Source organism: Evansella vedderi (assembly GCF_030813435.1).
GTDB lineage: Bacteria > Bacillota > Bacilli > Bacillales > Salisediminibacteriaceae > Evansella > Evansella vedderi.
In genome coordinates, this window is sequence record NZ_JAUSUG010000006.1 from 57,672 (window position 1) to 115,342 (window position 57,671).

Annotated in this window: 51 protein-coding genes, 1 pseudogene and 1 riboswitch (1 of these 53 only partly in view); of the genes and pseudogenes, 38 read left to right on the forward strand and 14 right to left on the reverse strand. The window is 39.1% G+C overall.

The genetic code is table 11. The features are described from left to right. The first annotated feature begins 363 nt into the window (after positions 1-363). Positions 364-876 carry a sigma-70 family RNA polymerase sigma factor gene (locus J2S74_RS09065; protein WP_307324504.1) on the forward strand — a complete coding sequence of 171 codons (513 nt, stop codon included), beginning with the start codon at positions 364-366 and terminating at the stop codon, positions 874-876. 736 nt (positions 877-1,612) lie between these two features. Here the strand turns inward: J2S74_RS09065 and J2S74_RS09070 are convergent. From J2S74_RS09070 to J2S74_RS09100, 7 genes are all read right to left on the reverse strand, one after another. Further along, the gene (locus tag J2S74_RS09070; protein WP_307324507.1) at positions 1,613-1,750 is read right to left on the reverse strand and encodes a YjcZ family sporulation protein; all 138 of its coding nucleotides are present in this window, start codon (positions 1,748-1,750) and stop codon (positions 1,613-1,615) included. An 87-nt stretch (positions 1,751-1,837) separates the two neighbouring features. After that, complete coding sequence (yjcZ, locus tag J2S74_RS09075) at positions 1,838-1,963, reverse strand: sporulation protein YjcZ (RefSeq protein ID WP_307324510.1); 126 nt, start codon at positions 1,961-1,963, stop codon at positions 1,838-1,840. Positions 1,964-2,621: 658 nt separating this feature from the next. Then, complete coding sequence (locus J2S74_RS09080; RefSeq protein ID WP_307324512.1) at positions 2,622-3,170, reverse strand: DUF3231 family protein; 549 nt, start codon at positions 3,168-3,170, stop codon at positions 2,622-2,624. Positions 3,171-3,236: 66 nt separating this feature from the next. Next, positions 3,237-3,731, reverse strand: a complete 495-nt coding sequence (locus tag J2S74_RS09085) for a MarR family winged helix-turn-helix transcriptional regulator (protein WP_307324515.1) — start codon at positions 3,729-3,731, stop codon at positions 3,237-3,239. 349 nt (positions 3,732-4,080) lie between these two features. Beyond that, positions 4,081-4,293 (reverse strand): YvrJ family protein, encoded by a 213-nt coding sequence (locus J2S74_RS09090; protein ID WP_307324516.1) that lies wholly within the window; start codon positions 4,291-4,293, stop codon positions 4,081-4,083. Positions 4,294-4,410: 117 nt separating this feature from the next. Further along, positions 4,411-4,632: a DUF2922 domain-containing protein gene (locus J2S74_RS09095; RefSeq protein ID WP_307324519.1), complete on the reverse strand. Its 222-nt coding sequence runs from the start codon at positions 4,630-4,632 to the stop codon at positions 4,411-4,413. Between the two features lie 38 nt (positions 4,633-4,670). Then, the gene (locus J2S74_RS09100; RefSeq protein WP_307324524.1) at positions 4,671-4,883 is read right to left on the reverse strand and encodes a DUF1659 domain-containing protein; all 213 of its coding nucleotides are present in this window, start codon (positions 4,881-4,883) and stop codon (positions 4,671-4,673) included. Positions 4,884-5,096: 213 nt separating this feature from the next. Between J2S74_RS09100 and J2S74_RS09105 the strand changes: the two genes are divergently transcribed. From J2S74_RS09105 to J2S74_RS09135, 7 genes are all read left to right on the forward strand, one after another. Then, positions 5,097-5,948, forward strand: a complete 852-nt coding sequence (locus J2S74_RS09105) for a conserved phage C-terminal domain-containing protein (RefSeq protein ID WP_307324526.1) — start codon at positions 5,097-5,099, stop codon at positions 5,946-5,948. Between the two features lie 4 nt (positions 5,949-5,952). Continuing rightward, on the forward strand, positions 5,953-6,261 hold the full coding sequence (locus J2S74_RS09110) for a replicative helicase loader/inhibitor (RefSeq protein WP_307324529.1): 309 nt from the start codon (positions 5,953-5,955) through the stop codon (positions 6,259-6,261). Next, the gene (locus J2S74_RS09115) at positions 6,262-7,605 is read left to right on the forward strand and encodes a replicative DNA helicase (protein WP_307324532.1); all 1,344 of its coding nucleotides are present in this window, start codon (positions 6,262-6,264) and stop codon (positions 7,603-7,605) included. A 64-nt stretch (positions 7,606-7,669) separates the two neighbouring features. After that, entirely contained in the window at positions 7,670-7,900 is a 231-nt protein-coding gene (locus tag J2S74_RS09120) for a hypothetical protein (RefSeq protein WP_307324535.1), read from the forward strand. Between the two features lie 15 nt (positions 7,901-7,915). Next, the gene (locus J2S74_RS09125) at positions 7,916-8,818 is read left to right on the forward strand and encodes a peptidoglycan recognition protein family protein (RefSeq protein ID WP_307324537.1); all 903 of its coding nucleotides are present in this window, start codon (positions 7,916-7,918) and stop codon (positions 8,816-8,818) included. 344 nt (positions 8,819-9,162) lie between these two features. Further along, positions 9,163-9,327 (forward strand): hypothetical protein, encoded by a 165-nt coding sequence (locus J2S74_RS09130; RefSeq protein WP_307324539.1) that lies wholly within the window; start codon positions 9,163-9,165, stop codon positions 9,325-9,327. A gap of 488 nt (positions 9,328-9,815) precedes the next feature. Continuing rightward, positions 9,816-10,643: an SGNH/GDSL hydrolase family protein gene (locus tag J2S74_RS09135; protein WP_307324541.1), complete on the forward strand. Its 828-nt coding sequence runs from the start codon at positions 9,816-9,818 to the stop codon at positions 10,641-10,643. Between the two features lie 61 nt (positions 10,644-10,704). Here the strand turns inward: J2S74_RS09135 and J2S74_RS09140 are convergent, their stop codons facing one another. Beyond that, positions 10,705-10,932, reverse strand: coding sequence for a hypothetical protein (locus tag J2S74_RS09140; protein WP_307324543.1), 228 nt, complete (start codon positions 10,930-10,932; stop codon positions 10,705-10,707). Positions 10,933-11,156: 224 nt separating this feature from the next. On the opposite strand from J2S74_RS09140, the gene J2S74_RS09145 reads away from it, so the two are divergent. Continuing rightward, positions 11,157-12,158, forward strand: a complete 1,002-nt coding sequence (locus J2S74_RS09145) for a hypothetical protein (protein ID WP_307324544.1) — start codon at positions 11,157-11,159, stop codon at positions 12,156-12,158. Here J2S74_RS09145 and J2S74_RS09150 read toward each other — a convergent pair. Beyond that, on the reverse strand, positions 12,150-12,302 hold the full coding sequence (locus tag J2S74_RS09150) for a hypothetical protein (protein ID WP_307324546.1): 153 nt from the start codon (positions 12,300-12,302) through the stop codon (positions 12,150-12,152). The genes J2S74_RS09145 and J2S74_RS09150 overlap by 9 nt on opposite strands. An 8-nt stretch (positions 12,303-12,310) precedes the next feature. Then, positions 12,311-12,478, reverse strand: coding sequence for a hypothetical protein (locus J2S74_RS09155; protein ID WP_307324549.1), 168 nt, complete (start codon positions 12,476-12,478; stop codon positions 12,311-12,313). Between the two features lie 326 nt (positions 12,479-12,804). On the opposite strand from J2S74_RS09155, the gene J2S74_RS09160 reads away from it, so the two are divergent. Beyond that, on the forward strand, positions 12,805-15,195 hold the full coding sequence (locus tag J2S74_RS09160) for a cell wall-binding repeat-containing protein (RefSeq protein WP_307324550.1): 2,391 nt from the start codon (positions 12,805-12,807) through the stop codon (positions 15,193-15,195). A gap of 380 nt (positions 15,196-15,575) precedes the next feature. On the opposite strand, the pseudogene J2S74_RS09165 reads toward J2S74_RS09160, so the two are convergent. Then, positions 15,576-16,757, reverse strand: a pseudogene (locus J2S74_RS09165) (CDP-glycerol glycerophosphotransferase family protein); the annotation flags it as partial. Between the two features lie 253 nt (positions 16,758-17,010). On the opposite strand from J2S74_RS09165, the gene J2S74_RS09170 reads away from it, so the two are divergent. From J2S74_RS09170 to J2S74_RS09190, 5 genes are all read left to right on the forward strand, one after another. Continuing rightward, positions 17,011-19,065 carry a CDP-glycerol glycerophosphotransferase family protein gene (locus tag J2S74_RS09170; RefSeq protein ID WP_307324552.1) on the forward strand — a complete coding sequence of 685 codons (2,055 nt, stop codon included), beginning with the start codon at positions 17,011-17,013 and terminating at the stop codon, positions 19,063-19,065. A 146-nt stretch (positions 19,066-19,211) separates the two neighbouring features. Then, positions 19,212-20,033 carry an ABC transporter permease gene (locus J2S74_RS09175; RefSeq protein ID WP_307324554.1) on the forward strand — a complete coding sequence of 274 codons (822 nt, stop codon included), beginning with the start codon at positions 19,212-19,214 and terminating at the stop codon, positions 20,031-20,033. A 16-nt stretch (positions 20,034-20,049) separates the two neighbouring features. Then, positions 20,050-20,841, forward strand: coding sequence for a teichoic acids export ABC transporter ATP-binding subunit TagH (gene tagH, locus J2S74_RS09180; RefSeq protein WP_307324556.1), 792 nt, complete (start codon positions 20,050-20,052; stop codon positions 20,839-20,841). A gap of 171 nt (positions 20,842-21,012) precedes the next feature. Next, the gene (locus J2S74_RS09185) at positions 21,013-22,077 is read left to right on the forward strand and encodes a glycosyltransferase family 4 protein (protein ID WP_307324558.1); all 1,065 of its coding nucleotides are present in this window, start codon (positions 21,013-21,015) and stop codon (positions 22,075-22,077) included. A gap of 348 nt (positions 22,078-22,425) precedes the next feature. Beyond that, positions 22,426-27,015 (forward strand): cell wall-binding repeat-containing protein, encoded by a 4,590-nt coding sequence (locus J2S74_RS09190; protein ID WP_307324559.1) that lies wholly within the window; start codon positions 22,426-22,428, stop codon positions 27,013-27,015. A gap of 65 nt (positions 27,016-27,080) precedes the next feature. On the opposite strand, the gene J2S74_RS09195 is transcribed toward J2S74_RS09190, so the two are convergent. After that, a complete protein-coding gene (locus J2S74_RS09195; RefSeq protein ID WP_307324560.1) occupies positions 27,081-27,374 on the reverse strand; it encodes a hypothetical protein in 294 nt (97 codons plus the stop codon). 552 nt (positions 27,375-27,926) lie between these two features. Between J2S74_RS09195 and J2S74_RS09200 the strand changes: the two genes are divergently transcribed. From J2S74_RS09200 to J2S74_RS09225, 6 genes are all read left to right on the forward strand, one after another. Next, positions 27,927-29,714 carry an N-acetylmuramoyl-L-alanine amidase family protein gene (locus tag J2S74_RS09200; protein WP_307324562.1) on the forward strand — a complete coding sequence of 596 codons (1,788 nt, stop codon included), beginning with the start codon at positions 27,927-27,929 and terminating at the stop codon, positions 29,712-29,714. 728 nt (positions 29,715-30,442) lie between these two features. Then, the gene (locus J2S74_RS09205) at positions 30,443-31,165 is read left to right on the forward strand and encodes a WecB/TagA/CpsF family glycosyltransferase (RefSeq protein WP_307324564.1); all 723 of its coding nucleotides are present in this window, start codon (positions 30,443-30,445) and stop codon (positions 31,163-31,165) included. 9 nt (positions 31,166-31,174) lie between these two features. Further along, on the forward strand, positions 31,175-32,743 hold the full coding sequence (locus J2S74_RS09210; protein WP_307324565.1) for a putative polysaccharide biosynthesis protein: 1,569 nt from the start codon (positions 31,175-31,177) through the stop codon (positions 32,741-32,743). Beyond that, complete coding sequence (locus J2S74_RS09215; RefSeq protein WP_307324567.1) at positions 32,715-34,661, forward strand: DUF5693 family protein; 1,947 nt, start codon at positions 32,715-32,717, stop codon at positions 34,659-34,661. Before J2S74_RS09210 ends, J2S74_RS09215 begins: the two co-directional genes overlap by 29 nt. Further along, entirely contained in the window at positions 34,649-35,764 is a 1,116-nt protein-coding gene (gene csaB / locus J2S74_RS09220; protein ID WP_307324569.1) for a polysaccharide pyruvyl transferase CsaB, read from the forward strand. The genes J2S74_RS09215 and csaB overlap by 13 nt, the downstream gene beginning before the upstream one ends. Before the next feature lie 127 nt (positions 35,765-35,891). Beyond that, positions 35,892-36,956: a glycosyltransferase family 4 protein gene (locus J2S74_RS09225; protein ID WP_307324571.1), complete on the forward strand. Its 1,065-nt coding sequence runs from the start codon at positions 35,892-35,894 to the stop codon at positions 36,954-36,956. 42 nt (positions 36,957-36,998) lie between these two features. On the opposite strand, the gene J2S74_RS09230 is transcribed toward J2S74_RS09225, so the two are convergent. Further along, positions 36,999-38,024, reverse strand: coding sequence for an LCP family glycopolymer transferase (locus J2S74_RS09230; protein ID WP_307324573.1), 1,026 nt, complete (start codon positions 38,022-38,024; stop codon positions 36,999-37,001). A 595-nt stretch (positions 38,025-38,619) separates the two neighbouring features. On the opposite strand from J2S74_RS09230, the gene J2S74_RS09235 reads away from it, so the two are divergent. The 3 genes from J2S74_RS09235 to J2S74_RS09245 all read left to right on the forward strand — a co-directional run bounded on the left by J2S74_RS09235 (position 38,620) and on the right by J2S74_RS09245 (position 42,096). Next, positions 38,620-39,627, forward strand: coding sequence for a hypothetical protein (locus J2S74_RS09235; RefSeq protein WP_307324574.1), 1,008 nt, complete (start codon positions 38,620-38,622; stop codon positions 39,625-39,627). Between the two features lie 244 nt (positions 39,628-39,871). Beyond that, a riboswitch (cyclic di-GMP riboswitch) is annotated at positions 39,872-39,955 on the forward strand. A gap of 134 nt (positions 39,956-40,089) precedes the next feature. After that, positions 40,090-40,827 (forward strand): hypothetical protein, encoded by a 738-nt coding sequence (locus tag J2S74_RS09240; protein WP_307324576.1) that lies wholly within the window; start codon positions 40,090-40,092, stop codon positions 40,825-40,827. Between the two features lie 48 nt (positions 40,828-40,875). Continuing rightward, the gene (locus tag J2S74_RS09245) at positions 40,876-42,096 is read left to right on the forward strand and encodes a polysaccharide deacetylase family protein (protein WP_307324577.1); all 1,221 of its coding nucleotides are present in this window, start codon (positions 40,876-40,878) and stop codon (positions 42,094-42,096) included. Positions 42,097-42,204: 108 nt separating this feature from the next. On the opposite strand, the gene J2S74_RS09250 is transcribed toward J2S74_RS09245, so the two are convergent. After that, positions 42,205-42,840 carry a YigZ family protein gene (locus J2S74_RS09250; protein WP_307324579.1) on the reverse strand — a complete coding sequence of 212 codons (636 nt, stop codon included), beginning with the start codon at positions 42,838-42,840 and terminating at the stop codon, positions 42,205-42,207. A 472-nt stretch (positions 42,841-43,312) separates the two neighbouring features. Here J2S74_RS09250 and J2S74_RS09255 point away from each other — a divergent pair, with 472 nt between their 5' ends. From J2S74_RS09255 to J2S74_RS09320, 14 genes are all read left to right on the forward strand, one after another. Further along, positions 43,313-44,458, forward strand: a complete 1,146-nt coding sequence (locus J2S74_RS09255; protein WP_307324581.1) for a sensor histidine kinase — start codon at positions 43,313-43,315, stop codon at positions 44,456-44,458. A 121-nt stretch (positions 44,459-44,579) separates the two neighbouring features. Then, complete coding sequence (locus J2S74_RS09260) at positions 44,580-45,281, forward strand: response regulator (protein ID WP_307324583.1); 702 nt, start codon at positions 44,580-44,582, stop codon at positions 45,279-45,281. Between the two features lie 543 nt (positions 45,282-45,824). Beyond that, positions 45,825-47,522 (forward strand): ATP-dependent helicase ComFA, encoded by a 1,698-nt coding sequence (locus J2S74_RS09265; protein WP_307324586.1) that lies wholly within the window; start codon positions 45,825-45,827, stop codon positions 47,520-47,522. A gap of 9 nt (positions 47,523-47,531) precedes the next feature. Further along, on the forward strand, positions 47,532-48,281 hold the full coding sequence (locus J2S74_RS09270) for a ComF family protein (protein WP_307324589.1): 750 nt from the start codon (positions 47,532-47,534) through the stop codon (positions 48,279-48,281). Positions 48,282-48,893: 612 nt separating this feature from the next. Next, entirely contained in the window at positions 48,894-49,322 is a 429-nt protein-coding gene (locus J2S74_RS09275) for a TIGR03826 family flagellar region protein (protein ID WP_307324591.1), read from the forward strand. Positions 49,323-49,415: 93 nt separating this feature from the next. After that, positions 49,416-49,673 carry a flagellar biosynthesis anti-sigma factor FlgM gene (gene flgM, locus J2S74_RS09280; protein ID WP_307324594.1) on the forward strand — a complete coding sequence of 86 codons (258 nt, stop codon included), beginning with the start codon at positions 49,416-49,418 and terminating at the stop codon, positions 49,671-49,673. A gap of 54 nt (positions 49,674-49,727) precedes the next feature. Further along, entirely contained in the window at positions 49,728-50,234 is a 507-nt protein-coding gene (locus J2S74_RS09285) for a flagellar protein FlgN (protein WP_307324597.1), read from the forward strand. 459 nt (positions 50,235-50,693) lie between these two features. Next, the gene (gene flgK, locus J2S74_RS09290) at positions 50,694-52,352 is read left to right on the forward strand and encodes a flagellar hook-associated protein FlgK (protein ID WP_307324599.1); all 1,659 of its coding nucleotides are present in this window, start codon (positions 50,694-50,696) and stop codon (positions 52,350-52,352) included. 93 nt (positions 52,353-52,445) lie between these two features. Next, a complete protein-coding gene (gene flgL, locus J2S74_RS09295; protein ID WP_307324868.1) occupies positions 52,446-53,627 on the forward strand; it encodes a flagellar hook-associated protein FlgL in 1,182 nt (393 codons plus the stop codon). A gap of 362 nt (positions 53,628-53,989) precedes the next feature. Beyond that, positions 53,990-54,586 carry a DUF6470 family protein gene (locus J2S74_RS09300; RefSeq protein WP_307324602.1) on the forward strand — a complete coding sequence of 199 codons (597 nt, stop codon included), beginning with the start codon at positions 53,990-53,992 and terminating at the stop codon, positions 54,584-54,586. 534 nt (positions 54,587-55,120) lie between these two features. After that, entirely contained in the window at positions 55,121-55,573 is a 453-nt protein-coding gene (fliW, locus tag J2S74_RS09305) for a flagellar assembly protein FliW (RefSeq protein ID WP_307324604.1), read from the forward strand. Positions 55,574-55,576: 3 nt separating this feature from the next. Then, positions 55,577-55,807 carry a carbon storage regulator CsrA gene (csrA, locus tag J2S74_RS09310; RefSeq protein ID WP_307324608.1) on the forward strand — a complete coding sequence of 77 codons (231 nt, stop codon included), beginning with the start codon at positions 55,577-55,579 and terminating at the stop codon, positions 55,805-55,807. A 170-nt stretch (positions 55,808-55,977) separates the two neighbouring features. Next, entirely contained in the window at positions 55,978-56,682 is a 705-nt protein-coding gene (locus J2S74_RS09315) for a response regulator transcription factor (protein WP_307324611.1), read from the forward strand. A 388-nt stretch (positions 56,683-57,070) separates the two neighbouring features. Beyond that, a protein-coding gene (locus J2S74_RS09320; protein ID WP_307324613.1) for a flagellin N-terminal helical domain-containing protein crosses the window boundary here: on the forward strand, positions 57,071-57,671 show its 5' portion. Its footprint extends 239 nt past the window's final position; 601 of the gene's 840 nt are visible here — the first part of the coding sequence; the start codon lies at positions 57,071-57,073; its stop codon lies beyond the right edge, outside the window.

The window sequence follows — 57,671 nt, forward strand, 5'->3', positions numbered from 1 at the left end:
CGTGAGTTTTGCTAGAAATTGTCGATAGCCTTAGAGTTTTATACCCGCAGCCTCATTGCGGGTATTTATATTGATCAATGCTGAGGGGATTGATTAATCAAGACTGGGTATCCCCCTTCCACAATAGGGAGCTAGCGTAACGTTGTTTTTTCCATTGAAAGGGGTGGCATTTGTCGAATCTTTTTATCAATTAATAGGAAATGTGATGTTTCTAGTAAGGAAACGTGATGTTTCTCTAGGGGAAACGTTACGTTTCTCTTAGGGAAATGGCATTTTTCCCTTTTGGTAATTATTTTTCTTAGGTTATAAACTGTCCTTACCGCGGAATAAGCGGAAGCGCGCTTCCAAGTGGGAGAGGTTCCCTTGGATAATCAAATGGATAGAGAACTAGAGTTTGAATCTTGTTGTGAGCAGTTTATGCCGATGGTTTATTCTTTAATTAAGAAATGGCATTTAGGTAGGGAAAGGGAAGAGTTTGAGCAAATTGGTCGTATTGCCATTTATGAAGCTTGGATAAACTATGATGCTTCTGTGGGTGAGTTTTCTTCCTATGTTGCTGGTTATGTGAGAGGAAGAATGAAGGATGTGATTAAGCGGCAAGACCGTTGGGGAACTCGTCATGTATTTACGGAGCCGGTTAAACTAGCAGAGCACCCAGATTTGACGGCTGAAGACCGTTTTCTTATGGAAGATTGGCTGGAACATTCCAAGTTAACTTCACAAGAAAAGATGTGGGTCATGGAGGGGTTAATCGATGGTTACAAACTTCAAGAAATTGCAGTGCGCTATGGGCGGAGTGTAACTACTATTAAAACTTGGCGCCAGAGCGCATTACAAAAGCTCCGGACAAAATTAAGTTATATTGTTAGGGAGTAGGAATGATATAAGCTTGATTACAGCCACAAGAGTGTATCATCTCTGCCGTGTTTTTTACCAACCGTTACCATAAAATTTACCACTTACTGTCAACGCGTTTACCAATAGAAAAACGTCAAGGATGATGAAGTGAAAAAGCCTAATCCTCTTTATTTTTTACGAGGTATTAGGCTTATGGTTTTCCTCATAGCACCCGATTGTGGAATATTAATTTTTCTATTGAATAGTATGGTTGTACTGCGTAGCAAATGACATTGTTGTTTTGTTAATTATTCTTCCTCAAGATAAGCAGGAGTTGAAAAGGATCCTGAAAAACAATTAAAATGATAAATTATTGATCAGTGAAGCGGAAAGAGAAGAATTTTTACGATATGTTTCTTCTTATCAAGAGTAATTACCTTCTTTCCGTATTTTTTGTAAATATGGAAAGGGCAAACATCTGAGGTGCCTATTACTTATTTCTCGTGTTCAGGCATAATTATATTTACTCCCAATTCTTCTTCAGCTACCTTCTCTATCTCTTTATGTTTGGCAGTGGAAGACTGGTTATTTCTTTAGGATTGTTGTTCTTATAAATAAAGTTGGTTTGTACTGCCTATCGCCACTCTTTGTCGAATAGCAAGGGTTCGCTTGCACAAATAACTTTTCTCATAAAAAGAAAAGGACCTTTGTAATGTCGATAGGAATGTAAATTCTCAAAAAAGCTGGCCCGTTAATGCGGGCCGTCTCACATTCATTACCAAACAAGTGCTACAGCTCCAATAATTACTAGCAAAATAAATAACACTAACACTAATGCAAAACCATCTGCGAATCTTGGTCGTGGGTGAGTATAGATCGGAGCAGCATAGGCATAATCATGTGGTAAATGCACCTAGAATCCCTCCTTCCTTCTACTCTTAATTTATGAGCTTTTTAATGATTGGTATGGTTATATTTCTTAGGGTTTACTAAAGAACTTCTACCAAGCTACTATAGCTGCTCCAATAATAACTAAAAGAATAAATACTACAAGAATAAACGCAAAACCTGCCACAGGTCTTGTAGGTGGTGGGGTAGGGTGAACCGGCTTGTAACAATCACTCATTGTTTATTTACCTCCTTTTATTGTATTCGATACATATAATATGCTTTATTTACATTTGTGACTGGACAAAATATCTAGATATAAAGTATAAATCTAATTTAGTTAAATCATGTAGTACATTAAGCTTTTTACTACATCGAAGAATCTAAACAGGAAAGTGAATATGCTAGTGAAGTTTTTTTTAGTCATTTTTATAAATATGTTTATTACTATCAGGAAATAGAAGACTATATGGCTAAAAATCGAATTAGTAGAGTGTAGGAATAGAGGGCACAAACAAATAACATTTTTTATAAGAGTGGTTAAGAGATGTTTTACTAACTGAAGGGCCTAAACATAAAAAAACTGATAATCTTTCATTAAAAGTCAAGAAAATATTTAAACCGCTTTAAAACTAAATTACTGTATATAATGTTACACATTATTATGTACAAAAGAAAAAGGATAGTATAGCAGTAATCACAACTGCTCTACCTATCCTTTTTTGTACTATAAATGACCTCATTTACCACAACAATGTAGAAATCTCTTGTTCCACTAACATTCCTTTACTTGAAGTACACCTTTTCACAAAGTTAGTACAAATAGATGTCGTTGCAATGCGTAATATCGTTGTACTGCGCAACATTTGCCTCTGTTGTTTTTCGTCTCCCAATTTTTACGATTTTTTTTCTCCTGATGGATAATAATAGGGTGGGATTTTCAACCAACCTCTTTTTCTCATTAAACTTTTTAAAGTAGCACTAAAAGTTAACATCTCAGATTGAAATTCAGCCCATATCATTCCAACATCACTTCGAGTGGACTGGGCTTGTCCTGTTGCACATTCAACTATTGCAACGGCTATTTTTATTGATACTCCATTCGCTAATTCATTATCTGTAATTTTTACACCTGGTGGAATATCCTTAGGAGAAGAATTAGGTTTTGGAGAAGATAACTCTGGAAGAGGAATACCCTCTTTAATCAGAAAAGTCTCTAACCGATCAGATTGCGAATCGCATAATTTATAGGCATCATTGAGCATTTCATGGACTTCATCATCTGTTGTTGAATTTAAACCAACTTCCTCATACCTTAGCATTTCTTTTATTGCTGTTAAATAAGTCCAAAAAGCCATTACTTCACCAACATGTAAAGGTAATTTTGGGTCATTATCAGTCATTGTTTTTAATGTATTCCAAAATGCTTCAAATGGATTAGGCATTTTTTAAACCTCCTAAATTCGCTCATTCTCTGAATTATAATTGTAATCCAAACATCGCCATTAAAATTAATAAGTATAATCGTAGTCCTTGACTTGTGCATTCATCACCCAGTTCACAAAGCCCTCGCCTTTATGAATATCTAAAATGCGTTGACCAATTTCTAAAAATTTTTTCATCTCCTCCTCAGACAAATACTTCATATCAAAAGGAAATTTTTCCATGTCTCTAAATGTATTCATTAGTTTATTTAACATTTGTTCCCCTTTGTCTGAAATAGTTACAATTTTATACCTAGCTTGTTTTTTATTGGTTGTTATATTTATAAAGTCTTTTTCTTGAAGCGGTTTTAGCAATCTTGTAACAGTAGAAATATGCCAGCAACCTAATTCACTGATTTGTGTAGGAGTAAGTGCATTCTTATTAGTTGAGAGTAAAAATAGAATATGCTGTTGTGCAGGTGATATTTTGTATTTCTTTTCTAAATCCGTCCAATTTTTTTCCATACAAAAATACAACGCTCTAACAATTAAAACAGTTTGTTGTTTAAGATGTAAATTCACTGTGCATCATCCTCACTTGTATGTACAATTGTAATTACAAGTAATATTTTTTTCACTTGCAAAAGAAAATATACAAATTAATAAGAGAAATATTTTCACCTCTTAATTAAAAAATACTCCCTATTTAAGTAAGATTACTTCACAAAGTCCTATAAAAATGACGAGCTTTGTTGCGCAGTAAACGGTCCACTACGTAATACAAATTAGAGTATCTGAAGCAAAAATTAACTTCAAATTTCAATAAAAAACTAAAATAGGGTAGTTTATCAACGGTGATGGACTACCCCATTCGTATACATAGCATAAAAAGACCCCCCTTGTCTTGATGGACCTTCTACTTCTCCAATTTCTACTGATGATTCTCTTTCGCCATGACACTCCAGTCTTGAGGAGGTACTTTGGCGGGACCTGATTGGCCAATAGCAGTTCCTTCAACAAGCTTTCCTAAATACAAGACCGAATGATTTAGCTGATCTAGCTTCTTCTCAATGCGGTAAAGTAAGTAGAATGTAACGGCAATGGGAAACCCGTATTCACCAACAAGACTCATCCATATTTCCATTTCTTCTCACCCCTTTCCACTATCAATAGTAGTACGAAAAACGGAGAGGTAATCCCCTCCGTTTTTCTATTTAGAGCGTGTTCAAAAGGGGAAAAAGCTCCCCTTTTGAACAGACTTTTATAGTAAAATGTCCACTTGATCTACTCTGCGTTCTACTACGCGGGCCCCTCGTTTTCCAACTAGCCCTCCGTCGAAGGTTGCAAATACATTACTAGCAATGATCGTATCCATCGCTTGAGCCACCGCTTGTGGGTTTACTGGCTCTATTGGATCGTCGATAGAAACAATCGCTGCTTTCCCATTCTCATTGGTAAAAATAAGTTCTAATCGTTTAGTCATCGGTTTTCACCTCCTCCTGTGACAGTCCTCGTAAAGTCCTACTGAATTAATTCGTACGTGTTGCTTCGTTCTACCTTCTCTAATTCATTCTTTTGAAGAGAAGCTAGTGCCATCGCAGCTTGGAATAGCTGCGTGCTTTCTGCTTGAGGGACGATATTGCGATAATGCTTTGCCTTAAAGATTGGTTCTCCCTCATCGTTATAGCCCGTAACAAAATGTAAAGATAGTCGACTAAATACGATATCACCCATGCTTGTCACCCCCTTTCACCTACTATGTAGACTTGAGAAGGCAAAAAGGAGGAGACTATTTTAAAAAAATGAAAATTTTTTCGTTGTTTGTGAACATTTTGTGACATAAGGGGAAACTTTTTTTGATTTTTTAAAAGTTTTCTCCTCCTTTTTGGCGTTTCAAGTCTACATAGTAAGCGAAGGATAGAAAATTACAAACGAGGTGGTTGGGTAATGGAGAAACTAAAGCGATCTGTCATCAAAGAGGAATTAATAGCGTTGACCGGGGATTATAAGTTGGCCATCGTCCTCAATCAAATGATTTATTGGTCTCAGTATGTGAAGCATTTTGACCAATTTATTGAGGAGGAGGGTTTAAGGAGGAATGATCCTAATTTAGAACCTTCGAAGGGATGGATCTATAAAACGGCAGAGGAGTTATCCAGTGAAACGATGATGAAAGTTACGCCGAAGACCATGCGAGACTATTTAAGTAAGCTGGTAGACAATGGGTGGCTAGATGAGAGGAAGAATCCTACTATTGGTTGGGATCATACGAAGCAGTACCGAGTGAATCTAATAAAACTACAAAGTGATCTATTAGAGATGGGGTACGTCTTACAAGATTACAAGATTAACCTTCAAGACTTCATGCACCCAACTGAGGAAAAATTACAAATGGAAGGGTCAAAAAGGAAAAAAGGAAGTGGAGAAAACTTCGCTATGATTTTTCAAAATGAAAATACAATACCAGAGATTACTACAGAAATTACTACAGAGATTACAACAAAAGATACTGTCGCTGAGATCGTCGCTTATTTGAATGAAAAGGCATTGAAGAACTTCCAAGTGAATTCTAGAAAAACACAAGAGCTCGTAAGAGCGAGAATAAGAGAAGGATATCATTTAGAAGATTTCCAACAAGTCATCGATAACAAATGCTCAGATTGGTTACTAGATAAAAAAATGAGTAAGTTCCTCCGTCCAGAGACGTTATTCGGTACTAAATTTGAAGCTTATCTTAATGAACAAAGTATTACAAATGCAGCTAATGACTTTGATAGCTATGTAAAGGGGTTGGAATAGGGTCATGGATAAGAAAGAGACAGCCCTGCTGCTAATGGAAATCGATCGATTTTTTCCAGGGAAGTTGAAGTTAGAGGGAGCAACGGTAGAAGCTTGGTACCGGGTCATGAAAACACAGGACTATAAGGAGGTCATCCGTCGATTAGACCTTCACGTCATGCACCATAAATACCCGCCCACTGTCCATGACCTATTCGAAAAACCTCGTCCCGAACACAACAAAAACATCCTAAAACAACTAGCCGACTGGGAAAAAGAAAGCATAGGGACCGTTCCCGTGCAACAAAAGTTGCAACAAAAGGAGGAATGTTAGATGGCGCTGCAAGGGAATGTGGAGGCGGAGAAACTGCTACTTGGTTGTATTTTACTAGATAACAGCATTATGAAGGAGTTAGTGGTGCAGCCGGAGCATCTGTCCATTCTCCATCGGGAGTTATTCCGTGCCATGGTGGAGATTCATGAGCGAGAGGAAGAGATTAACCGGGCCACCTTGTTCGAGAAGCTCGGCGCCAACTACTTGGCACAGGTGAACCTAGGAGAAATGATGGAGGCGGTGCCATCTGTCAGGTCGTTTAAATTCCATGAGGAGTTAGTATTGCGGTATTGGAAAAATCACCAGGTGCGGGAGAAGACGAAGAAGTTTTTGGAGGACACGGGAGAGGTGGTAGGGGAGGAGCAGGTGACCTCGTTTCTTACGGAAATGAAAGCATTGGACAGGCTTTCCACGAAGCGGGATAACTTCAACCTGAAGGAAACGATTATGAACATGTATGATAAAGCCGTTTCCGGTAAAGTGGCAAAGGGGTTAATGACAGGGTACAAAGATTATGACCTACTGACAAACGGCCATGGGAAGGGGCAATTTATCATTATTGCCGCAAGACCTTCTGTAGGGAAGACCGCCTTTGCGTTAAATATTGCGGCAGGACATACGGCAGTGGGAGAGGACAGGCAGGGGGAAGGTTCCGGTGAATTTACAGCGGGGGAAGGAAAGGAAGTGTTTGGACACTTATATTCTTTGGAGATGACAAAGGATCAGTTTTTGCAAAGGATGGTGGCAGCAGAGGGGAGGATCCATTCACAAAAGCTTCGGGATCCCGTGCGGCGGTTTGATGCGTCCGATTGGGAACGCTACTCCGGGGCCATGGACAAGCTGTCGAAGAAGAACCTGTTTATTTGTGACCGCTCGAATGTGAGGGTCCCGGAGATCTATGCCAATACGAAGCGGTTAATGGAGGAGTACCCAGACATGGATCATTTCATCATCATCGATTATTTGCAGCTTCTAAGGCCCATTTCCAAGCGGGGAAGTCGACAGGAGGAGGTGGCAGAAATCTCACGGGCGTTGAAGACCATGGCTCGGGATTTGGAGGTGCCGGTTATTGCACTGTCCCAATTATCAAGGAGTGTGGAATCGCGGCGGGATAAGCGACCAACCTTGGCGGACCTCCGGGAATCGGGAAGCTTGGAACAGGATGCAGATGTGGTGGCTTTTCTGTACCGGGAGGACTATTACGACCGGGATACGGAAAATCGGGATGAGATCGAGATCATTGTAGCGAAGCAGCGGGAAGGCCCCGTTGGTACGGTGGAGCTGTTGTTTTTGAAGGAGTACAACTTGTTTGCTGGAAAAGAAGAGGGGGAGGTGCCGGGATAGTCCCGGGTGCATAGCATCAACCGGGTTTTGACAAAATTTTTTTGGGGGGAGTGGGGGATGGAGGTTGACGATTAGGGAGTTATATCAGGAGGCGATGATTCGGAACTACGACAGTTTGATTCTAGTAATCGAGTGGTTAGTTTACGAGAAAGGGGTGGATATGGACCGGGATAGTAGGAACGTGGAACACATTTTTGAGAAATATGGGGATGGGATTAATCCACATGTAGAGCGGTGGAGGGGCAGTGTTGAAGTGCCTGGCACCGCCCAAGTATTTTCGAAATTTGAGGATTAGAGGGGGATGGATGAAATGAAGGTAAATGTGAGGTATATGACAAGGAATGATTGTTTTACTGCGGGGAGGACCATTGTACCAAAGGGAATTATGATTCATTCAACGGCTACGCCAGGTGTGATGGCGGCGGCTTGGTTCAGTCGATGGAACAAATCTTTTCAAAGGGGAGAGATCAATCGACAGATGTGTGTTCATGCCTTTCTGGATGATCGGGAAGCGTGGCAGTATCTTCCGTGGAACCATCGGGGGTGGCATGCTGGGGGCGCTGCGAATAATACTCATATTGGGATTGAAATTTGTGAACCGGCTGGATTTACCTATGCGGGTGGTGCGAGGATGGTAGGGTATGATGCTAGGGCTCAGGAAAAGTACTTTAGGAAGGCTTGGGATAATGCGGTGGCCCTTTGTGTGATGCTTTGTAGAAAGTATCGGTTAACGGAACGGGAGATCATTTGTCACTCCGAGGGTCATAGGCGGGGGATTGCAAGTAACCACGCCGATGTCATGCATTGGTTTGTGAAGCATGGAGAGAGTATGGATACCTTTAGGGGAGCGGTGAGAAGGGAGTTAGGGATAACGAATGCAAATAGGAATGCGAAAACGAGTGCAAGTGCAAATACACAAACGAGTGGTGCGGTGGAAGTGGGGTCTCCGTCGTCGCTTCCCGTGTTAAAGGTGGGGGATGTAGTCGAGATAGCTGCCTCCGCAACGGTGTATTATCCCGGTGGACCGAGGATCCCTGAGTGGGTGAAACGGGATTTCTATCATAAGATTACGCAAGTGCAGTCAAGGGGGAAGACGGTTATACGAGGAGGAAAGGAATGTGTGTTGTTGGGGAGGAGAGTAGGTAAGAAGAGTGGGCGAGAAGAGGCTGGGATCATGACGTGGGTGGATAAGGGGTTATTAGAAAAAAGTTAAGGTATCTCATCTAAGGGCATGCTTGCTATTCGAAAGAAGATACGTTCCTTCCATTATAATATAGACCGAATGTCAGACGGTCCGACATCAACTCAAGGTTTGTTTAAAATATCATTAACATTAAAATAAAATGCTTTAAAAGCATGTATCGTTTGAACAAAATCGTAAAGTATTGACCATTCGGCTGGGGCCGTGACTAATTCCATCTTTGCTAAGGCCAAACAACATAGCTATAGAGAGGATTTCTAAGAACATTGCATCGTGTCGGAACCACGTGGTAGGTGGTAAGGGATTGGTTTGGGTGTCTAGTATAGTAAACTAAAAGACCACTGTTTTCAAATAGTATGGAAGTACCTATTACAGAACTTCCAAATTTACTATCCCAACCAAAGAAGAGGAAAACGATGGCTCACTCTTTATTCAAAAATATTCAAGGTAAAAATGGAAGTCGGTGGGCTAGATTTGTCCGAGACGCAGGAACAGAGAATATAAATGTTGGTGGCAATTGAGAAGCAGATGTGAGGACAAGAAAAGGACTTTTGCAAAAGTTATGACCTCAGGAAGCGGATGTGAGGACAAGAAAAAGGCTTTTTCGAAGTAAACCAATTTATAATAGGGTCAGGTTTATACTTTTCATCTGCTTTTGTTACCATATGAAAAGTGATTTCCTATTTTTAAAAATATATTAATCTCTTTCAAACATAAACGATTTAATTCTGTTTATAGAGTACATCATTCAAAGCAAGATGCAGTGTTCCTTTGAACTCGGCAATTTTTTGAAATTTGACTCCTGTTGATACAATATTCGTTACAAACTCAGCACAATCCATTGAGTGTAGGGGAGAGAAGTTATCCCGTGCTCTATGAGGAGAACCTCTCCCCTTTACAAAAAACTATCAATAAAATTCTATAAGGTTAGTGACTCTTTTTCGACAAAAATGTATAATTAAAAAGAAAATGACATTTATTACAATTTTTCTTAGGAGAGTATATTTTCATGAAAAAAGGCTTGTTTATGTTTTTTGTTATTATATCTATTATTCTCGTTATTATTGGTAGAAACTCCTATGGGACGAAATTAGATACTATTGCTGAAACCGCCCACAAGGAATTGGCCGCAGCTGTTCTTGCACAGGAACAAAAAGCAGAAGAAGTAAGGATATTGGAGGAAGAACGAGTTCAGTCAGAGTTTGATCGTTTAACTAGTGGATTATCAGATTCCATAAAACAATTAGTTGAGCGAGGCTATTTCTATGATGAAGAAATACATATTGTAGCTTTTGGCTCTAGGTTAATTACGGACTCCCAAAATGAAGGGATAACTCCTTGGCCTGATTTATTGGAACAACAATTAAATGAAGCATATGAGAAATCGATGTTTCAAGTAAGTACCGTATCTGTGGGTGGATTAACAAGTTTACAAGTACTTGGAGATAGGAGATATGAGGAGGTTCTTTCCCTTTCTCCGGACATTGTCATTATTGAACCCTTTGTTTGGAACAATATAGGAGAAGTGGCTACGCACGATACCCATATTGTATTATCCATGATCATGGAAGCCTATGAAGAGGCAGATGAAAATTTTACTATTTACGTTCAACCACCTCACCCCGTTTTTGGCACACATTTTTATCCATTATACGTGGAGCAATTGAAAGATTATGCTTTGGAGAATGGTTACAACTACATTGACCATTGGAGTGATTGGCCAGATGTTGAAAGTGATGATTTACTCCTTTACGTAAATCAGGAGCATCAAATGCCTACGCAAGAGGGACATGAACGTTGGAGTAGTAGTATCATGAAGCTTTTCGTTAATCCATAAGAATTAAAAAGAGAGAGGGATGAATCATCATCCTTCTCTCTTTTTCTACCATTTGATGATATTAGTCGAACTTTAATAAGTAAGCAGAGTAACCCATATAGCAATTAGGACATTGATAAGGAAAGGGGACCTTCTTATTTGCTGCTGTCCGAATATCAGGACTATTGCTACCGTAGGTTTCTAAAGCGATGTTGTTCCAGTCCTCAACTGGTCTTTTTTCCTCACAGCTAGGACATTCTACATGTGTGCAATGATCGTATTTTTTTGCCCGAAATAGTTTAAGTGCCATAATAACCCCTCTATCATTTATAAATTCGATACAATTATCCTAAATGATGGTAGTTTTGTAAATAGGTAATTTGTGTTTTTACAACAGGTTATCCGATAATTCGACATTTTTTTTAGTAACAATTGGTAGAAAATATGATATATTTGGAAGAGCATAGTAGAACTTTAATATAGTAGTTTTGATATATAGCTATAGACGGATATAACAACATAGAGGGTGGTAGGATGATTAAAAGATTGTTGATTTTTCTTATATTAAGTAACGTGTTGATTGCAACTCCTGTCAAATGGAGTGTGGGAGTAACAGCAGAGGCAGGTCCAAATGAGGAAGAGGAAAAGAAAGAGAAGGAAGAAGAAAAGGAAGAAAAAGAAGAAAAGAAGGAAGAGAAAAAAGAAGACCAAGATAAAGAAAAGGAAGAGGAATCTACTAAAGAACCAAGGGAGTCTGAGGAGGAGGATCCTAAAGATAATAAGGAAACAACCAAACCAGATAACTCTGATGAAGGGAAGGAATCCCCGAACAACGAAACCACATCAGGTAATACTAGCAATGAACGAGATGGAACAAATACAAATCAATCTTCCGGTCAAAATTCTACCGGGGAAACAGAAACTAGGGAAACAACTTCATCCAATGAAACGAACTCCAGTTCAGTAACGGAAGTACAAGAAGTACATAGGGAGGTACAAGAGGAAGTTGAAGAAGAAATGGAAGAGGAAGTTCAAGTCCGTACTCCTAGAAATCAGGACCCTGGACGTTTTCATCCTTATGGAAACTATTGGGATGAAGGTTATGACAGAACAAATGACTCCCACTATCCTATATCGATGATGGATGATGCCTATACAAAAACTATTATGGACCTCTATCATCAATATAAAGATGAGTTAAATTTATTGGACCAGGATATTTTTATTTTTATCCGTACTATATTGGATGGAAATAATCATGAATTGGAAGAAATGATAAAATTATTAGATGAAGAGTTTCTAGGAAAGATGTGGAATTTCATCACAAAGGATGAAATGCTAGACCTAGCTCAAACAGATCTGCTCCTGGAGTTTTTTGTTCAAAATTATAACGTGACCTTGTCCACAGTAAATGCTTTTGCAACAGGAGACAAAGAAGGAGCGGATCATACGGAAAAGGAACAGCGTATAGGAATAATAGGAACTATTGTCAATTTCTTTAAATCTATTGGCCTATTTTTCACCAACCTATTCTAAAGAAGCATGGGAATTTCCCATGCTTCCTTTTAACTTTAATTCTATTAATAATTCTCTAGTCCCACTAGTATCAGTAATTGTTATTATTAATGTAAAGATGTTTAAATCATGGGTTAAGGTCAAGATTAAAATAAGCCTCCGCAACTAACCCCCTAAGCTCGTCCAACACAATCCCATCGATCATACACCATCTCTCCAACCATCATATCTATTTCCCTCGGTATTTGAGAAACAATATAATCAATAGACTCCTGATCTGCCCTATGGGCTTTTCTAAACAGTTCTGTCCAATATTCCTCTTGTTCTAGCCTAGAAATCAACTCTTTTTTCCTGAATTTTATATACAAAAACAATTACAAAATCTTATCCACTAGGCTATATAGGGGAGAGTATTACATGGATTTACATAATGTGCTAATTATTTACTATTTCTGATATTTAGATACTAAAGTTGTATTTATAAGTCGAATAAAATCTAGTAAAATAGGTATAGTAAGTATTTCTGTAAATTTGTAGATAGTTTAGAAGAAAGTGAGGTGCCAAAAGTCTTCAAAAAAATAAACAAGTTTAGCATCTATGTCATTACATAGTTTCAAAGGGTTTTAGTATAAAAAATAGGATATAAGCATGATTTATGGAGGTCAGTATGTTGCGAGTAAAAGGTATATTAACTGCTGGATTTGTGTTTCTCCTTCTATTTGCCATCGTTTATACAAATGAAGGAAGTATTATTTCCGCATCAGAGCAATCGAAAATAACTATTATTAACGAAGAACAGTTTTATGCGAATCAAGAGTCTACATTCGAAACTTCAGCTGGTCTCGGAATTACTATCGATAATAAACATGAAATTGGCCAGGTATTTAGTAACGGGTCTGAAGTGAGTAGTATTGAATTCGGATATATTGACCGGATTACGGAATTCGAGCTAGACGGGGAACATTATTTATTAATAGAAAACCGCAATTTAGGAAGCGGTAGTGTGTTACAATTTCAACTATTTTATACCTCAAATGAAGAGGCCATTTTAATCTATGAATCTGGGGATCTTCCAAATGGGAATGTAAAATTAGAAGGGGCAACTATTGAGGTATCTATTCCTCAATTCAAGGAAGAAGATATTCAAACAGCACCGACTGAAATAGTAATGCAACAGTTGCAAATCAATGGTCAACAAATTGTGGAGTTGGAACCGAAAGTTGTCGGCCTAGAAGAAGTTAGCGCAGAAGAACAAGTGCCGCAATTCCAATTATTTAGTGCGAGCAAAACTTTTCAAAATCCAAGTCCGTCAGAAATTAATCAGTTGTTAACGGAAAAGGCTTTGGAAAACAATATTCCTCCTGAGGTATTGAAAGCAATTGCTTGGCAAGAAAGTGGCTGGCAGCAATTTTGGCTGCAAGATCATCCTACCCATTGCACAAATCAACCCCCACGAAAACAAGGGGAGCCTGTAATTGGATGTGATGGTCGTGGGATAGGTATCCTTCAAGTAACTCCAGGGGCAACTGATTTACCGGATGATACCTTAGAAAATCGTGAGGCGTTTAAAGAGCGCTTGAAATATGATATTGAATACAATATTGATATGGGTATTCAAGTCCTCCTCCAAAAATGGCGTTGGACTGGAAATATTTTACCGAGAGTCAACGATGGTAACTGGAGAATTATTGATAATTGGTATTTTGCTATAATGGCTTATAATGGTATGGGAAGAGTTAATGATCCCCTAATTAGCAGTAATAGACCTTTCCAAGACCGCATCTACAGTCATATGAGACTTTTTGGCCAATTAGCAGATTTGAAAGACTTTCCAAAAAATCAATTGAACGTTCATTATAGGGAGAACTCTCCTAATGTAATGAGGTTTACGAATAAAATGCAATATACACTTGCTTCACCATTAACGCCGACGAAACACTTATTTAAAAATGGCGATAAGGTAAGAACAACGGCTACAGCATTAACTTTACGCTCTACTCCTGGAGGAGCAGGTGTTCAGGGTAGTAATGGAAATAGTATTATGATTCCTTATGGAGAAGTAATTACTATAACAGGAGATTTTAAATATCAAGATAATAGAAATAATCAGTTTGTCTGGTACCCAGTAAGGCGAAGCAATGGACAAACTGGATATGTAGCATCTAGCTACCTGGAGGATCCAACTGTAAAAACAAGTGGAAGAATGTACGGGCAAACCCGTTACGAAACGGCTGTATTAATTTCACAACAAGGCTGGAATAGTTCTGATACGGTTGTCCTTGCCCGAGGTGATGATTTTCCAGATGCCCTAACTGGTGCTCCACTAGCATATCAATTAGATGCACCAATGCTATTAACTAGAACAAATAGATTAGATAATGTAACAATCGAAGAAATAAAAAGATTAGGTGCGAAGAAAGTTGTTATTTTAGGCGGAGAACTTGCCATTAGCCAAAAAGTAGAAAATGACTTGAAAAAGCTGGAGTTAGAGATTGATAGAATTGCAGGCAATACTAGATTTGATACGGCCAAACTTATTGCCGATCGATTAGGAAGCCAACATGATCAGGTGATCGTAATTAATGTGGATGCTTATGCAGATGCTATGGCTATTGCCCCTTATGCGGCCCGAAATGGCATTCCAATCCTATTAACCAATAGAACAAGTATTCCTAATGTAACAAAAGGGGTGTTGAATAAAGCGAAAGAAACCATTGTCCTTGGTGGAAACTTAGTTATTTCTGATTCTGTATTAAATCAATTACCGTCTATCAAGCATCATTTTGACGGAAAAACTCGCTTTGATACAGCGGTACAAATTGTGGAAGAGCTTAACTTATTTAGAAAGAATGGCTATTTAGTTACAGGCTATGATTTCGCAGATGGTTTAACAAGTTCCGTTTTAGCTGCTAAGCACGGCGATTCCATTATTTTAACTAATACGAACAGTCTACCTAATGTTTCAAGGAACTTAATGAATGAATTCACCCACATCACCATGTTAGGTGGTCATCTAGCTATCTCAGATAGAGTGGTCAATGAAGTAAGACAAAGATAGAAATAAGTGTGAGGCTGGGACATAACTAAAGTGTTTAATCCGAAATACGAACAATACACTACCTTAGCGTAGGAAATATACGTAGACTCCTCGAAAATGTTAGCACATTTTCTTCGTGCGTGGGCAATCTCAAGGATGTGTAATCAGTGTCCTGCGGGAGCAGAGGCAGAGGTGAGACCCCACAGTGCGATAGCACGAGGAGGCTCACCAGCCGCCCGCGGAAAGCGAAGTATATTTCCGAAGCGGGTAGATTGCACCTGCATCTAGTTTGTTCGGACTTCTTATTAGTAAAAATACTTTTATCCCAGCCTCTGTTTGTAAATAATTCATAGATCAACAAAACACTCCCTTTCCACACAATATAGAAAGGAAGTGTTTTGTTATTTAAATACGGTTTCGACCACTCTCTTAGAGGCCTGTCCATCTTCAAGATAGGTAAATTTATCTGTAAAATCCACAGGTAATGAAAACGAATCAGACTGACTTATTTTCTTAATTTCCTCAATCAGCTCAGAAGTTTCTTTCACTAAAGGTCCTGGAGCTTCCTCTTCAAAATTAACGTAAAACCCTCGTAGGCGATCACGGTAATGTTCGATATCATATACAAAAAATAAAATAGGACGATTTAAGTTTGCATAGTCAAAGTAAACGGAAGAATAGTCCGTAATTAATAGATCGGAAATAACATAAAGCTCCCTAATATCGGAATGGTTGGAAACATCCATAGCAAAGTTTTCAAATGGAGTTAGATCGATATTTTCAGCGATCAGATAGTGGAGTCTTAGCAGAATGACATATTCATTCCCTAACTCCTCTTTTAATTTCTTTAAATCTAAATGAAGGGAAAATTTATATTTACCAACGGAATGGTATTCGTTATCCCGCCATGTTGGGGCATATAATATCACTTTTTTGTCCGCTGGTATACGTAGTTTTGTACGGATCCCTGTTACATCTTCTTGTGTATGATTGTATAAAAAATCATTTCTAGGGTACCCGCTTTCAATCATGTTCTTATGAAAGCGAAACGCCCGTTGGAATATCTCAGTGGAATACTCGTTAGGGGAAATTAAATAGTCCCAACGGCAGGATTCCATGGTGAAATTTCTTTTGTAGTTTTCTGTTGTTGTTCCAGGCATATGGACTTCTTCCATGTCCACTCCTAGCTTTTTTAAAGGAGTTCCGTGCCACGTTTGCAAATACACGGTGTTCTTTGGTTTAGGAATCCATAAGGGGAGTCTACTGTTTGATACCCAATACTGAGCCCTAGACAAGACAAACAGCCACTGTATGGAAAAGCGCTTAATCTGTTTAAGATTGTATTCTTTAAATTGCTCTTCATATCTTGGATCATAGCTCCAATAGCAATCCATCTCTTTTTTATTCCTTTGTATATATTCGTAAATGGCTCGAGGATTACAGCTGTATTGTTTGCCGAGAAAACTTTCAAACACAATCACATTCTTCTTTTTAGGCAACATACCTAAAAGGATAAAAGTTATCTTATAACCACTTTTGATAAGGGAGGATTGTTTTATTTTCGTTAATAATTTTTTCATTTTATTAAGCCTCTCTGATTATTAGTTGTCAAACTATTATTATAACCGAAAACCTTCATTTATTAAATTATATTAGGAAGGATAAGGCATTAAATAAGGGGTGAATTTTTTCCACATTTGTAAATGAAATGATTTGTAGATCGTATGTGTTCTGTTTTAATATATAATTGTCGGGTAATGTACTAAAATACTACAAAAAGTGACTAATTACTCAAGTTGCCTAGTACAGAGGAGTTAGGAAGGTTGTTGTGGCAATATGAATGAACAGCAGTATAACTATAAGAAAAAACTACACATAAAGCAGGAGAAAGATTGTTTTTTCATAACTGGATGTTTAGATAAGGGTCTTCAAGTGAACAAGTTAATCGTTAAATGGAGAAACACAAAGAATACCCTAGAACTCAAATCTCCGACCCCTTCTAATACATTTCATTTTAAATTAAAGCTTATGAATAATGAATGGTTCCATCGTATATCCAAAGGGTATGTTGACTTTTTTTTAGATGTAAGTGTAGAAGGTAATACGGAGTTATTAGAAAAGATTGTAGAAATTCATGGGGAGTCCGTAGCTGACATTTCTAATAAAAGGGATAGGAAGTTTAAAGTAAGGTTAGGTGAATTTGAACATACATCCCTAAAAGGAATTCAAGAACTACACATTAACCATGTTCCTTCCTTATTGTATATAACAAAAAATAATAATATTTCCTTAGCAATAAATAAAAAATATAGTGTTAACCCCGAGGGAATGATCAAAGAAATTAGCTTTCATAAGGGTGTCTTTTCCATTACTGGATCCCTTTTCACAAGGAACTCAGAGGTAGAAGGGGCAACCCTTATGATGATTGGAAGAGATTCTAACCAAAGCCTTGAATTTCCAGTGACCTATGAGCGTACGGAGGAAACACCAGAAAGGTTTGGTCTCCAAGGTTATGAATATAGAGGAGTTATTGAGCTTGAAGATAACAGCATTTCTTTATTTGACGACATATATGATGTGTTTCTCAAGCTGAAACTTGTAAATTATGATGAGCATGTGAGTTTACGTTTAAATGATCCTCATTATAAAGATCAAGCTTATTTAACTGGCATAGGCACTCATCAATATGGGGAAAATGTGTTCACAGTTGTCCCCCATATTACCCATGGGAGATATAACCTTTCCTTTGTTGTGACGAAATTTGGAAAAGGGGAGTATAAGTACTTAAATAAATTATTACGTTGGAATTGGCTTGTCCGTCCATTCTTCCATAAGGAGCTATGGCTGGTGGGTGAGCTTCCTTATAAAGCTCAAGATACTGGATTTCACTTTTTTAAATTTATGCGCGAAAATTACCCGGAGCGAGAGGTTTATTATGTTATTGACAAAAACTCGCCGGAGTTAGGGAATGTAGAAAAGTATGGTAATGTATTATTTTATAAATCAAAAAAGCATATTTTGTATACCTTGATGGCAACTAAAATCATTACCTCCCATCATGCAGATTATATATATCCATTAAAAGCTAAAGTTTTCAAAGATCGAATCAGGGCTAAAAAGGTTTTTTTACAGCACGGGGTGATGGGGACAAGAAACAGTGCTCATTATTACGGAAAAGAATCCACTAGCTTTGAAACGGATCTATTCCTTGTAAGCTCTGATTTTGAAAAAGATATGATCGTTCATGATTTTGGCTATACTGCAGAAGAAGTGAAAGTAACTGGACTATCAAGGTTTGATGAATTATTTCATCATAATGTGCCGGAAAAGAAGCAATTACTAATTATCCCTACATGGCGAGAATGGCTCACAAGAGAAGAGAAATTTTTAGAAAGCCAATATTTTAAAACATATAAAAGCTTATTAAAAAACGTGGACTTACGTCATATAGCAAAGAAGTATAAGATGCAAATCGTATTTTGCCTTCATCCAAATATGCAAAAATACACAAAACACTTAGAGAAAATGGAAGGTGTTCGGATCATTAATCAAGGCGAGGTGGATGTACAGCGCTTATTAAAAGAGAGTACACTAATGATTACGGACTATTCCAGTGTAGCCTTCGATTTCAGTTTCCTAGGAAAACCTGTACTCTACTATCAATTTGATCAAGAGAAATTTCTGGGGGAAAGGGGATCGCACCTAAACTTAGATAAGGATCTACCGGGGCCCATTGTGAACGAAGAAGAGGAACTTTTGAAACTTTTGAACAGCTATGGAGCGTTATATTTTCAAATGAATCCCATTTATGAAAAGCGAACAAAGAAGTTTCTGAAATATAAGGATAGAAAAAATAACCAACGGATTTTAAAGGCAGTGGAAGAGTTGTGATTCAGATTTCAAGGTAAAGGGGAGGGGAAAAGTCACTTCCCTTTATTTCTAACATTTGTTTATTGTTTTTTTTAATGCTAATTAGTATAATTTGATAGGTATTGTTTTAGGATGATGAACGTTTTATAAATAGAAAGGATACCACTATGAAATCAGTTTTTACTGTAATTGGAGAGCAAATTAAACATTTCTATTTAATTCGCAGACTGTCCATATATGAAATGAAAAGCTCAAACAATAATAACTATTTAGGGATGGCCTGGGAGGTTATCCATCCATTAATTCAAGTTGTTATTTATTGGTTTGTTTTTGGATATGGTATAAGGCAACGGGAGCCAATTGAAGTTGCAGATGGAATGTTGGTACCATTTCTTCAATGGATGCTGCCAGGTATAATTGTTTGGTTTTTCTTTTATCAATCAACCATTCAAGGGTCCAAATCCATTTATTCCAAATTGGGTATGCTGTCAAAAATGAATTTCCCAATGAGTGTCATACCTAATATTGTTATATTTTCTCAGTTTTATATTCACATCATTATGCTTGCTATTACATTTCTAGTTTTGAATATTTCAGGCTATTTCGTGTCCATCTATTATTTACAGCTAGTTTACTTTATTTTTGCAACCTTTGCTTTTACTTTCGCGTTGGCCTTAATAACATCTACCTTATCTACGATTGTCCGTGATGTGCACATGTTATTAAATGCCACTTTGAGGATGGTATTATACTTATCCCCAATTCTATGGACCATTTCAACCTTACCTGAATCGGTTCAAATTATCATGAAAATTAACCCTTTATATTATATAATTGAAGGTTATCGATCCGCATTTCTGGGGTTAGGCTGGTATTTTATCGAACAATGGCAATATACCCTATACTTTTGGGGGGTTACTTTACTATTGTTAACCATTGGAGCCAGCATCCATATTAAGTTTAGAAGGCATTTTATCGATTTTCTATAAAACGGAAGTGATAACTATGGAGAAGTCTATCGTACTAAAAAATGTTTCCAAAAAATATAAGTTATACTCGAGGCCGAAAGAACGAGTCCTGGATATAATATTGCCTAAAAATTATGGTGAGGACTTCTTTGCCCTCCGTAATATTAATTTTGAAGCAAACAAAGGGGAAGTTATTGGGTTTGTTGGTGTTAATGGATCCGGTAAATCCACTTTATCCAATATTATTGCTGGCATTGTTCCCGAAACCAGTGGTACTGTTGATGTTAGAGGTGTTGCTTCCTTAATTGCTGTTAATTCAGGATTAAAGAAAGATTTATCAGGGCGAGATAATATTGAGTTGAAATGCTTAATGCTTGGTTTCTCCAAGAAGGAGATTCAAGAAATGGAGCAGGAAATTATTGAATTTGCTGAATTAGAGCGGTTTATTGATCAGCCTGTAAAGTCCTATTCCAGTGGGATGAAATCCCGTCTTGGATTTGCCATTTCCACAAAAATTGACCCTGATATTCTTATCATTGATGAAGCATTGTCTGTAGGAGATAAAGCATTTGCCCATAAAAGCTTAGAAAAAATGAAAGAATTTAAAGAGCAAGGAAAGACAATGATCTTTGTTAGTCACTCAAATGAACAAATTAAGGAATTCTGTGAGAAGGTTCTTTGGTTGGAGTTTGGTCAAGTAAAGGCCTATGGTACTGTCGAGGAAATTATCCCAGAATATGAAAAGTTCTTGAAAAAATTCAAGAAGATGTCTAAAAAGGAAAAAGAGAAATACCGTGAAGAATCCCTACTTAACTTTAGTAAGGTCTAGCACTGCACTGTTTCCTAAGAGTTCAGGGTGTGATTAAAACAATCATCCCTGAATTCTTGTTTTTTTAATTAATATTTTGTAAATATATGTGAACTTTTATTGACTTATGGTAAAGTTTATTAAGATTGTGTATAATTGATAGGTCAAGTTGTGGATTGTGAGGTGAACAACATGTTGTATATCACACTATTGGTATGTTTGGTCTTATCCTTTGTGATTACACCTTTCATTATAAAATTAGCCTTTAAAATTGGTGCTACTGATTGTCCTGATAATCGGAAAGTGCATACAAAAGTAATGCCTAGAATGGGAGGTTTGGCCATCTACGTGAGTTTTCTCGTAGGGTCCTTGTTGATTAGCCCTGCCGATCCGTTTCATTATTCCATTTTAATAGGCTCATTTGTCATTGTACTAGTGGGTGTGTTGGATGATATTTACAATTTGTCTGCCAAGATGAAGCTTGCAGGTCAAATTACTGCCGCATTAATTGTAATTATATACGGTGGCTTACAAATAGAATTTATTAATCTCCCATTTGGTGGTGTGTTGGAATTTGGATTGTTAAGTATTCCAATAACACTCTTTTGGATAGTGGCTATCACTAATGCCATTAATTTAATTGATGGACTGGATGGCTTAGCTGCTGGAGTTTCGGCGATTGCCTTAGTAACATTAGGGGCTATGGCCGTTATCATGGGTAACTATTACGTAATTATTATTGCCTTAGTATTATTAGCCAGCACGTTAGGGTTTCTTTACTTTAACTTTCATCCAGCTAAGATCTTTATGGGTGATACAGGGGCCTTATTCTTAGGCTATATGATTGCTGTTTTATCTTTACTAGGTTTTAAGAATATTACCTTAGTGGCCTTGATTATTCCTGTCCTTATCTTAGGTGTTCCTATTGCCGATACGATTTTTGCTATTATTAGACGTAGAATAAGTAAAATTCCATTTTATGTTCCCGATCGTTCCCATCTGCACCATTCGTTACTGGATTATGGCTTCTCGCACAGACAAACAGTATTAATTATTTATTTGTTTAGTGCTATTTTTAGTATTGCAGCTATACTATTTTCGATGGCAACAGTTTGGGGAGCTATCGTCATTATTTTAATAATGTTAATAGCCCTAGAATTGTTAGTTGAAGTTTTGGGGTTAATAAATAAAAATTACAGACCCATATTAAATTTTTTGAGTCTGTATAAGTCTCGTTTTATTAAAGATAATAATTAAATTTTTTAATAGTACCCTAAAGCTTTATTAGCTTTAGGGGCTTTTTTATTTATAGGATAATCTAAAACAAAAAATATATTTCGAGTACAGAAAAAATATTTTATACATTTGTCTACATCGTTATACAAATATCACAGATAAAATTCCAATATATTACTGAATTGGTGTATGAATATACGTTTATCCAGGTAATTTCATTATCTAGCAATTATTGACAGAGAAAAATGTAAATGATAGTTTTATATTGTACAATAATTCTAATTATTGTTATATTTCATCGAAAAAAGAAAGGAGGATCTTTATTATTAGAGTTTTTTAAAAATTTAGAAAGAAAAGAGGGGAAAACAAATGATGAAAGTAAGAAAACTAAGAAAAAATTTAGCTATTTTTCTAGTATTTTTATTAGCTTTTTCTAATCTAGTGTATGCAGCTCCTGTTGCTGCAACGGCACCTGCGCAAGGATTACCAGAAAAAACGCAACCGACGCCTTCTATCGAGGATACTGTTGATGAAACAGTACTTGCTGAGCAATATGGCCCAGAAGATATGGTGAGAATTGTAGTTGAGCTTGAGAAAGAACCCGCAATTAGTTACGCAACGGAACAGGGCGTACGTTATAAAGACCTAGCTGACTCTGTACAAGCTCAATTACAAGAAGAAATAGTTAGTTCCCAAGAAGCGGTTAAGTCTACGATCACTTCTATGGGAGTCAATTTTGATGTAGAATACAGCTTTACAACAGCACTTAATGGTTTTAGTACAGAAGTGACATTCAGAGAGTATGAATTAATTAAAAATGCTCCTGGCGTATCTGAAGTACATATCTCTAATGTTTATACCTTGCCAGAAGAACAAGAGCCAAATATGGACCATAGCTTAGAATTAGTTAGGGCGATGGAGACATGGCAAGATTATGGCTATGATGGCGAGGGAATGATTGTTGGAATTATCGATAGTGGAATAGACCCTTGGCACAATGACATGACCTTAGACGAAGGTGTAGAAATTAGTTTAACAGAAGAAATGGTTAAGGCATCAGGCCTTGATGGTATCTATTTCACAGATAAAGTTCCTTTCGGCTATAACTATATGGATAAAAATACTCAAATTCTTGAGCAAGGTCCAAGTGTTAGCAGCCATGGGATGCACGTAGCTGGTACAGTTGCTGCAAATGGAGAAATTAAAGGGGTTGCTCCAAATGCACAATTACTAGCTTTACGAGTATTCGGTGATGATCCACGTTTCGGTTCAACATATGGTGATATTTATGTAAAAGCAATTGACGATGCAATTTTATTAGGGGCAGATGTAATTAACTTAAGTCTTGGGTCGGTGGCAGGTTTCGTTCGACCTGAAGATCCAGAACAACAAGCAATTGCCCGAGCAGTAGACAATGGTATTGTGGCAGCAATTTCTGCTGGTAACTCTGCTCATTTCAGTAATGCACTTGGTTTGGGAGATCCACTTGCTTCTAATCCTGATATTGGTTTAACAGGGGCTCCAAGTATTTCTTATGACTCCATTGGTGTGGCATCATTTGAAAACTCTTTCTTGGAAATGGAAGCTTTCTCATGGACAGCTGGTGAAGAGGAAGGAAACGCAGCATTCTTAGCCTCAAATGATTATCATAAAGATATAGAGGCTCCAAAAGAATTGATATATGTAGATCATGAAGGATCTATTGATGTATTAAATGCAAAACTTGCTGAAACAGATGTTGAAGATAAAATAGTAATGCTTCGACGTGGTTTACCATTTGTTGACAAAACTTTGGCGATTCAAAACGCAGGTGGGGCTGGAGCGATTGTAGCTAATAATACAACCGGTTATGTTGCAATGGCTACAGACGGATCCATTGTAATTCCACAAGTATTTATATCTCAAACAGATGGTAATCAATTAGTGGACCTACTATCGGAAGGAACAGAAGTATTTATTGAGTTCGGTGGGGAATCAGTAGTTGCCCCTAACCCGGATGCAGGTAGTATGTCAGCCTTTACATCATGGGGATTAACTCCAAACTTAGATTTCAAACCTGAAATAACCGCACCAGGTGGAAATATTTTATCTACCCTTCAAGGTGGGGGATATGGATTAAAGAGTGGAACATCTATGGCTGCTCCACACGTAGCTGGTGGATCTGCCCTCGTTTTACAAAGAGTAGATGAGTACTTTGAATTAGAAGGTTACGATCGAGCTTTAAAGGCGAAAAATATTTTATTAAACACATCTGTACCTATTAAAGATAATAGTTGGATTAACGGAGATCCGGCATTTGGATTGGATAATCCATATTCTCCACGTAGACAAGGTTCTGGTTTAATGGACCTGCATGCTGCAATGGCAACACCTGTAGTTGTTACGGAAATAAATACTGGTGAAGCCAAAGCTGCATTAAGAGAAATTGGTGATACAGTATCTTTTACACTTCAAGCTGAGAACTTTGGCGATGAAGATGTAACGTACGAAGTGAATGGTAATGTTCAAACAGACTTAGTTGTTTCAGGAAGAAACTGGGTAGAAGCTCAAGGCGTATTTGATTCTGAAGGTGAATATCCAATTGGATTTGATGGTGTTAATGAATCCAATGAACTTATTGTCCCAGCTGGTGGTACTGTTGAATTTACTGTGACCCTTGACTTAGAAGACGCTGTTGTGTGGAATAGTGGAACAAAACTTACCGACTTATTCCCGAATGGTGCTTTCGTTGAAGGTTTCGTTACATTAACAAATGAAGGAGTACCTCCATTAGCCATTCCATATGTAGGGTTCTACGGTGAGTGGGATGAAGCTCCAATTATTGATGCAAAATGGTATGAAGCAGGAGCCTTCCATACTTGGACTGGACTATTTAGTCAAACTGGTTCACGTTTAACACCGATTCCTGAGCTTGAAGGATTTGATGATGTTAACAATATATTTGCATTCTCTCCTGAAGTATCAAACGGTGTTAATCCAGTATTAACATTTTTAAGAAATGCTGAGGCAGTGCAATATAATATTCTCGATGAAGATGGTGAGAGATTAAGAACAATTAGATTAGAAAGTGATGTAAGAAAGAACCATGCAGCACCTGGTTATACTTTCGATGGTACAAGAAATTGGGATGGAACAGTGAACAGATCTGTTGTTGAAGATGGATTATACTACTATGAGGTAAAAGCAAGGGTAGATTTCGAAGATGCTAGATGGCAAAGTGTTCAATTCCCAGTATTAGTTGACACTGCAGCACCTGTGGTAACTGTAGACTATGATTTTGATGCTGCGGTTATTGAATGGGAAGTTTCTGAAGAAGCATCTGGTTTACAAAGTGTAGAAATCCTAGTAGATGGTGAAGAGCAATCAACAGTTGATGTTTCTGAAGACCGTTTTGCACAATCTGGTGAATTTGATGTATCTGGAGTAGCAACAGGTGCAACAGTAGAAATTGTTGCTGTTGACCGTGCAGGTAACACAACGGTAGAATCAGTTCCTGCAATTAACGATGATACGGTACCATACATTTATATTGATTCTCCAGTTACATTAACTGCATTTGATAGTTTTGAAATTCCGGTTTCTGGATACATCGTTGATAGTTCAGAAGTAGTAGAATTCAAGGTAAATGGTGAAGTGACGGAAGTTACCTTTAATGAAGAAGCAAATTATTTCGAATTTGATACTACGGTAACATTCGAAGAAGATGGAGCTCCAGACATTTTCTTTGAAATGACGGATGCAGGTGGAAACTATGTATCTATTAAGCGTCAAGTAATCGTTGATACAACTGCTCCTGTATTAGAAGTTAATGCTCCAGCATTTGTTTCTGAAGATACAAATGAAGTTACCGTTGATATATCTGTAAGTGACAACTTTAACCAATTACGTTTATTTGTAAATGATAGTGAAGAGTACTTCAATGCGTTAAGAGCACCTTTTGGTGTATCTGACTTCTCTGATGAGTTGGAATTAACTTTATCCTTAGGAGAAGATGTAAACACATTTACATTTGAACTAGTAGACGTAGCAGGTAACGTAACAGAGGAAGTTGTTACAATCACAAAAGTGGATGCGTTTGTAAGCCGAATTGAAGGACATACTCGTTTTGACACAGCGGTAGAAGTTAGTCAAGAGGGTTGGGAGTCTTCTGATGTCGTTATCTTAACTCGTGCAGACGACTTTACAGATGCTTTATCCGGTGCTCCATTAGCAAAAAAATATGATGCACCAATGTTATTAACGAGAAATGGTTCCTTACCTAAAGCAACCGCAGATGAAATTGCACGATTAGGTGCAACAGAGGTAATTATACTTGGTGGACATCTTGCTGTTGGAGAAGCAGTTGAACAAGAATTAGAGTCTCTTGTTCCTTCCGTAAGACGTATCGAAGGGCAAACAAGATGGGAAACTTCTGCATTAATTGCTCAAGAAGTAGCTCCTGAGGGCTCTGAAGAAGCTGTAGTCGTCTACGGTAGAGACTTCCCTGATGCATTAGCCATTGCGCCATATGCAGCTGCGAAAGGTATGCCAATTCTTTTAACAGAAAAAGAGGATCTTCCAAAAGCAACAGCAGATGCTCTAGAGACATTAAATGTAGAAAAAACATATGCTTTAGGCGGACATTTAGTCATGTCGGATGAAGTATTTAATGCTCTTCCAGGTGGAGAGAGATTTGCGGGTCAAACACGCTTTGATACGGCAATGATGGTAGTAGAAGAGTTTGATCAAGGGGCAAAACACTTCTATGTAGCAACTGTAAATGATCACGTTGATGCTCTTGCAGGTGCAACACTTGCTGCTAAGCAAGGTACTGGTATTTTGTTAGTAGGAGATTCTGTACGTGATAACTTAAAATCCTTTGTAGCTGACAACGGTGTTGAAAAATTAACCGTTCTTGGTGGGGAGCTAGCTGTTTCAGATGCAGTATTTGGAGAGTTAGTAGATTTAATCGTTAAATAAATTAAAAAAAGACTGCCTAGAGGTTTCTCTAGCAGTCTTCTCTTTTCATTATTTAGTATTAACATTTATTTTGTCATTTGAATTTCTATCCTTTGGATGATAGTTTCCATCTCCATAAGTTTTTGAGCATTTTGTTCATTAAACTCATTTAATTCCTTTTCGAATTGATCCACTTGGTTTTGGACTTGGTTAAATAAATCAGAATTTTTATCGATTTTAGCGGATTTTAAGATATCTAGTCTTAAGTTATATTTCTCCAATTTATTTTCAATAATCGTTTTTCTTCTAAGTATGTCTTCTTTTTGTTTTGTCAATTCATTTTGCCAATTGGATAACTCTTCTTCTTTATTAATAGACATTATAAAACCTCCCCATCAATTAGTCTTCTAAATATTATTATCACATTCCTATGGCTTTAATTCAAAAAATAGCTCTGTTATACGAAAACTATGTTTTAATACATTGTCTATTTGCAAACGAAGTTGATTGAAGCGAAAGGCACGAGAACTGTCTCTTCCTCTACCAGCATTGCTTTGTAGCATTATGCGTCGAGACAAATTGATGTTTATTCGACGAAGTAACGCTCTTTCCTGCGGAAAGGGAGTGCCTGAAGCATAAATCAACTTCCTAATTTAGCGTGGTGTCTGTAAAGACATGGGAGTTTTAAACACGCTCTTTAAGTCAAAATTAATAGAAAAGTTATATTTATTTATAAAGAAAAATGTGGTAATTTAAAACAAACTGTAGAAATAAGGAGAAATAGAATGAAAGAAATTAAATGGGGTTCACCTATTAGTGTAGCGTGTATTGGAATATTTTTATGGGGATTAGCAACGCTATTAGATACCATTTGGAAGTATTTTCTTAGCTTTGGATAATGTTAGTTTATTAGATTGGGGGCGACCTTTTTAATGAATAAGTACATAGCAGTTAGTACTGTTATTTTGTTGCTGGTTTCTTTGTTTATTAAATTAAATGATCATTCTATTACGTATGCAAATGCCAATGATATGGGAGAAATAACGGCCAGTTCATTAAATATAAGGGAACAGCCCAATACTACTTCGAGAATTGTGGGTAGTTTAACTCGTGGAACAACTGTTGAAATACATGAACGGCAAGGTAGTTGGTACAGAATTAGACATAATAATCGCTGGGCATTTATACATAGTGACTTCGTAAGGGTGACACGAACTGCCTCTGTTAGTAATCAAATTATTGCAACAGGGCAGGTAACGGCCAGCAGTTTAAATATAAGAAACCAGGCGAGTACAAATGGTAGAGTCATCGGTTCCTACACTCGTGGTACGAACGTAGATTTATATGAAAAGATTGGGCAGTGGTACAGGGTAAGAGTAAATAATGGCTGGGGCTTTATTCATGGAGATTTTGTCCAAGTTTCCAATACTTCTAGTGGGGCTGGGTCCAGTTCTAATTCAGGGACAAATGCAACTACTGTTATAGGTAATGGAGAGGTAACAGCTACCCGGTTGAATGTACGGGATCAGGCCAGCACTAACGGTAGAGTTATTGGTTCCTTAACACAAGGATCTAGGGTGGAAGTTTACGAAAAATCCGGTCAATGGTACAGAATAAGGATAAACAATAACTGGGGATTCGTTCATGGGGATTTTTTACGGGTAACCAATCTCCAAAGTAACTCAGGATCATCCTCTTCCACATCTCAAGTTATCGGTAGTGGGGAAGTGACTGCTACCCGATTAAATGTAAGGGATCAAGCCAGTACCAATGGAAGAATCATTGGATCTTTGGATCGTGGGACCCAAATAGACCTTCATGAAAAGGTTGGTCAGTGGTATCGAATTCGGCTGAATAACAGTTGGGGGTTCATTCATGGGGATTTTGTTCAAGTAAGGAATAGTTCAAATAACTCGGGATCAGGGGCAGGATCGGGCTCTAATGCGAATCAAAATTCAACTTTAGGAACGGGAGAGGTAACAGCCAGTCGGTTAAATGTAAGGGACCAAGCAAGTACCAATGGAAGAATTGTCGGGAGCTTAGATCGTGGAACAAGAGTGGAACTTCGCGGACAAACGGGCCAATGGTATGAAATTCGATTGAATAATAGCAGAGCTTTTGTCCATAGTGATTTTATTCGTGTAATAACTGGATCAAGTAGTAACAATGTCTCAAGGAACTTAAATGGAAGAACTATTTTCATAGACCCAGGTCACGGGGGGAGAGATCCTGGTGCCGTTGTTAACGGTGTATTTGAGAGCAGGCTGGCTTTGGAGATTTCTAATAAGTTGAAGACTGAATTGGAAAGGGCTGGCGCTAGAGTAGTGATGAGTCGCACCAATGATTCCTTTGTTGCTTTATCGGACCGGACCAGAATGGCCAATAACTCCAATGCAGATATATTTATTAGTATTCATATGAACAGCTTCATGCTTCCAAGTGCAAACGGGGTTGAGGTGTTTTTTGACCGTACTAACGCGGGAGCTGACAGTAGAAGACTTGCAGAGTCAGTACAGCGCCAGTTAGTTAGCCAATTAGGGTTTAGGGATCGTGGAGTTGTTGAAAGAAACTTTGAAGTCATCCGGTTTAGCAGGATGCCAGCAATCCTGGCTGAGATAGGATTCATGACTAATCCAAATGATTTGGATAAGCTGGTAAATCAGCAAGATAAAATTGTCGAAGCCCTAATGGAAGCCATCGATCAATACTTTAGAAATTAATACAATAGTCTCTTTGATGCTATTTTTTGAAAGGCTTGGAGAAACGAAAGGCGGCGACTCTAGCGACGCGAGAATTCTTTTGTGCAGCGAGTGAGTGATCGCAGGAGCAAACGGGGTGGGGCAGAGGAGCATTACTTTTAGAATTTACTACAAGTTGTCTCGACGAATGCACTAAGGAGTAATGCTCTTTATGAGCCGGGTAAGAGGCGTTTGCGTTTCGTTACGCGTTACATGAAAGCTTTATGAGACAAGTAAACTTCTAACTAGTCTTCCAATTTTCTTTTCAAAAATAGAAGAAGAGTAAATTAGACATTTGGGGGAAGTACTCTTTTTTCATACTTAAAAAGCCTTGGCATATAAGGACATAAATGTATGAAATTCATTCAACTAAAAAAGCAACCGTAATAACCATACAATATTATATTTAATCATGTAAAAAGTTCACATAAAGTTCGGGGACCCGGTCCCCGAACTTTTCACTTTCTTTGCGTAAATAATAATTTTTGGTATGATTTTGTCTAATAGAGTCAGTTCAAAAAGCTCGGTTTTTGAGCTTTTTGAACTGACTCGAAGCAATGAGCATAGTCGCTGCTGTTTTTTAAGCTTACTAGGAGTGCTTTTCTCCTAGTAAGCGCGCAGCGAACGGAGCCATTGCAACACACTTTTTGAACACGCTTTTAATAAGATTTGATAATTGAAATGATTAAAAAGAAAAAGAGTTGATGATAATGGATAAAGTAAATATTTTAGGTGTAGAAGTTTCAGCTATGACACATGATCAAACAATAAATACCCTTATAGATGCTGTGGACAATGACAAAAAGAAATTTGTTGTTACAGCGAATCCGGAAATTATTTTACATGCTTATGAAAATCGAGATTACTTTCAAGAGCTTTCTAAGGCAGACATCATTACTGCGGATGGTATTGGGGTTGTTAAGGGAGCTAAACTATTGGGGCGCAGTATCCCTGAGAGGGTAACTGGCTTTGATTTATTTATAAGCCTTTTAAGGAAGGCAGACCAAAAGGGTAATTCTATTTACTTACTTGGTGCAAAGGAAGCTGTCCTAAACAAAACGGTGACATATATAGAAGAGCAATATCCAAATATTAAAATCGTGGGAAAACATAACGGCTATTTTGATTGGGAGGACCCTTCCATTGCAAAGGAAATTGCAGGTAAAAAGCCAGACTTTGTTTTTGTTGCCTTAGGATTTCCCCGTCAAGAAAAATGGATAGGAAAGTATATTGAACAGTTTAACAAAGGGGTTTTTATTGGTATTGGCGGTAGTTTTGATGTTTTAGCAGGGGAAGTGAAGCGAGCCCCTGAAATTTGGCAAAGATTAAATCTGGAATGGTTATATCGACTGATGAAACAGCCTTCTAGGTGGAGGAGAATGCTTGCATTACCTCGATTTGTTTTTAAGCTGTACTCCTATAAACAGAGGTGACATGATTATATGACTAAAAGCCTTGTCCAAGGTGCGTTTTATTTAACGATTGCTACAATGCTTTCAAAGATAATTGGAAGTGCCTTTCGCATCCCTTTGCAAAACATTGCTGGAAATGAAGTGTTAGGGATTTTTACCCTCGTCTATCCAGTTTATATGACCGTTTTAATATTAGCTGTGGCAGGTATCCCATTAGCCATTTCCAAGCTAATATCCGAATCACGGGCTATCGGGGAAGAGGAGAATATTAGACATATTTTTATTACTGCCTCCCTATTAGCCCTATTATTCGGCTGTATTAGTTTTGTTGGGTTATTAAGCTCATTAGATTCCCTTGTCGTTTTATTAGGAGGGGAATACATACGATTGTCCATTATTGTTATATCCTTCTCCTTATTAATTGCCCCTTATATGGCGGTTTACCGTGGTTATTTTCAAGGCTTTGACATTATGAAAGCAACAGCGGTATCACAAGTCATAGAGCAAATAGTAAGGGTATTTTTTATTCTTTTGTTTGCTTTTTTTCTTGTGCAGCAAAATCAGCCGTCACACATTGTTACAGCTGGAGTGATGGCGGGTTCCATTATAGGAGTTTTTGCTTCCTTCGTTTATTTACGGATCTACTATACACGTGTAGGGCCAAAACCAAAGGAGGAGCCTTCACAAAAATATAATTGGCAAGCCTTTAAGCTTTGGTCCAAAAAAATATTGGTACTTGCTATTCCAATCTGTATAGGGATTATTACGTTAGCACTGATTAATTTGATCGATTCCCTCACTGTACCGACGCAGTTAAGGGCAATTGGATTTGATGAAGAAACAATCCCCTATATCTATGGTTATTATGGAAGAGGACTTGCACTAGTACAAATTGGGGTTGTATTCGCCCAATCCATGGTCATTCCTTTAATTCCATTAATCACTTCCGCTTTAGTCAAGGGGGAAAAGGAGCATACTTCATCATTAACAGAAAAGGCGTTATCCTATACCCATTTAACCTCTTGGCCAATAAGTATCGGACTTTTAGCTTTAACCATACCAATAAACTATGCTTTTTTTGGTGATTTTCGTGAAAATGCCGTTATTGCTATTTTACATTTTAATGCCCTATTCACGGCCTTTGCTATTATGACAACAGGATTACTGCAAGGGATGAATCGGTCTTTCCATGCGGCCTTAATCGTTCTAGGGTGTGCAGCTTTAAAGGTAATCCTAAATATCGTTTTTATCCGACACTTTGGGTTAATGGGAGTAGCTATATCTACGGTTATCGTTTATGCACTGATGACAATCTTTAACTTGGTATTAATAAAGAACACCATTACGCTAAAGATGTGGAAGCGTCATCATTTTATTTATGGCCTTTCAGCGATCGTGATGGGTATTGTTGTTGCATTACCTTTGTACTGGCTAGATTTAACAGAGTGGACGAGAGGAAATACATTTGTTTACTTAATGGGGATGATTCTCCTAGGCGCCCTTATTTATGGGGGAATGATTTTGGCCCTTAAGGGAATTACCAGTCGAGAATTAAAGCAAATTCCTTATATTGGAAAGTATATCAGTAATGGAGGATGAAGGAGTTCCTATGATGACAAGAGTACTATGGTCCATTATCGTTATCGTTATGATATTGTCTATTCCCTTTCTGTGGGAAAGAGTCAGTATAGAAAGTAATCATACTACCTATGAAGTCTCCATTCCATATGATGATATTAGAGCGATGGAAGCGGTTGGTATACCTGCTGATGATGTACTATCTCAATTCAGGTCAGGGGGGGTTGAATCCATTAGCTTTCAACCTTTAACGATGGATGATTTAATAGAGCGTTCCATTATAGAGGTAGTATCAAGAAGTTACTTTCATCAAGCAACAGAAGGTTCGTCAGAGGAACTCCTTGAGGAGCATGGTATCCTCCTGGAAGTTTTAGATAAACATCATCCTTATATGGAATTATTAAGCAGCTCTATTAACCGTCTCTACGACGGGTTTGCGAAGGTGGAGTCGATTTCGACGGAGAACAATGAGTTTTTATTTTTACCTTATGTTAATGATGAAATAATGGACTTGCCCATAACCTTTGATATAGAAAATATGGAAAGAGCAATAAATAACGATTTTTCCATTATTTTGCGGTTAGAAAACAATCTTGCAAGTGAAGAACAGTATCAAGCTCTTTTACAAGATGTGGACAGACTGAAAGATTATATTAATCACCTGTTATTCATCGGTGGAGAAGTAGTTGGCTATTCCCCTAATCAGGAAAGTGGGGAACCAACTTTACATTTTATTAAAGAAAAAATGGATTACTGGGATACAAATCTTATTTTCATTGAAAATACACCGCAAAAGGGTTTTTCCCAATTAGTACAATCAACGGGACAAGTACCTGTTCGTCTACATAGCTTAACGTTGGAAAAAGGTAACGAAAGGGACCTTTCCCAAGTGTACCGAAGTTTAAGGGCAATGAAGGAAAGAAATATTCAAATCCTGTATATCAACCTTTTAAATAAATATAGCGGTGAAAGGTATGAACTTCCAAATGAAGCATTACATGCATTAGATGGCACGGTAGAATTTTTGCAAACGCTGGACAGCAAAACGATGATGAGCAAAGGGTCTGTTGTTCCCTATCCAAAATTCCAGTTACCTGTATGGATGGAAGTACTTCTACTACTAGCTGCCTCCTCGTTTATAGGGCTCATCATTCAGGAAGTGTCCAAAAGATATACCTTACCGATCGTTATCGCCCTCTGGGGAGTTTCCACCGTGTTTTTATTGATGGAACTGGATTTCCTAATGAAATTATTTGTTTTAGGCCTAGCAATTATAGCGCCTGTTTATGCTGTTTTTACCGTTGGAAAGCCGTCGACAAATACAGGGGTAATTATTTCATTTGTGAAAGGGTTAGGGATAGCTTTAATAGGAGCTTGGTTTGTTGTGAGTCTTTTATATGGTTGGGAATACATGGTTGGTTTAGAAGGCTTTCGTGGTGTAAAGCTATTAGCTGTGACACCATTATTCATCATAGGAGTGTATACAATAGGGCTTGCCGTATTGAAAAAACAAGTCATGGTTTGGCATTTAATCGTATTGTTCTTTGTCACTGCGATCATTGGGTTTTATATAACCAGAACGGGGAATTCGGGAATGAGTCTTCCTTTCGAGTTGGAGACACGTCAATGGCTGGAGAATTTCTTTGGAGTAAGGCCAAGGACGACGGAATTCTTCATCGGAACTCCTTTGTTTTTGCTCGGTATTTATTTCGTTAAAGAGGGGTATGAATGGGGGAAATACTTTTTCCTATTTGGTGCTATTACGTTTAGCTCGATCATCGGAACATTTACCCATTTGCATACGCCACTCCTCGTTTCCATACAACGAACCGTTATTGGACTAGGATTGGGCGTTGTTATCGGGGTCATTCTTATTGTAAGTTGGCTGATTATCAGTAAAACAATTCCTAGAGAGAGGTTTTATGAATGGAAATTGTAATATCAGGCTATTACGGATTTGACAATGTTGGAGATGAGGCAATTTTACTGTCCATTATCCAAGGGTTAAAAAAAGATTTTCCCAGTATCTCTATTACTGTTTTATCCAACCAACCGAAGAAGACAGCTGCTTTATATAAGGTTAAGGCCGTTAACCGTTGGAAATTAAAAGAGGTCATTCAAGCGATTAAAACAGCAGACGGAGTGATTAGTGGAGGTGGGGGCCTTTTACAAGATAAAACAGGATCCACAACCGTTTTATACTACTGTGGTATCATGTGGCTTGCCCATTTGTTAAAGAAACCGTTCTTTGTTTATGCACAAGGCATTGGTCCTATTCAAAGGAAATGGAACCAAAAGATTACTGCCTGGACCCTAGGAAAAGCCTCCTTATTAACGGTTAGAGATGAGAATTCGAAGAACTATCTTAAGAGCTTTGGGGTAAAAAAAGAAATTGCTGTTGTCCCAGACCCAGTCGTTGGGATGAGAGTAGAGGATAAAACACCATGTCGATGGATGAAGACGATCCCTAATGAGAAACCGTATTTAACAGCGACCGTTAGATATTGGTTAGATCATAAAAATTACTTAACCCATATTGCGAAGGGATTATCCTTATATGCTGAACAAGGTTTTCCAGTGGTTTTAATACCGATGCACGGGGAAGATGATCTTCATTGTTCACAAGAAGTGAAACAAATGATGACAAAAGAGGCCCAGGGCAATACCTATATTGCTCCCCATGAAATTTCCATTCAAGAAAAAATAAATATTATTGCCCATTCAGAGTTACTTGTTGGCATGCGGTTACATTCTTTAATATTCGCTGCAATAAACAAAGTTCCATTTTTATCTATATCCTATGACCCTAAGGTGGAGTCCTTTTCTTCCCTTTGTGGGCAACAAGTAATAGGTCGTGTAGATTCCAATTCCTGGTCATGGGAAAGTTTGATGAAGGAAATTGATGAGTATATGGTCAGAAAACCCTTATTAAAATCGAAATTAGTATCATACACAGAGGAAGCAGTTAAGAAAGCGGATTATACTTGCATAAGTGTCCTAAAGCACTTGGTGCAAGCAAAGGTAAAATACAAACTTCAATAATAAAACTGTAAAATTATGTGAATTTATTTTTGCCTGAAACATAATTCTTAAAGCTTCGTCAAATAATATAGAGGAACATTCATCCAAGAAAAGCTAGTTGTATGGATAAAGATAGGGGTTGGAGTACTTGATTATCGTTACGATTTTCATTTGTTTTTTATTTTCTTTGTTAATAACACCGAAAATAAAAACGTTAGCAATAAAAGTTGGAGCAATGGATAGTCCAAATAAACGAAAAGTACATAAGAAAGTTATTCCCCTTTTAGGGGGCTTGGCCATCTATATCAGTTTTGTACTTGGTATCCTTATTATTCGCCCTTTTAACGAAGACTTAGGAGTCATTTTAGCAGGTGCGACTATCATCATGATCACGGGAGTTATAGACGATATTTTTGAAATAAAGGCAAGGTGGAAGTTATTAGGCCAAATGATTGCAGCGGCAACGGTCATTTTTGGCGGGGTATATGTGGAGTTCATTAATCTTCCTTTTGATGGAACGCTTGAATTAGGCGTTTTCGGAATACCACTTACCTTTCTTTGGATCGTTGGTGTTACCAATGCCATTAACTTAATTGATGGATTAGATGGCTTAGCCGCTGGTGTCTCCTCGATTGTACTAGTTACTATTGCGACCATTGCTATGTTAGATGGGAATATATTTATTGTCACGTTAGCATCCTTGCTTTTAGCTAGTACGTTAGGGTTTCTCGTCCACAACTTTTACCCAGCAAAGATATTTATGGGAGACACAGGAGCCTTGTTCCTTGGATATATGATTGCGGTCATCTCCCTGTTAGGCTTTAAGAGCGTTACTTTATTTTCCTTAATCATTCCAGTTATCATTTTGGGAGTTCCAATTTCTGATACTCTTTTCGCCATCATTCGAAGGATAGTGAATAAGCAGCCTTTAGCATCACCGGATAAATCTCATTTACACCATTGTTTATTGAGATTAGGTTATTCCCATCGAACAACGGTGTTAATCATTTATGGTATTAGTACCTTTTTTGCCTTATCAGCAATGATCCTCACGCAATCTACCTTATGGGGAGCATTACTCATTACCGCTTTACTTATTTTGGTTGTAGAATTTATTGTGGAAATGGTAGGGTTAGTTAGTGGGGAATATCGCCCCATGTTGAACTTTATAGACCGGATATCCAACTTGAAAAATTATGATAATTATCGATAAAAATAAAGAAGCTGTCCAATTTTCTTCGGACAGCTTCTTTTCTTATTGATTTGCCGTTTCTAAATCATCTTCTTCGTCTGCTACTACAACAGCACGTTCTAAACCAAGGTGAACTCTTAATCGAAAGGAAATATCTGCAATGGATTCTTCATCTAAGGAATAATAATATATTCCGTTTATCCTTGAGTCGGTACCGTCAAGGGATAGTGACTCAATATTACCCAGATTCGGTGCATATCCATGTAAAGCTAGGATATTTCCAAAACTGAGGTTCGTTTTTAAATGGTTTTCTAAACTATCCATTAAACTGCTGAAATTAGTTATGGAGCTAAAGGAAGCCCCTTGTCGGATAATAGACTCTAGCACTTGTTTTTGACGTTCTCCCCTACCTAAATCTCCTCGTGGGTCTTGCTTTCTCATTCTTACATAAGCAAGTGCTTCTTCCCCATTTAATGTTTGTGTACCTTCATAAATAGTAATGGCACCTCTTCTGTCATTGCTATCCATTTCAGAAAAAGTAAATGGTACCTCAACTTCTACACCGCCGAGAGTATCTACAATTTCCATGAACGCATCAAAGTTTAATGACACAAAGTAATCCACAGGAATGTTTAAAAGCTTTTCAACCGTATCGATTGTTAAGTCAATTCCACCAAATGCATGGGCATGATTTATTTTATCAAGGCCTCTCCCAGGGATTTCTACTCTAGAGTCCCTTGGGATGTTCAGCATTTTAATGGAACCTTCTTTCTCATTGAAGGTTGCTAGTAGCATAGCATCCGTTCTTCCTCTAAGTTGACCGCTCCGATCATCTAGCCCTAAAAAGAGAATGGAGATATTATCTTTACTAGGATTAACTGCTTGTGTACGGATTTCTGAGCGATCCCCTCGCTCTAAAACTTGCTGTGCTCCACTTGTAACATCAGCTAACTGGTAATACATATATCCTACAGCACTACCGGCAATTAAAAGGGTAACAATAGTAAAAATCATTAGTCCCTTTAACACCCTTCGAAGTTTGCTGCCTTTTTTTTGTTGATTTTTATATTCTTTTCTAGAATTTCCCATAAGTAGGTACTCCTTTAATCTTATTTTTAATTAATAAAATATTATTCAAGAATCCTATATGTTGAGACGATATTCATAATGTAAAAGATTCGTTGAATTTGTAAAAATAAGTTGATTGAAATATATAACATTACTATTTTACAACATTTAAATCTATCAGTAAATCTCAAAATTACTCGAAAAGGGTTGAAAGACGATGAGTAGAAGGGAAAAGGGAAGAATGGTAGGCTTGTTTGTCACTTGGTAACTTATGTAAAGATATAATGAAGTTTTTAAAGATTAGTTGATTTATACAATTGCTAGATCTGTTGTGTTTAATTTGAAGAGAGAACGTATATTCTGTTATAATGTAGGAAAGTCCTAGATGGTATTTTGATAAATTGTTCATTTTTGAACTTTTTAAGGGAAATATTCTAAAAAGTTGTAGAAAATACGTTACAAAAGGACGGAAACAAGGTAAAATAAGGATAAATTACCCGGAAATCCATGGAGTATTTTACATATTTTTACCTATATTTAAAAAGAAAGGATTCGCTTATTTCAGGTGATTCCTTTTTTATGGGTTATTTTGTTGTCAGGGGGTGACGATGTTTTTATGGTGATTAATAGTGAAGAGTTGTTCACTATAGTGAACAACAATAATCAGGGAAATGAACAATGCTCCGGAGTGATGGAACTCAGTCATGACGGAACTATTCTACACCTTTGTGAAAAGTGCAAGCCTGACCTTCTAATAGAGTATCAGCTTCAAGTGGGAGACAGCATCCTGCAAACGCCTCTAGCTCCTGTTTTTTCGGCTCGAACAAACGAAGGGAGGAGAGGATGGGAAGAAGCCTCCACTGCACTTGGCCAAAAGAAGAAGGATGATTTTGAAAACTGGTGGTCATACACGTTAACAGATAAATTAGATGGAAAAAATGCCTCGCCAAAAGGGGTAAAATGGAACCGTGAAACAGAGCGGTTAGTGCAACAAATCAGCCTCAGATATGCCCATGAAATTCTAAATGCCCTGACACCTGTTTACGGTATTTTGCAGATGATAAAAACGGACACGGAAATCAAAGACCCAGCTAAGTTAGAAGAACTTCTTGAAATTGCACAACAGGAAATTTTGAAGGGGAAAACCTATGTAAATGATTTTCTGAACATTAATTTTGTTCGGACACCGGAACCAGACTGGGAAAGGATGAGTGATCTCGTTTCCTATATTGAAACACAATTAGAAACACAGTCACCTGAGTTCATACCCTATATAGATATAACGATGGAGTCAGAACAAGACAAAGATGTTTTTATTGATAAAAAACAATTGCGTTTAGTACTTCAATTGCTTTTAAAAAAATGGATCGATTACGCTGACGAGCCTTCCACCATTGAAATCAGTTTTGAGGTTAAAGGAATGGACAAGCTGCAAGTGAAGTTGTTGATGCATGAAGGGGCCGACAGCCTTTATGATGCGGATGATGAATTTATGTATTACCTGCATCTCGTTGACCGCAGCATGGAAATGAACGGCGGAACGATAAAGGTGTGTGAGGGAATAACCCTGGAGTATTCCTATTCCAATGAAATGAAGGCAGAAGCTTTAATAAAGCAACTATAAAGTTCGAAGAAGTTACCAGCACCTGGACCAAGTGATGTTTAGGTGTTTCTTTGAGTTTATTATAAAAATTAATAGAGGAAAATAGCATAGGGAATCCGTAGGTGTATAGTCCTATTACTTCTTTATTGATAATGAATAAAAAAGATACAAATACCTATTGTTGTCGAAAATACTACTATTTTGGTGTATGATATTGATAGTGAGAAGTTAGGAAATGTACGAACGGAATTGGATATTGGTGGTTTAACGAAAATAGCAAACGTATTGAAAAATAAGGTCGAAAAGCCACGGGCTAAAGTGATAGTGCTATGGTAGCCGGGTTACCGAAAAAACTGATATTGAGATGGGTATCTGTTTTTAGGTATCCATCTTTTTTTATGTGATAAATAGTCTAAAACGTTTATCATTGGGATTTAGAATAAAATGATAATAGACTTTTGAATATGATTGGGGGATCAAAGGATGAAGAAAGAGGCCAAAAATAAACCGAAGAGTTGGTTTAAAAATGTTTTATCTAATCAACATCAGATTCATCAAAGTAATGTAGAGGAGCCAGCAACACAGGAAATAATGGAAGAACAGATGAGTATTGAGGATAACCCAAAGACTTCTGATTCACCTAGTAATAAGCAATTATTCACAAAGGACAATCAAGACAAAGTTTCGTTAGATTTAATCGTTTCTTTAGAAAATTTGTTAAATGACCGGCAATTAGTTCTTTATAATAATAAAGACCTTGAGAGCCAGTTAAATACAGCGAATGAAACGATTAGTCGTTTAAAGCACGACTTAAACAAAAAAGAGTTGCTTTTGGAGGATAAAAATCAAGAAATAAGTTTGTTAGAAAGTAATATTACGAACAAACAAATGAGTTATGATCAGCTTCTTGAAGATTATAAAGACTATCAATATACTACCAAAAATGAGTACGAAAAGATTTCCAATCAACTAGAAAAAGAGACTAATAAATATATTAAACTCAATGAAGAGTCGAAGAACAGTCAATATGAAAGTTTACTAAAAATAAAAGACCTTGAAGAAAAGGTTAGGAATTTAGAAATAGAAAATCAGGAGTACACAGAACAATATCAAAAAGTTCTTGATGAAAAGGATGATTTAATGCGGACGATTAATGATTTTACAGAGAGAATGGCTATGTCTTTTTCACCAAAATCATCCACATCTGCACAATCGGAATAAATTGATGGGTGGACCTATTCATGAAAAGAGAAAGGGGACAACCATTTAATGTCATTACATCATATAAAACTACTTGAATTGTTATCTGTACATAGAATGGCTGAAAAATCATTTTTAAAAATTAAATTTTCATTTGGACAAGAAATGGAGTTATTTTGGGAAATTGATCAGGATACCGCTACTCATTTAATGGAATTAACGGAGTACCACGGACAATCTAAATATAGGTTATCCTTTCATAGCTCTTGGGATCCAATAAAAAAACAAAACACAAGCATTATAACTAGAACCTTTAAAGATCATAGTAAGAAAATTTATTTTTCTTGCTCGAGGGAGTATTTAAATCAATTAAACGCAATAAAAGATATCCAACAATTAAGTGAATATAATGATCTAAGCTTTTTAACTAAAGAACTTCCAATGGATGAACAGGAACTGCAAGAGCAAGAAGTGTTGAAGTCCAAAGATCGCAATGGTAGTTATACTTGGAGAGTTCTAACCGTAGTGTGTTTAGCTATTTTTCTATTAGGGTATTCAGGATATGATTATGTTAACAAAACTGTTTCTGGTGAGGACTTTCATGTAATTACTGGATTTACAGGGAAGGAAACTGTTTTAAGTCAAAAAGACTTTCATTCCATTAGTAGAGACCTATCTATAGATCCTCATTTGGAGCACACCCTACCTTATTTAGAACTAAATGAGCTATTAACATTTAGCATTCCTGAAGGAAATGTTGCTATTACATTTGATGATGGCCCTTCTTTATATACAAAAGAGATTACAGACATATTATTGGAATATCAGGTTGGGGGTACATTTTTCTTTGTTGGAAGTAATGTAAAGAAATATCCTGAAAATGTTCGATACGTTCATTCAAACGGTTATTCCATTGGAAGTCATTCAAACAATCATATCAATATGAAACCTCTCTCTAACGAAGATCAAGAAAATGAACTACTAATAGCAAATCAAACGATTCAAGAAATTACTCTTGAGCCAGTAGATCTCTTTCGTCCCCCTTTTGGAGCCTATGATGAAAGAATGCTAGAACTAATGACTCAATTTAATAATAAGATGGTACTGTGGAATATCGACCCGGAAGATTGGAGAACCCATAATCCCAAGGATATTTACAACCATATACGTCAATCCGATGTATCTGGTTCTATTATTCTTCTTCATGAGACTCAGGCTGTTGTTGATGCTCTACCAAAAATAATTGAATATTTGCAAGAAGAGGGATTACAAATGGTGAATCTACGATAATAGTAAACGTATTGAAAGTTAGGTCCCTAGACTGGGCTTTAAGATCGAACGTTTACAAGAGCTTTAGAGCATAAAATAGAATGGCCGAATTCAAATTAGATGGAGTATTTATATTACCTCTTCCTCCAAATACTCCACACCTATTTTTTCTATTGAAACTTGTCCGTTTGTAAGGTTGGTGATCCATTCTTCGAAGGTTTCTTCTTCTCCAACAGTAACGTATAGTTCGATGCTAACCTTTTCTAAATACTCCATCTCCTTGATGCGGTATGGAGAGGAGTGGATGGCGTTCTCGATTTTTCCGAGGAAGTGGTAGTCCAACGTCACTTTATAAATTTGCGCCAGCTTCCGTTCTACCACACCGGTTGCTTTGATGCCTTCCGATGTGGAAGAGCTGTATGCACGAATTAAGCCGCCGGCACCAAGCTTGATCCCGCCGAAATAGCGGGTAACTACCACTACCGTATCCTTCAACTGACGCTGCTTTAGCACCTCAAGAATCGGTACCCCCGCTGTCCCCGATGGTTCACCGTCATCATTAGCCTTCTGAATTTGGTCATTTTCCCCAATCATATAGGCGGAGCAGTTGTGGTTCGCATTCCAATGCTCCTTCTTTATTTTTTCTATAAAAGCTTGGGCCTCTTCTTCCGTCGTAACCCGGTTAACATAAGCAATAAAACGAGAACGCTGAATGGAAATTTCGTGTTCACCATAACCCTTTACAGTATAATAAGATGTAAGCATAATAATCTCTCCTTCAATGGGGAAAAACGCTTTTTAGCTATGTTAAATTAGAGATAATGTTGATTGAAGCGCAAGGCACGAGACTCCTGCGGGAAAAGCAACGGCTTATAAAATTCAAAAAATCCCGTCAGTAACTTGTGTTTTTAGGTTATGATGGAATAGGAAAAGTGTCAAGTTCACTGGCCATTTTCTGAAGATCAATTTAAACTATTACATTCTATTAACTATAGGATAAAAATATTTTCAAGTTTACCCCCACATAATGGGGCATGTTGTCGATATTTATAGTTAATAGGATTTCTCATTGACACTGTCTATTCCATTTTTTCACCAATAAAAGGGTCTGAAAAAAGGAAAATAGAAGGAAAAAGTTGTCGTTTATGTCGAATATGTTAATATTCTGGACAAGCTTCGGAAGAATAACATCAGAAGACAATTCTGTCATTTTGTTTAGGGGAAAGAGAGGAAGTCAATGGCTGCGAAAAATCCTATTGAAAATATATTAGAGAGAATGATGGATGCGGTAGGGGACAGCCGTGAAAAGATTTTTGAAATCGGAGAAGAGTCCCGTTCTGAATACACCCAACTAAAGTCAGAGCTTGATAATATTCAATCTAATGTGATTACGATAATTGAAAAAAATGAAAAAATGGAAATACACTCCCGTTTTGCTAGAAATCGATTGGCGGAGGTTAGTAAGCACTTTGCTAATTATACAGATGAAGAGGTCCGTCGGGCTTATGAACAAGCGAACGATTATCAAATTCAGCTGGCTGTTTTGCGTCAAGAAGAGAAGCAGCTTCGAGAACGCCGTGATCAAATTGAGCGCAGGCTCGTGAGATTGAAGGAAACGGTGGAGAGGGCAGATAATCTGGTAAGCCAGATTAATGTAGTAATTAATTACTTAACTGGAGATTTGAAGCAGGTTACGGCCATGGTTGCCGATGCTGTGGAGATGCAAAAGTTCGGCTTGAAGATTATTGAAGCTCAAGAGGAGGAGAGAAAGCGGCTCTCCCGTGAAATACATGATGGACCAGCGCAAATGATGGCGAATGTGGCCTTGAGGTCTGAGCTTGTGGAAAGAGTTTATGCGGAAAAGGGAGTCGAGGAGGCCATGCAGGAAATTCGTGATTTAAGGTGCATGGTAAAGGATTCCTTAGCGGAAGTTCGCCGAATTATTTATGACTTACGACCAATGGCCCTGGACGATTTAGGCCTGATTCCAACGTTAGAAAAATACTTACGCCATGTTCAAGAGCGGATGGACGCTACCATTATTTTCCGTAATTTTGGAAAGGATATTCGTTTACCGACAGAAATGGAGATTGCCCTCTTTCGATTCGTTCAGGAAGCGGTGCAAAATGCAAATAAGCATGCGGAGGCAACGGAGATCCTTGTAAAGGTTGAATTGAAGCCGACTAGAGCAGTGGCAGTCATTAAGGATAATGGAAAAGGCTTTAACCCGAATGTGAAAAAGGAAGGCTCCTTCGGTATTTTAGGAATGCGCGAAAGGGTAAATATGCTTGATGGCCATTTAAGCATCGATTCCAAGCCGGGAGCTGGTACTCTAATCATGGTTCAAATTCCAGTTGATGGATCAAAAGTAGGTAAAAAGTAACATGTTTATAGCTAGTTTTGGCATGTTCAGTAAATGAGTTTTTTAAACGATAATATTAAATAAGAATGATTGATCTGGATAAATTTATTTTTACAGGGATTTATTAGAGGAGGAAAGGTTTATGATGGATAGAGAGCGACGTATAAAAATAGTCTTAGTGGATGACCATCAGCTATTCCGTGAAGGGGTAAAACGTATTCTTGCCATGGAGCCATCTTTTGATGTTGTAGCAGAAGGCAGCGACGGGGAAGTAGTTTTGGATCTGGTAAGAGAACATCAGCCCGATGTAGTCTTAATGGACATTAATATGCCTAACGTAAACGGTGTCGAAGCAACGAAGCAGCTAGTGGAAACATTCCCGGATGTGAAAGTACTAATCTTGTCTATCCATGATGATGAGACGTATGTTACCCATGTTTTAAAAACAGGGGCATCAGGATACTTATTGAAGGAAATGGACACAGAAGCACTCATCGAAGCGGTGAAGGTAGTTGGACAAGGTGGTGCTTATATTCATCCGAAGGTAACCCATAATTTAATTAACGAGTACCGACGTTTAGCAAGTGATGACAGAATAGACTCGGAAATTGGTTTCCGTGAAGTGGAATATCGCCGCCCATTGCATCTCCTAACCCGCCGCGAGTGTGAGGTGCTGCAGCTCATGACAGACGGTAAGAGTAACCGCGCCATCGGCGAAGCCCTTTATATTAGCGAAAAAACAGTAAAGAATCACGTAAGTAATATTCTTCAAAAAATGAATATGAACGACCGCACACAGGCTGTAGTGGAAGCCATCCGCAACGGCTGGGTGAAGGTGAACTAGAATACTAAATTAATAGAGGCTGTTCGAAAGGGTTTGAGATTTGAGTCCTTTCGAACAGCCTTTTTATATTAGAGAAAGATCGGTCTTTAAGCTTTTTGTATCAGACTCGAAGCGATGTGCGGAGTCGCTGCTTTTCAACTCACTTTTAAAAAATAGTTGGAGAATGTTGAAATGAAGTGGGAAGTTGGTAGAGAGCGGCTTCCTTTTTTGTATTTATAGGTAAATTTTATTTGTCGAAAGTTGATGGATTTTATCGAATCGCACATAGGGAGCGGATAATCGCACATAGAAGCTGAATAATCGCACATAGAACTTTGAAAATCGCACATAGAACTTTGAAAATCGCACATACAACCTGCAAAACCGCACATAGAAGCCCCGCAGCATCAGAATCCGACACAAAATGTTCAAACTTTCCCTCTAGATGAAAGAGGTTTCCACCTATAAACCTCGAATTCTATTGAACATGAAAAGATTTAGTTAGTTATTTTCATTAACCCCCTCTTTTTACCCCAATAAAATATTTGAATAGGAGTGTTCCCCATGCGTTTTTACCCTATAAAGATGAAGGCAATTATCCACTCAGCAAATAGCGGCAACAATCAGTTTTTTCCACACATAACAGAGAAGGCGAAAGAGGAGGATTCCTGGTTGCTGCCGGAATTTCCACCTTATGAGATGGAGAAGAAGCTGTTAAATGATCCACCACCTTTAAACCACGATGACTCCCTTTTAGCACCCTTCCTGCAGACGACTCCGAAACCGATTATCCGATTGCACGACACCAACTGGTACTTTCCGCCTCCAAACGAACAATTCACGCCGAATCCCAACATGGAAACTTACCTAAAAAACCGCAGATTACTGATAGATGAGCTGCCCTTTTCTCACGGGGAGATTCATCAGCATGTAGCTCACGGTTGGGCAGCTTATGAACCGGGAATTACTCCCCGCGGTCGGGGGCACCACTGCAATCGGTGTGGCAACACGGATCCCTCCTTATTTGCCAACTTCCAATGCTTTCGCTGTAAGGACGACTGTGTGTATTGCCGCAGCTGCCTGATGATGGGCAAAGTCACTGGCTGCAGTCCTCTAGTTACCTGGAAAGGAGTTTCGGGAAAAATTTTTTCTGAAACGAAGAAGCATGTAATGGCGTGGGACGGGACCCTTTCCTTATTTCAACAGAAGGCATCTGACAAGCTGTGTACGTGCATTTCAAATTTTTTACAAGGGAAAAACGAGAGGGATCACTTCCTTATCTGGGCTTGCTGCGGGTCTGGAAAAACGGAGATGCTTTTTCACGGCATTAAGTTAGCCCTGAACAGTGGGGTGAAGGTGCTTATTGCTACGCCGCGGACGGACGTGGTGCTTGAGTTGGAACCCCGGTTTAAACAGGCCTTTCCTGACACGGTTATTCATGCTTTTTACGGCGGAGCGAAGGAGCGTTTTGCCCAAGGGGAGCTTGTCATTAGTACGACGCATCAGCTCCTCCGTTTTCACCGGGCCTTTGATTTGGTGATTATTGATGAGGTCGATGCCTTTCCTTATACGGCAGATAAAAAGCTCCGCTATGCCGTTTCACAAGCGAGGCGGGAGCGGGCCCTTACCGTTTTCGTCACAGCTACCCCAGATGACACGATGAAAAGGGAGGCGGAGAAGGGGTTGATGGAGTGTGCCAAGGTTGCTCGACGCTATCACCGTCATCCCCTCCCTGAACCGGCGCTTCATTGGATAGGGCAGTGGAAGAAGGGGTTAGGAAGGAGGCGACTTCCTTCTAAAGTGGTGGCGTTTGTGAAAAAGCATTTGCAGGGAAATAAACAAATTTTCTTATTTGTCCCGAGTGTGAGGGTCATGGAGGAAGTGGAAGCTAGTTTGAAAAAGGTGGTTGATGTAACGGTGGGGGCGGTCCATTCGGCCGATGAAGAGCGGAGGGAAAAGGTAATGGCCTTTCGAAAGGGTGAAATTCGAGTCCTTGTAACCACGACTATTTTGGAGCGCGGAGTAACCGTAAAGGGAGTTCAAGTGGGCGTGTTGGGAGCGGAGGACCGAATTTTTACGGAGTCCGCGTTGGTACAAATCGCCGGGAGGGCAGGTCGGAGTCCCGATGAGCCCACAGGAGAGGTTATTTATTTCCACCATGGGAAAACGAACGAAATGGTGAAGGCGTTGAAGCACATCAAACGAATGAATGCCCTCGGGGAAGAGGAGCTCCTGAAGGAAAAAAGGGGTGGTGGCAAGTGATGGCGGGAAATGCTGCAGGGGTCAGAAAGGTGCTTATGGTGCCATGAGTATTTTGACGGCGAGATAGGCTGGAAATGGATGGTTGGTTTGTCTGGGCAAACAAAGCTTTGTCCCCTTTGTTCCGCACAGTTAAAGAAAATGGAGGAGATTAGTTGTGAAGAATGTGGGCGGCCAAATTTAGGGGCACCGGCGGAAGGGACGTGTCACGATTGTGTACGGTGGAAGAAGGTGGCTCCATGGGATACAAAGGCGTTCCACCATCGAGCTCTCTATTACTACGATCCATTTATTCAGGAGGTTCTGACCGCCTTGAAATATCGTGGCGATGTGGCCCTGGGGGAGCTGTTTTCCCCTGACCTAAAGTCACTTGGGAAAAAAATCGGGTCCTTTGATTTTGTCACTTATATTCCTTTAAAGGAAGGCCGCCATTGGGAAAGGGGATTTAACCAAGCAGAGGTGTTGGCTAGGAGCTTTGCGGCTAAACCGTTGGTGGAACGAGTGGGAGTGTCTAGTAACAAGCAAAGTAAGCGGACTCGGGAAGAGCGGATTTTAGCCATGAAAAACGCATTTGTGCTGTCTGTAGAGGGCCGGAAGGAGAATTATTCTGGGAAACGAATTTTGATTGTCGATGATATTTACACAACAGGTGCAACGCTGAGGAGTGCAGCTAGTCTATTTTATGAAGCCGGTGCGGAATTCGTGGCTGCCGTAACCGTTGCAAGAGCCGTAGGGAGTAAAGCGAGGAAGAAAATGAAATGATTTTGTTGGAAAAAATAGGTAGGTCATGATGCCAACTCTTCTTTCACATTTAAACGTGTTCCTTTGAAACGCTAATTCTGGCTGTTCTTTGTTTTTCGCGCTTCAACCACCACTTTTGCCACGCGAGTTCTTTGTTACCTGTCGCTTTGGTTACAATAAGCACGTTTGAAACGCGAAATCCGGCAGTACCGCACCTTTCGCGTTACAACAAGAACGTTTGAAACGCGAAATCCGGTAGTACCGCACCTTTCGTGTTACAACAAGCACGTTTGAAACACGAAATCCAGTCGTTCCTCTCTTTCACGTTTCACATGGAGCCCGAAATGGAGAGGAAGCGGAGAGAAAGGTAACTATGAAGGCTTTATGGAGCCCGAAATGGAGAGGAAGCGGATAGAAAGGTAACTATGAAAGCTTTATGAAGCCCAAAATCAGATGGAAGCCACGACAAAGGTCACCATAAAGTGATTAGGAAGCCCAAAGCCTAGTGCAAGCAGCCAAAAAGGTCTTCATGATGGTATTCCCAACCAAAATTACCTTCCATTCCTTCAGAAACTTAAACTTCCTTCCCAATCTGCCGATATAATGAGAAAGAATCTTAGGGAGGCGGAAGGAATGGCAGATTTATTAAATTGCCCAAATTGCGGAAAGTTGTTTGTGAAGGCGCTGCGCTCGGTTTGTAATGATTGCGCGAAGGAAGTGGAGGAAAAGTATAATAAGGTCTATCAGTTCATTCGAAAGCGGGAAAATCGTAGGGCAACTATTGATGAGGTAACGGAAGGAACGGATGTGGAGCAATCCTTGATTATTCAGTTTATTCGTGAGGGGCGCATTCATTTATCGCAGTTTCCGAATTTAGGGTATCCGTGTGAAAAATGTGGTGTGATGATTCGGGAACAACGTCTTTGTCATTCATGTGCGAAAGACCTTCGCCAAGGACTACATACGATCGACCGACAAAAGGAATTTGATGCTCGGCAGAAAAAACGGGAAAATGCTAAAATAAAAGCATATGCTTCTTTAGATAACAGGTTGAACCGCTAAAATTTCAACTTGCCCTAAAGTAATATGAATTATTGCCGATATAAACATTAGAATTATGTCCTTGTTAAAAATTACAGCTGGAGGTGTTCGAGTATGAAGATAAATCCTTTGCATTCGGTTAATGCTTACAGGAAACAGCAAGAAGTGAATGTGCAAAAAACAAGTAGCATTAGCCAAAAGCGTGATCAGGTTCAAATTTCTTCTGCAGCGAAGAAGATGCAGCAATCCACGCAAATTTCAGCAGAGCGTCAGGAAAAGCTAAATCAAATTAAAGAAAAGATAGACTCAGGTACGTATGAGGTTAAACCGAAAGAAGTTGCTAGAAAGTTTTATGAGTTTTGGGATAAATAAACGTTGAATGGGACAGTGTATCTCCCTCATTACATTCCTAAGGAGGCGAAGGAAATGGCAAACCAGGAACAGGAATTAATTCAGATTTTTCAAGTGTTGACGGTTGTTCATGAGCAAATGAACGAAAAGGCACTCTTAAAGCAAGAGGCCGTAAAAAAAGGGAATATTCCTGAGCTTGAGCAGGTAATGAAGGAAGAAGCTGCCCTCATTCAGAAGTTGCGGAAGCTGGAAAATACGAGGCTGCATGCCGTCGGTTTATGGATGAAGGAAAAGGGATTTGTGGAAGAGACCGCAACGATGGAGACGCTGCTGAAGTATTTCCCGGAAAGATTACGACCGGAATTAGAGGAATGGTCTCAGCGTCTAGTTGCAGAAATTACAAAGCTAAAACATCAAAACGAGCTCAATCAGCAATTAATTGAAGAATCGTTGCGATTTGTGAACATGTCCCTTGACTCCATGAACCCGCAGCAGGAGTTTGGAAACTATAAACGTCCTCAGGATAAAGGAGACAATGATTTCGAATCAACAGGAAGATCATTGTTCGACTCCAAAGCTTAGTAAAATTTCATAGTTTCGGATATTAATTTTAAAAAAACTTTTTTATAGATATTGTTAACTAGATAGCTTTATTAATATTTTTGAAGAATCCACGAGACTCCTGTGGAAGAACGAGGAGACCACTGAAAAAGGGGAAAAACGGAGGCCACTGAAAAAGTCAATATAAACAGTGGCAATGGCTCCGCGCGTTGCGCGCCTGATATGAGAAACCCACTCATATCAGGCTTCGAAACATTGCAACGGCTCCGCTCATTGCTTCAAGCCCACTGAAAAAGATAAAAAGCGATCTTTTTCAGTGGCCTCAAGAACGAGCCAAACGAGACTCCGGAGAGCGTTAGCTCGAGGAGGCTCGTGGATCGTCCACGGAAAGGGAGTGGATTCTTCAAAAAGGCAGCATGGAAATCTTACCGTATTTATAAAAGTATAAGTTTCTTTTTACATAGACAGGAGAGATAGTCGATGAATTCTACGTTTCATGGGTTGGAATCGATGCGCCGGGCGATGGCTACGCAGCAAGCGGCCATTAAGACGACGGGGCATAATATTGCCAATGCCAATACACCGGGTTATTCCCGTCAGCGGGTGAACTTTACCCCAACGCAAGCTTTCCCTACTCCAGGGTTTAATGCCCCTAAAATTCCAGGGCAAATTGGGACTGGAGTGAAGGCAGGAGAAGTGCAGCGTATAAGGGAAGCTTTCTTAGATACGCAGTTTCGGGGAGAGAATAATAAGCATGGATATTGGTCCGGAAGCTTTACGGCTCTTCAGAAAATGGAAGATATTATGAATGAGCCAACGGATAATGGCTTGGCAAATACAATGGATCGGTTCTGGCAATCCCTGCAGGATTTATCTACTCATCCGGAGGATTCAGGGGCGAGGTCCGTTGTTCGTCAGCACGGAATTGCGTTAGCAGAGACGTTCAACTACACCCACGATTCTCTGAAAGCCATTCAAAATGACTACCGAAGTCAAATCGGTGTGCAGCAAAATCAAATTAATTCCTTGCTGGATCAAATTAATAATATTAACAAGCAGATTGCTGCGGTGGAGCCCCATGGTTTTCTGGCTAATGATTTGTATGATCAGCGGGACCTTTTGGTGGACCAGCTTTCCCAATATATCAATATTACCGTGGAGCAGGTTGGCAGCGGTGGCCTGTCAAAGGAAATGGCTGACGGCAGGTATTCTATAAGACTTCTAGATAGCAACGGGCATGACACGGGCGTTACCCTTGTAGATGGCTCGAGATTAGAGGCACGGGAGTTTCGTGTATCTTACGATGAAGGAACAGGCCTTGTGAATGGGATATTCGTTGCCACCAAACAGGCGCTCCAAGGTGTTGAAAATCCAAGTGAATTGAATGGAAAACCTGGTGTGTTTTCCTTTAATAGCTTAGATGACTTCCCATCATCAGGAAAATTGAAAGCTACCATTGAAGCGTATGGTTACTTAGATAAAGACGGTCAGGAGAAGGGACTTTTCCCTGAAATGATGGCCGATTTGGATCTTATGGTGTATACCTTTGTGGAGGAATTCAATAAAGTTCACAGCTCAGGCTGGAGCTTGTCGGAAATACAAAATGGGGAGAAGGCCAACGATGGTGCAGGATTTGATTTCTTCTCTTATATTACTGCCCAAGGACAGAACCCTATTGATGAAAACAACATCAAGGGAGCGGCAGGACGTCTGCAAGTAAATGCTGCCATTAGGCATAATTTAGATAATATCGCTGCATCGGCAGCGGCAGGTCCAGGGCATACTCCTCGAGAGGAAGGCTTTAGCGGAGACGGCTCCAATGCCTTAGCTTTAGCTAATGTGAAGGACGCAGCCCTAAATTTCGGCGGGACAACCACGAACGTTCAGAGTTTTTATCAAGGTGTCATTGGTGAAATGGCCGTTCGTACGAGCGAAGCGGAGCGAATGATGAAGAATTCAGAGGTCCTTCGAGATTCCGTGGAGGATCGCCGCCAATCCATTAGCGGTGTTTCCTTAGACGAGGAAATGACCAATTTAATTCAATTCCAGCATGCATTTAATGCAGCAGCCCGTAACTTAACAGCAATAGACGAAATGCTGGACCGGGTTATCAACGGTATGGGGCTAGTAGGAAGGTAAACTAATTTAAGAGATAGATGATTTTATTTGGAAAAAAACGAGGTTGGTAGTGTTGCCACTTTCGTTTTTCCAAGGAGGAAGTGGGTGTTTCGGATGCGGGTGACGCAGTCGATGTTGACGAATAGTTCGTTGAGGAATTTGAGTCAGAGTTATCAGGGTTTGCATAGGCTGCAGGATCAGTTGGCGACGGGGAAGAAGATTTCGCGGGCGTCGCAGGATCCGGTGGTGGCGATGAATGGGATGCGTTATCGGACGCAGGTGACGGAGATGGCGCAGTTTAACCGGAATTTGTCTGAGGTTTATAACTGGATGGACAGCGGGGATTCGGCGTTGGATAATGTGACGAGTGCGTTGCATCGGATTCGGGAGTTGACGGTGCAGGCGTCCAATGATACGTATGAGGCGTCGCAGCGTGGGAATATGGCGAAGGAGATTCGTCAGCTGCGGGAGCATTTGGAGTCGTTGGGGAATATGCAGGCTAATAATAAGTATATCTTTAATGGGACGAATACGACGAATGCGCCGTTGGATCCTAGTTTGATGGATGTTGGTATCGAGGCCATGTCCGGTGGTTTGATGGCTTTGCCGGACGGTGAGTTTGAGGCCGGCGAGTTTACCCATGTGATTACCCATAGCAGCGGTCGGTACGAGCTTGCGGAGAAAAATGGCAATGAGTTCCTGTTCCGTGATGTTACGAATGGGGGAAAAAGCATTACGTTAACGTTGAATGAGAATGGGGAGCAGGAATCCCTTGTCCATTCCCATACACGGGTGAATGGCGCAGGTGAAACGGTGACGGAGACGAAGGATTTGCGGGAGTCACAGGTGGTCGTTTTCCACCGGAATGCCGTTTCCACTAATACGCAGAATGTGGAGATTGAACTGTTGAAGGGTGTTACGGTTCCTGTGAATATCCAGCCTGGTAATGTATTTTCAATGGATTTCTTCGGCGATCTCATCCAGTTGGAGAAGGCTTTGGAGGATCCGAGCACGAGGGCTTCTGACTTGACTGCCTTTATTGGGAATATTGATCAGCAAGTGGAAAAAGTGGTCAACGAGCGTGCGGAGCTTGGGGCTCGCTATAATCGTGTGGAGATGATCGATTTCCGAATTCAGGAGCAGGAAGTCATCGCTCGCCGGATTTTATCCGACAATGAAGATGCGGATATTGCAAAGGTAATATCAGACTTGCTAGCTTCAGAAAACGTTCACCGCGCCGCCCTATCATCCATGGCACGAATCATGCAGCCGACCTTGATGGATTTTCTGAGGTAGATAGGGAAAGAGTTCTAAGCTCGTGCAGTGCAGATCGTTGTTTAGCAACTAGTAGCGTTAAATGACTTTTAAAAAGGCTGTTTTCACGAATTCTGTTGCTTTTTTTAAAAGCTTGGAGAAGCGGAAGGCGGTGACTCCAGTGGGAAAAGCAACGGCTGAAGACCCCCGAGGGTGGGTTGCCCGAGGTGGCTGAAGCGTTGCCCACGGAAAGCATCCGCCTGTAGCGTATCCAAGCAATAGAATTTTGCTTCAAAACAATAATTTTTTAAAAATCATCCTTTATAAAAACATTAATTACTCCTGTTTAGGAAGCTAATCCTGCAGGAGTTTTGTATACAAAGCACCTAGGGGGTGTCTATGTCATGGCCATGAGTATACCGCAAATTAACATTCATACGGAACGGGCAGAAGTAGGGATAACCCAGCACAGGCCCGAGATGCAAATACGCCAGCAATCCGCTGATCTACACATACAACAGGAATTAGCGGGAACCCTTCGTATTTCCAAAACGGCTTCTAAGCTGTTCATCGATCAATCGGAAGCCTTCGCGGACGCAGACTTAAAGGGCCCCCTCCGTCGTGGAAAGGAAAATGCTGCTGCTGCAATGCAAAACATCCTCCAATATATCGCGAAAACTGCCCGAGAAGGGGAGCAGTTGAAAAAAATTGAACATGGGGGAAACCAACTAGCAGCACTCGCGAAGCAAAAAGGAGAACGTGCCCCTATTGAAATTGGCCAAGGAACCATACCAGCTAACGCCTTCCGCGTCCAATTTAACTATGTCCCTTCAGAGATCGCCGTTGACGTAGATTGGCCAGAGCCACAGATCCAAATTACCAAACGGGACCCTGAAGTACATATCCCAAAATGGCAAACGGAAGTTTACCTACAACAGAAGCAGCAAATTGCCTTTTCCGTCAGCGGAGGACAACAAGGGCAAATCGATAGGTTGTTATAGCTCACTACCACCCTAATTAAATAGCTCCAACCACCAATAGCTCCTGTGAAGTCCCAGTGCAGGAGTATATTTATGCATTTTATTTGCAACGCTATTTTCGTAATCTTGCTGCCTTTTTTGAAAAGTTTAGAGTAGCGGAAGGTGGCGACTTCAGCGACGAGCGTTACATCATGAAACAGCTTCGAGCCGTCTCGACGCAAGTTTCTCCAGAGCAATGCTAGTAGAGGAAGAGACAGGAACCATAAAAGCTGAAGATACACGAAGGCGGTTTTCACGAGGAGGCTGAAGCGTCAGCCTGTAGTGTTTCCAAGCTACTTTATATTTTAATAGAAAACAATTTTTGACACAAAGTAAACAAATACGACAAAAAACTTTCGATAACCGGTGGTTTATTGTCTCAATAAGACGAAGAAAGTGGTACAATAGAAAATGGATTTGGAAAAGTTTTCGTATAAATGCATTCAATGGGTTTTTTACAAACACACTAAAACATAACTAACTCAAGAGATTCTAGAAATAGACGGAGTGATCGAAGTGAAAATCGCAACAAAATACGCAGGAGAAGTGGAAATCAACCCACAAAATATTATTCAATTTGAGCACGGCATCCCAAGCTTTGAAGAAGAAAAGCAGTTCATCCTGCTACCTTTCAGCGACAGCCCGAGCCCATTTTACATCCTACAATCCGTAGCAACAGAAAGCCTGGCCTTCGTGGTAATGACACCATTTCAATTTTTCCCAGAATACGAAGTAAAGCTCTCCGACAGTGTTCTAGAGCAGCTGGAAATGGAAGACCAACAAGACGTGGCCATCTTTACCATGCTCACCCTGAAAGAAACACTTCAGGAATCCACGGCTAACCTGCAAGGCCCAATCGTTGTCAACAGCAAAGCACAAAAAGGCAAGCAAATCGTCCTAAACGAATCCAACTACGGAACGAAGCACCCGCTAGTAGCCTTGCAAGCTTCCGGTAAAAAGGAGGGCTAACAAATGCTAGTACTCACACGAAAGACCAACGAATCCATCAAAATCGGCGACGACATCGAAATAAAAGTCCTCAGCATCGAAGGGGACCAAGTAAAAATCGGCATCAACGCACCAAGAAACATCGACATACACAGAAAAGAAATCTACCTAGCCATCCAAGAAGAAAACAACGCAGCAGCCAGCGCATCACTGGATGTCCTAAAGCAACTAACGGACTCCATGAAAAAACAGTAACCCTTTTTTTGGGGAAAAAGAGGGCGATACGATTTTCATTTTGTTAATCGTTCTATATAGTGAACACGCTTGCAAAACGTTAATTATCTTCTTTGAAACTTGTTTTCGCACTACTATCAAAATAAGCTTTTGAGACCTGAAATATAATTTTTCAGAAAGGGGGCCCGCCCATGTTAACTACAGAAACAAGACATACTAATACACACCCATCGATCCTATTCTTTGATCAGCAAGACGAAATATCCGAACGGGTTATTGAGTCCATGGAACACCAATTAAAAGAAGGGTCAGTCACGAAGAAGCGAACCCTTCCTGAAGAGCTATTATCCTATAATTGTATCCTTTATTTTATTGACAGCTACAGCAGAACACACGGGAACAATATAAAAAAACTCGTTGAACTGGTGGACGAAAATAAGGACATCTATATACTTCTAGTTCATCACAACTGTAACGAACGGGAACTTTTACGCTACTTAACGCTCCCTGTAAATGGGATCGTTTCTATAGATTATTTGGAAAATCATTTAAGTTTAGTTTTAAGTTTAGTCAAGGACAAAGGTGTATTTCTAGAGCCAGACTTACATAAGAATTTGATCCTTGAAATAGAAAAGAAAAAATTGAGAGACCAACCTATCAAAAAGCTTATCCTCAATCGGGAACTCGTGGCTCCAATGTTAACGGAACACGAACAAGATGTACTTCAATTGATTCTAGACGGCCATAACAATCGTGCAATCGCAGAAAATCTGTATCTAGCCCAATCTACCGTCAGTTCTATCATTAGTAATATGTTAAAAAAAATGCAAGCCAACGACCGCACCGACGCCATGGTCAAATCCATCCGCAACGGCTGGGTAGAAGCCTGTCGTTAGAAATTTGATCTTATACATACTTATTCGAAACTTGAATGAGAGATATGTCCGTAGTAGAATTAAATATTTTTACGTTTGAATGAAGGAATGGATGTTCCTTCTTTTTTTTATGTTTTTATAGTTTGAATAAGTCCTATTTACGACATTTAATAGGCATTATGGACAGTCTTTTTCCGTTTCCTCATTAGGATTTGATGCTTAATGGAAAAAACTCTGAAAAAATATTAAAAAATACTAAACTATTTAATGGTGCTACCGATAATAAACATGTAAAGGTCAAACTAGGAATAAAGGCGGCCGACTTTATCCATGTGCGACCAAAGTAAGCTTCCGCTCACAAGGACGTGACAGGAAGAAAAACCAACTAAATTCAAGGAGGAATTTAACAATGATTATCAACAATAATATTTCAGCACTAAACACACACCGTCAAATGGGAATCAACCAAGGTGCACAACAATCTGCAATGGAGAAATTGTCTTCAGGACTCCGCATTAACCGTGCTGGAGACGATGCAGCAGGTCTATCTATTTCTGAGAAAATGCGTGGTCAAATCCGTGGTTTAGATCAAGCAAGCCGTAACTCTCAGGATGGAATCTCTATGATTCAAACCACCGAAGGTGCTTTGAATGAAGTACATTCAATTTTACAACGTATGCGTGAATTAGCTGTACAATCAGCCAATGACACAAATGTTGAAGAAGATAGAGATGCTTTACAAGATGAAGTAAATGAATTAATTGCAGAGATTGAAAGAATAAAAGATAATACTCAATTTAATAAGCAAAATGTTCTAGATGGAACTGCTGGTGATGAAGGTGACGTAGTTATACAGGTTGGTGCAAATGAAAATGAAGTAATGGAACTTGACTTTGGTATTAAAGGTATTGATTTAAGTGTAATAGTTGACACTGATTTAAATGAACTTGATATTTCTTCTGACACAGCTGCAGCTCAAGCTGCTATTACTACTATTGATCAAGCTATTG

What these genes read in the sequence shown, in the direction of transcription:
- J2S74_RS09315 (WP_307324611.1), top strand. Translation starts at nt 55,978, where the DNA reads ATGTTAACTACAGAAACAAGACATACTAATACACACCCATCGATCCTA.
- J2S74_RS09170 (WP_307324552.1), top strand. Translation starts at nt 17,011, where the DNA reads ATGAATGAACAGCAGTATAACTATAAGAAAAAACTACACATAAAGCAG.
- J2S74_RS09095 (WP_307324519.1), bottom strand. Translation starts at nt 4,632, where the DNA reads ATGACTAAACGATTAGAACTTATTTTTACCAATGAGAATGGGAAAGCA.
- flgK (WP_307324599.1), top strand. Translation starts at nt 50,694, where the DNA reads ATGAATTCTACGTTTCATGGGTTGGAATCGATGCGCCGGGCGATGGCT.
- flgL (WP_307324868.1), top strand. Translation starts at nt 52,446, where the DNA reads ATGCGGGTGACGCAGTCGATGTTGACGAATAGTTCGTTGAGGAATTTG.
- J2S74_RS09235 (WP_307324574.1), top strand. Translation starts at nt 38,620, where the DNA reads ATGGTGATTAATAGTGAAGAGTTGTTCACTATAGTGAACAACAATAAT.
- J2S74_RS09175 (WP_307324554.1), top strand. Translation starts at nt 19,212, where the DNA reads ATGAAATCAGTTTTTACTGTAATTGGAGAGCAAATTAAACATTTCTAT.
- J2S74_RS09105 (WP_307324526.1), top strand. Translation starts at nt 5,097, where the DNA reads ATGGAGAAACTAAAGCGATCTGTCATCAAAGAGGAATTAATAGCGTTG.
- J2S74_RS09300 (WP_307324602.1), top strand. Translation starts at nt 53,990, where the DNA reads ATGGCCATGAGTATACCGCAAATTAACATTCATACGGAACGGGCAGAA.
- J2S74_RS09285 (WP_307324597.1), top strand. Translation starts at nt 49,728, where the DNA reads ATGGCAAACCAGGAACAGGAATTAATTCAGATTTTTCAAGTGTTGACG.
- J2S74_RS09265 (WP_307324586.1), top strand. Translation starts at nt 45,825, where the DNA reads ATGCGTTTTTACCCTATAAAGATGAAGGCAATTATCCACTCAGCAAAT.
- J2S74_RS09140 (WP_307324543.1), bottom strand. Translation starts at nt 10,932, where the DNA reads ATGGCACTTAAACTATTTCGGGCAAAAAAATACGATCATTGCACACAT.
- J2S74_RS09190 (WP_307324559.1), top strand. Translation starts at nt 22,426, where the DNA reads ATGATGAAAGTAAGAAAACTAAGAAAAAATTTAGCTATTTTTCTAGTA.
- J2S74_RS09100 (WP_307324524.1), bottom strand. Translation starts at nt 4,883, where the DNA reads ATGGGTGATATCGTATTTAGTCGACTATCTTTACATTTTGTTACGGGC.
- J2S74_RS09080 (WP_307324512.1), bottom strand. Translation starts at nt 3,170, where the DNA reads ATGCCTAATCCATTTGAAGCATTTTGGAATACATTAAAAACAATGACT.
- J2S74_RS09115 (WP_307324532.1), top strand. Translation starts at nt 6,262, where the DNA reads ATGGCGCTGCAAGGGAATGTGGAGGCGGAGAAACTGCTACTTGGTTGT.
- J2S74_RS09240 (WP_307324576.1), top strand. Translation starts at nt 40,090, where the DNA reads ATGAAGAAAGAGGCCAAAAATAAACCGAAGAGTTGGTTTAAAAATGTT.
- J2S74_RS09230 (WP_307324573.1), bottom strand. Translation starts at nt 38,024, where the DNA reads ATGGGAAATTCTAGAAAAGAATATAAAAATCAACAAAAAAAAGGCAGC.
- J2S74_RS09135 (WP_307324541.1), top strand. Translation starts at nt 9,816, where the DNA reads ATGAAAAAAGGCTTGTTTATGTTTTTTGTTATTATATCTATTATTCTC.
- J2S74_RS09250 (WP_307324579.1), bottom strand. Translation starts at nt 42,840, where the DNA reads ATGCTTACATCTTATTATACTGTAAAGGGTTATGGTGAACACGAAATT.
- J2S74_RS09130 (WP_307324539.1), top strand. Translation starts at nt 9,163, where the DNA reads ATGGAAGTACCTATTACAGAACTTCCAAATTTACTATCCCAACCAAAG.
- J2S74_RS09160 (WP_307324550.1), top strand. Translation starts at nt 12,805, where the DNA reads ATGTTGCGAGTAAAAGGTATATTAACTGCTGGATTTGTGTTTCTCCTT.
- J2S74_RS09125 (WP_307324537.1), top strand. Translation starts at nt 7,916, where the DNA reads ATGAAGGTAAATGTGAGGTATATGACAAGGAATGATTGTTTTACTGCG.
- tagH (WP_307324556.1), top strand. Translation starts at nt 20,050, where the DNA reads ATGGAGAAGTCTATCGTACTAAAAAATGTTTCCAAAAAATATAAGTTA.
- J2S74_RS09245 (WP_307324577.1), top strand. Translation starts at nt 40,876, where the DNA reads ATGTCATTACATCATATAAAACTACTTGAATTGTTATCTGTACATAGA.
- csrA (WP_307324608.1), top strand. Translation starts at nt 55,577, where the DNA reads ATGCTAGTACTCACACGAAAGACCAACGAATCCATCAAAATCGGCGAC.
- J2S74_RS09275 (WP_307324591.1), top strand. Translation starts at nt 48,894, where the DNA reads ATGGCAGATTTATTAAATTGCCCAAATTGCGGAAAGTTGTTTGTGAAG.
- J2S74_RS09270 (WP_307324589.1), top strand. Translation starts at nt 47,532, where the DNA reads ATGCTGCAGGGGTCAGAAAGGTGCTTATGGTGCCATGAGTATTTTGAC.
- J2S74_RS09205 (WP_307324564.1), top strand. Translation starts at nt 30,443, where the DNA reads ATGGATAAAGTAAATATTTTAGGTGTAGAAGTTTCAGCTATGACACAT.
- J2S74_RS09255 (WP_307324581.1), top strand. Translation starts at nt 43,313, where the DNA reads ATGGCTGCGAAAAATCCTATTGAAAATATATTAGAGAGAATGATGGAT.
- flgM (WP_307324594.1), top strand. Translation starts at nt 49,416, where the DNA reads ATGAAGATAAATCCTTTGCATTCGGTTAATGCTTACAGGAAACAGCAA.
- J2S74_RS09260 (WP_307324583.1), top strand. Translation starts at nt 44,580, where the DNA reads ATGATGGATAGAGAGCGACGTATAAAAATAGTCTTAGTGGATGACCAT.
- J2S74_RS09210 (WP_307324565.1), top strand. Translation starts at nt 31,175, where the DNA reads ATGACTAAAAGCCTTGTCCAAGGTGCGTTTTATTTAACGATTGCTACA.
- csaB (WP_307324569.1), top strand. Translation starts at nt 34,649, where the DNA reads ATGGAAATTGTAATATCAGGCTATTACGGATTTGACAATGTTGGAGAT.
- J2S74_RS09090 (WP_307324516.1), bottom strand. Translation starts at nt 4,293, where the DNA reads ATGGAAATATGGATGAGTCTTGTTGGTGAATACGGGTTTCCCATTGCC.
- J2S74_RS09200 (WP_307324562.1), top strand. Translation starts at nt 27,927, where the DNA reads ATGAATAAGTACATAGCAGTTAGTACTGTTATTTTGTTGCTGGTTTCT.
- J2S74_RS09195 (WP_307324560.1), bottom strand. Translation starts at nt 27,374, where the DNA reads ATGTCTATTAATAAAGAAGAAGAGTTATCCAATTGGCAAAATGAATTG.
- J2S74_RS09185 (WP_307324558.1), top strand. Translation starts at nt 21,013, where the DNA reads ATGTTGTATATCACACTATTGGTATGTTTGGTCTTATCCTTTGTGATT.
- J2S74_RS09110 (WP_307324529.1), top strand. Translation starts at nt 5,953, where the DNA reads ATGGATAAGAAAGAGACAGCCCTGCTGCTAATGGAAATCGATCGATTT.
- J2S74_RS09145 (WP_307324544.1), top strand. Translation starts at nt 11,157, where the DNA reads ATGATTAAAAGATTGTTGATTTTTCTTATATTAAGTAACGTGTTGATT.
- yjcZ (WP_307324510.1), bottom strand. Translation starts at nt 1,963, where the DNA reads ATGAGTGATTGTTACAAGCCGGTTCACCCTACCCCACCACCTACAAGA.